The sequence below is a fragment of the Leclercia sp. UBA2479 genome (genome assembly GCF_002341985.1).
Lineage (GTDB): Bacteria > Pseudomonadota > Gammaproteobacteria > Enterobacterales > Enterobacteriaceae > Enterobacter > Enterobacter pneumoniae.
Genome location: NZ_DDPB01000001.1, coordinates 173,015 through 230,276 on the forward strand (window position 1 = coordinate 173,015; position 57,262 = coordinate 230,276).

55 protein-coding genes, 1 pseudogene and 1 other annotated feature (1 of these 57 only partly in view) are annotated in these 57,262 nt (G+C 54.1%); of the genes and pseudogenes, 17 read left to right on the plus strand and 39 right to left on the minus strand.

Features of this window, described 5'->3' with window-relative positions:
- On the minus strand, nucleotides 1-323 hold the start of the coding sequence (locus B3B59_RS00815) for a cellulase family glycosylhydrolase (protein ID WP_286807902.1). It extends 766 nt beyond the left edge of the window; only the first 323 of its 1,089 coding nucleotides appear in the window; its start codon is at nucleotides 321-323; the stop codon falls past the left edge of the window.
- A 98-nt stretch (nucleotides 324-421) separates the two neighbouring features.
- Between B3B59_RS00815 and dsdA the strand changes: the two genes are divergently transcribed.
- Nucleotides 422-1,711: a D-serine ammonia-lyase gene (gene dsdA, locus B3B59_RS00820; protein WP_263617378.1), complete on the plus strand. Its 1,290-nt coding sequence runs from the start codon at nucleotides 422-424 to the stop codon at nucleotides 1,709-1,711.
- Here the strand turns inward: dsdA and B3B59_RS00825 are convergent.
- From B3B59_RS00825 to ibpA, 5 genes are all read right to left on the minus strand, one after another.
- Complete coding sequence (locus B3B59_RS00825) at nucleotides 1,695-2,042, minus strand: DUF202 domain-containing protein (protein WP_040077756.1); 348 nt, start codon at nucleotides 2,040-2,042, stop codon at nucleotides 1,695-1,697. The genes dsdA and B3B59_RS00825 overlap by 17 nt on opposite strands.
- A complete protein-coding gene (locus B3B59_RS00830; RefSeq protein ID WP_286807903.1) occupies nucleotides 2,032-2,379 on the minus strand; it encodes a YidH family protein in 348 nt (115 codons plus the stop codon). The genes B3B59_RS00825 and B3B59_RS00830 overlap by 11 nt, the downstream gene beginning before the upstream one ends.
- Before the next feature lie 58 nt (nucleotides 2,380-2,437).
- On the minus strand, nucleotides 2,438-4,099 hold the full coding sequence (locus B3B59_RS00835) for a putative transporter (RefSeq protein ID WP_207292688.1): 1,662 nt from the start codon (nucleotides 4,097-4,099) through the stop codon (nucleotides 2,438-2,440).
- A gap of 177 nt (nucleotides 4,100-4,276) precedes the next feature.
- Nucleotides 4,277-4,705, minus strand: coding sequence for a small heat shock chaperone IbpB (ibpB, locus tag B3B59_RS00840; RefSeq protein ID WP_040077752.1), 429 nt, complete (start codon nucleotides 4,703-4,705; stop codon nucleotides 4,277-4,279).
- A 136-nt stretch (nucleotides 4,706-4,841) separates the two neighbouring features.
- Nucleotides 4,842-5,252 (minus strand): small heat shock chaperone IbpA, encoded by a 411-nt coding sequence (gene ibpA, locus B3B59_RS00845; protein ID WP_040077751.1) that lies wholly within the window; start codon nucleotides 5,250-5,252, stop codon nucleotides 4,842-4,844.
- Nucleotides 5,246-5,319 (minus strand) — a sequence feature (ROSE (Repression Of Heat Shock gene Expression) occurs in the 5'-region of heat shock genes and acts as an RNA thermometer to modulate expression.). It overlaps the preceding gene by 7 nt.
- A 244-nt stretch (nucleotides 5,320-5,563) precedes the next feature.
- On the opposite strand from ibpA, the gene B3B59_RS00850 reads away from it, so the two are divergent.
- On the plus strand, nucleotides 5,564-5,896 hold the full coding sequence (locus B3B59_RS00850) for a YceK/YidQ family lipoprotein (RefSeq protein ID WP_040077750.1): 333 nt from the start codon (nucleotides 5,564-5,566) through the stop codon (nucleotides 5,894-5,896).
- On the opposite strand, the gene B3B59_RS00855 is transcribed toward B3B59_RS00850, so the two are convergent.
- From B3B59_RS00855 to dnaA, 12 genes are all read right to left on the minus strand, one after another.
- Nucleotides 5,897-7,123: a DUF3748 domain-containing protein gene (locus B3B59_RS00855; protein WP_286807905.1), complete on the minus strand. Its 1,227-nt coding sequence runs from the start codon at nucleotides 7,121-7,123 to the stop codon at nucleotides 5,897-5,899.
- A gap of 60 nt (nucleotides 7,124-7,183) precedes the next feature.
- Nucleotides 7,184-8,128: a 2-hydroxyacid dehydrogenase gene (locus B3B59_RS00860; protein ID WP_046886347.1), complete on the minus strand. Its 945-nt coding sequence runs from the start codon at nucleotides 8,126-8,128 to the stop codon at nucleotides 7,184-7,186.
- Between the two features lie 14 nt (nucleotides 8,129-8,142).
- Nucleotides 8,143-9,453 (minus strand): MFS transporter, encoded by a 1,311-nt coding sequence (locus B3B59_RS00865; RefSeq protein ID WP_286807908.1) that lies wholly within the window; start codon nucleotides 9,451-9,453, stop codon nucleotides 8,143-8,145.
- A 95-nt stretch (nucleotides 9,454-9,548) separates the two neighbouring features.
- Nucleotides 9,549-10,697 (minus strand): galactonate dehydratase, encoded by a 1,149-nt coding sequence (dgoD, locus tag B3B59_RS00870; protein ID WP_286807909.1) that lies wholly within the window; start codon nucleotides 10,695-10,697, stop codon nucleotides 9,549-9,551.
- Nucleotides 10,694-11,311, minus strand: coding sequence for a 2-dehydro-3-deoxy-6-phosphogalactonate aldolase (locus B3B59_RS00875; RefSeq protein ID WP_212478213.1), 618 nt, complete (start codon nucleotides 11,309-11,311; stop codon nucleotides 10,694-10,696). Before B3B59_RS00875 ends, dgoD begins: the two co-directional genes overlap by 4 nt.
- On the minus strand, nucleotides 11,295-12,173 hold the full coding sequence (locus B3B59_RS00880) for a 2-dehydro-3-deoxygalactonokinase (protein WP_040077744.1): 879 nt from the start codon (nucleotides 12,171-12,173) through the stop codon (nucleotides 11,295-11,297). Before B3B59_RS00880 ends, B3B59_RS00875 begins: the two co-directional genes overlap by 17 nt.
- Nucleotides 12,170-12,859, minus strand: coding sequence for a D-galactonate utilization transcriptional regulator DgoR (dgoR, locus tag B3B59_RS00885; protein WP_040077743.1), 690 nt, complete (start codon nucleotides 12,857-12,859; stop codon nucleotides 12,170-12,172). Before dgoR ends, B3B59_RS00880 begins: the two co-directional genes overlap by 4 nt.
- A gap of 225 nt (nucleotides 12,860-13,084) precedes the next feature.
- Nucleotides 13,085-13,897 (minus strand): sugar-phosphatase, encoded by an 813-nt coding sequence (gene yidA, locus B3B59_RS00890; protein ID WP_040077742.1) that lies wholly within the window; start codon nucleotides 13,895-13,897, stop codon nucleotides 13,085-13,087.
- Nucleotides 13,898-14,116: 219 nt separating this feature from the next.
- Nucleotides 14,117-16,528, minus strand: coding sequence for a DNA topoisomerase (ATP-hydrolyzing) subunit B (gene gyrB / locus B3B59_RS00895; RefSeq protein ID WP_040077741.1), 2,412 nt, complete (start codon nucleotides 16,526-16,528; stop codon nucleotides 14,117-14,119).
- 28 nt (nucleotides 16,529-16,556) lie between these two features.
- A complete protein-coding gene (recF, locus tag B3B59_RS00900) occupies nucleotides 16,557-17,630 on the minus strand; it encodes a DNA replication/repair protein RecF (RefSeq protein WP_040077739.1) in 1,074 nt (357 codons plus the stop codon).
- A 147-nt stretch (nucleotides 17,631-17,777) separates the two neighbouring features.
- On the minus strand, nucleotides 17,778-18,878 hold the full coding sequence (dnaN, locus tag B3B59_RS00905; protein ID WP_040077737.1) for a DNA polymerase III subunit beta: 1,101 nt from the start codon (nucleotides 18,876-18,878) through the stop codon (nucleotides 17,778-17,780).
- 4 nt (nucleotides 18,879-18,882) lie between these two features.
- Nucleotides 18,883-20,280, minus strand: coding sequence for a chromosomal replication initiator protein DnaA (gene dnaA / locus B3B59_RS00910; RefSeq protein ID WP_040077736.1), 1,398 nt, complete (start codon nucleotides 20,278-20,280; stop codon nucleotides 18,883-18,885).
- Nucleotides 20,281-20,562: 282 nt separating this feature from the next.
- On the opposite strand from dnaA, the gene B3B59_RS20525 reads away from it, so the two are divergent.
- From B3B59_RS20525 to B3B59_RS00965, 13 genes are all read left to right on the plus strand, one after another.
- Nucleotides 20,563-20,655: a hypothetical protein gene (locus B3B59_RS20525; RefSeq protein ID WP_419395832.1), complete on the plus strand. Its 93-nt coding sequence runs from the start codon at nucleotides 20,563-20,565 to the stop codon at nucleotides 20,653-20,655.
- A gap of 231 nt (nucleotides 20,656-20,886) precedes the next feature.
- Nucleotides 20,887-21,027, plus strand: a complete 141-nt coding sequence (gene rpmH / locus B3B59_RS00915; protein WP_000831330.1) for a 50S ribosomal protein L34 — start codon at nucleotides 20,887-20,889, stop codon at nucleotides 21,025-21,027.
- Between the two features lie 15 nt (nucleotides 21,028-21,042).
- Nucleotides 21,043-21,402, plus strand: coding sequence for a ribonuclease P protein component (gene rnpA / locus B3B59_RS00920; protein ID WP_014072458.1), 360 nt, complete (start codon nucleotides 21,043-21,045; stop codon nucleotides 21,400-21,402).
- On the plus strand, nucleotides 21,366-21,623 hold the full coding sequence (yidD, locus tag B3B59_RS00925; RefSeq protein ID WP_001307474.1) for a membrane protein insertion efficiency factor YidD: 258 nt from the start codon (nucleotides 21,366-21,368) through the stop codon (nucleotides 21,621-21,623). Before rnpA ends, yidD begins: the two co-directional genes overlap by 37 nt.
- Nucleotides 21,624-21,625: 2 nt before the next feature.
- Entirely contained in the window at nucleotides 21,626-23,269 is a 1,644-nt protein-coding gene (gene yidC / locus B3B59_RS00930; RefSeq protein WP_040077734.1) for a membrane protein insertase YidC, read from the plus strand.
- Nucleotides 23,270-23,344: 75 nt separating this feature from the next.
- Nucleotides 23,345-24,709 carry a tRNA uridine-5-carboxymethylaminomethyl(34) synthesis GTPase MnmE gene (mnmE, locus tag B3B59_RS00935; protein ID WP_040077732.1) on the plus strand — a complete coding sequence of 455 codons (1,365 nt, stop codon included), beginning with the start codon at nucleotides 23,345-23,347 and terminating at the stop codon, nucleotides 24,707-24,709.
- 129 nt (nucleotides 24,710-24,838) lie between these two features.
- Complete coding sequence (tnaC, locus tag B3B59_RS20455) at nucleotides 24,839-24,913, plus strand: tryptophanase leader peptide (RefSeq protein ID WP_103181005.1); 75 nt, start codon at nucleotides 24,839-24,841, stop codon at nucleotides 24,911-24,913.
- 209 nt (nucleotides 24,914-25,122) lie between these two features.
- Nucleotides 25,123-26,538 (plus strand): tryptophanase, encoded by a 1,416-nt coding sequence (gene tnaA, locus B3B59_RS00940; protein WP_233803315.1) that lies wholly within the window; start codon nucleotides 25,123-25,125, stop codon nucleotides 26,536-26,538.
- Between the two features lie 92 nt (nucleotides 26,539-26,630).
- The gene (gene tnaB, locus B3B59_RS00945) at nucleotides 26,631-27,881 is read left to right on the plus strand and encodes a low affinity tryptophan permease TnaB (RefSeq protein ID WP_286807911.1); all 1,251 of its coding nucleotides are present in this window, start codon (nucleotides 26,631-26,633) and stop codon (nucleotides 27,879-27,881) included.
- Between the two features lie 129 nt (nucleotides 27,882-28,010).
- Nucleotides 28,011-29,186 carry an MFS transporter gene (locus B3B59_RS00950; protein ID WP_046886356.1) on the plus strand — a complete coding sequence of 392 codons (1,176 nt, stop codon included), beginning with the start codon at nucleotides 28,011-28,013 and terminating at the stop codon, nucleotides 29,184-29,186.
- Entirely contained in the window at nucleotides 29,155-30,138 is a 984-nt protein-coding gene (yidZ, locus tag B3B59_RS00955; protein ID WP_040077727.1) for an HTH-type transcriptional regulator YidZ, read from the plus strand. Before B3B59_RS00950 ends, yidZ begins: the two co-directional genes overlap by 32 nt.
- A gap of 121 nt (nucleotides 30,139-30,259) precedes the next feature.
- Nucleotides 30,260-31,009, plus strand: a complete 750-nt coding sequence (locus tag B3B59_RS00960; protein ID WP_046886357.1) for a 4'-phosphopantetheinyl transferase family protein — start codon at nucleotides 30,260-30,262, stop codon at nucleotides 31,007-31,009.
- 36 nt (nucleotides 31,010-31,045) lie between these two features.
- Complete coding sequence (locus B3B59_RS00965; RefSeq protein ID WP_040077725.1) at nucleotides 31,046-31,612, plus strand: NADPH-dependent FMN reductase; 567 nt, start codon at nucleotides 31,046-31,048, stop codon at nucleotides 31,610-31,612.
- Nucleotides 31,613-31,684: 72 nt separating this feature from the next.
- Here B3B59_RS00965 and adeP read toward each other — a convergent pair whose 3' ends face one another.
- Complete coding sequence (gene adeP, locus B3B59_RS00970) at nucleotides 31,685-33,022, minus strand: adenine permease AdeP (protein WP_154298909.1); 1,338 nt, start codon at nucleotides 33,020-33,022, stop codon at nucleotides 31,685-31,687.
- 167 nt (nucleotides 33,023-33,189) lie between these two features.
- On the opposite strand from adeP, the gene yieH reads away from it, so the two are divergent.
- Nucleotides 33,190-33,855 (plus strand): 6-phosphogluconate phosphatase, encoded by a 666-nt coding sequence (gene yieH / locus B3B59_RS00975; RefSeq protein ID WP_046886358.1) that lies wholly within the window; start codon nucleotides 33,190-33,192, stop codon nucleotides 33,853-33,855.
- Nucleotides 33,856-33,896: 41 nt separating this feature from the next.
- Here yieH and B3B59_RS00980 read toward each other — a convergent pair whose 3' ends face one another.
- The 11 genes and pseudogenes from B3B59_RS00980 to glmU form a co-directional block, all read right to left on the minus strand.
- Complete coding sequence (locus tag B3B59_RS00980) at nucleotides 33,897-34,619, minus strand: glucosamine-6-phosphate deaminase (RefSeq protein ID WP_286807912.1); 723 nt, start codon at nucleotides 34,617-34,619, stop codon at nucleotides 33,897-33,899.
- Between the two features lie 21 nt (nucleotides 34,620-34,640).
- Entirely contained in the window at nucleotides 34,641-35,810 is a 1,170-nt protein-coding gene (locus B3B59_RS00985) for an alpha/beta hydrolase (RefSeq protein ID WP_207292677.1), read from the minus strand.
- Nucleotides 35,811-35,836: 26 nt separating this feature from the next.
- The gene (locus tag B3B59_RS00990) at nucleotides 35,837-37,360 is read right to left on the minus strand and encodes a carbohydrate porin (protein ID WP_286807913.1); all 1,524 of its coding nucleotides are present in this window, start codon (nucleotides 37,358-37,360) and stop codon (nucleotides 35,837-35,839) included.
- 41 nt (nucleotides 37,361-37,401) lie between these two features.
- Nucleotides 37,402-38,745 (minus strand): annotated as a pseudogene (locus B3B59_RS00995) (PTS transporter subunit EIIC); the annotation flags it as partial.
- 327 nt (nucleotides 38,746-39,072) lie between these two features.
- A complete protein-coding gene (gene phoU, locus B3B59_RS01000) occupies nucleotides 39,073-39,798 on the minus strand; it encodes a phosphate signaling complex protein PhoU (RefSeq protein ID WP_040077717.1) in 726 nt (241 codons plus the stop codon).
- Nucleotides 39,799-39,811: 13 nt separating this feature from the next.
- Nucleotides 39,812-40,585 carry a phosphate ABC transporter ATP-binding protein PstB gene (gene pstB / locus B3B59_RS01005; RefSeq protein ID WP_040077716.1) on the minus strand — a complete coding sequence of 258 codons (774 nt, stop codon included), beginning with the start codon at nucleotides 40,583-40,585 and terminating at the stop codon, nucleotides 39,812-39,814.
- 47 nt (nucleotides 40,586-40,632) lie between these two features.
- Complete coding sequence (gene pstA / locus B3B59_RS01010; RefSeq protein ID WP_040077715.1) at nucleotides 40,633-41,523, minus strand: phosphate ABC transporter permease PstA; 891 nt, start codon at nucleotides 41,521-41,523, stop codon at nucleotides 40,633-40,635.
- Nucleotides 41,523-42,482 carry a phosphate ABC transporter permease PstC gene (gene pstC / locus B3B59_RS01015; protein ID WP_040077714.1) on the minus strand — a complete coding sequence of 320 codons (960 nt, stop codon included), beginning with the start codon at nucleotides 42,480-42,482 and terminating at the stop codon, nucleotides 41,523-41,525. Before pstC ends, pstA begins: the two co-directional genes overlap by 1 nt.
- Nucleotides 42,483-42,561: 79 nt before the next feature.
- On the minus strand, nucleotides 42,562-43,602 hold the full coding sequence (pstS, locus tag B3B59_RS01020) for a phosphate ABC transporter substrate-binding protein PstS (protein ID WP_040077712.1): 1,041 nt from the start codon (nucleotides 43,600-43,602) through the stop codon (nucleotides 42,562-42,564).
- Nucleotides 43,603-43,901: 299 nt separating this feature from the next.
- The gene (glmS, locus tag B3B59_RS01025) at nucleotides 43,902-45,731 is read right to left on the minus strand and encodes a glutamine--fructose-6-phosphate transaminase (isomerizing) (RefSeq protein ID WP_286807914.1); all 1,830 of its coding nucleotides are present in this window, start codon (nucleotides 45,729-45,731) and stop codon (nucleotides 43,902-43,904) included.
- 205 nt (nucleotides 45,732-45,936) lie between these two features.
- Nucleotides 45,937-47,307 carry a bifunctional UDP-N-acetylglucosamine diphosphorylase/glucosamine-1-phosphate N-acetyltransferase GlmU gene (gene glmU, locus B3B59_RS01030; protein WP_286807915.1) on the minus strand — a complete coding sequence of 457 codons (1,371 nt, stop codon included), beginning with the start codon at nucleotides 47,305-47,307 and terminating at the stop codon, nucleotides 45,937-45,939.
- Between the two features lie 345 nt (nucleotides 47,308-47,652).
- Here glmU and B3B59_RS01035 point away from each other — a divergent pair, with 345 nt between their 5' ends.
- The gene (locus B3B59_RS01035) at nucleotides 47,653-49,752 is read left to right on the plus strand and encodes a right-handed parallel beta-helix repeat-containing protein (protein ID WP_286807916.1); all 2,100 of its coding nucleotides are present in this window, start codon (nucleotides 47,653-47,655) and stop codon (nucleotides 49,750-49,752) included.
- A 303-nt stretch (nucleotides 49,753-50,055) separates the two neighbouring features.
- On the opposite strand, the gene B3B59_RS01040 is transcribed toward B3B59_RS01035, so the two are convergent.
- From B3B59_RS01040 to atpI, 9 genes are read right to left on the minus strand one after another with little or no spacing between them, the layout of a single operon-like run.
- Nucleotides 50,056-50,475 carry a F0F1 ATP synthase subunit epsilon gene (locus B3B59_RS01040; protein ID WP_040077708.1) on the minus strand — a complete coding sequence of 140 codons (420 nt, stop codon included), beginning with the start codon at nucleotides 50,473-50,475 and terminating at the stop codon, nucleotides 50,056-50,058.
- 20 nt (nucleotides 50,476-50,495) lie between these two features.
- Complete coding sequence (atpD, locus tag B3B59_RS01045) at nucleotides 50,496-51,878, minus strand: F0F1 ATP synthase subunit beta (protein ID WP_040077707.1); 1,383 nt, start codon at nucleotides 51,876-51,878, stop codon at nucleotides 50,496-50,498.
- Nucleotides 51,879-51,904: 26 nt separating this feature from the next.
- On the minus strand, nucleotides 51,905-52,768 hold the full coding sequence (gene atpG / locus B3B59_RS01050; protein ID WP_040077706.1) for a F0F1 ATP synthase subunit gamma: 864 nt from the start codon (nucleotides 52,766-52,768) through the stop codon (nucleotides 51,905-51,907).
- A 50-nt stretch (nucleotides 52,769-52,818) separates the two neighbouring features.
- The gene (gene atpA, locus B3B59_RS01055; RefSeq protein WP_040077705.1) at nucleotides 52,819-54,360 is read right to left on the minus strand and encodes a F0F1 ATP synthase subunit alpha; all 1,542 of its coding nucleotides are present in this window, start codon (nucleotides 54,358-54,360) and stop codon (nucleotides 52,819-52,821) included.
- Between the two features lie 12 nt (nucleotides 54,361-54,372).
- Nucleotides 54,373-54,906 carry a F0F1 ATP synthase subunit delta gene (gene atpH / locus B3B59_RS01060; protein ID WP_040077704.1) on the minus strand — a complete coding sequence of 178 codons (534 nt, stop codon included), beginning with the start codon at nucleotides 54,904-54,906 and terminating at the stop codon, nucleotides 54,373-54,375.
- 14 nt (nucleotides 54,907-54,920) lie between these two features.
- Complete coding sequence (atpF, locus tag B3B59_RS01065; protein ID WP_040077703.1) at nucleotides 54,921-55,391, minus strand: F0F1 ATP synthase subunit B; 471 nt, start codon at nucleotides 55,389-55,391, stop codon at nucleotides 54,921-54,923.
- A 55-nt stretch (nucleotides 55,392-55,446) separates the two neighbouring features.
- Complete coding sequence (gene atpE, locus B3B59_RS01070; RefSeq protein ID WP_000429386.1) at nucleotides 55,447-55,686, minus strand: F0F1 ATP synthase subunit C; 240 nt, start codon at nucleotides 55,684-55,686, stop codon at nucleotides 55,447-55,449.
- 50 nt (nucleotides 55,687-55,736) lie between these two features.
- Nucleotides 55,737-56,552 carry a F0F1 ATP synthase subunit A gene (gene atpB / locus B3B59_RS01075; protein ID WP_040077702.1) on the minus strand — a complete coding sequence of 272 codons (816 nt, stop codon included), beginning with the start codon at nucleotides 56,550-56,552 and terminating at the stop codon, nucleotides 55,737-55,739.
- 8 nt (nucleotides 56,553-56,560) lie between these two features.
- Nucleotides 56,561-56,941, minus strand: a complete 381-nt coding sequence (atpI, locus tag B3B59_RS01080) for a F0F1 ATP synthase subunit I (RefSeq protein WP_040077701.1) — start codon at nucleotides 56,939-56,941, stop codon at nucleotides 56,561-56,563.
- Nucleotides 56,942-57,262 lie beyond the last annotated feature (321 nt).

Here is a 57,262-nt window from a genome sequence, read left to right on the forward strand (position 1 = left end):
CTTTTCCAGGCATCCGCCTGATAAGTGATAATCGGGATCACGCCGTACTGCTCGCACGCCTCCACCAGCTTACGCAGATGAATCAGCCGCGCCTCGGTGGGTGCCCCCGCAACGCGGATACGCACATGGCTTAGTCCTTTAGCGTGAAAGTCACGCACCACCAGCGGGTCAAATTCGCGTATACCACGCTCGGTACGCGCCCAGTCAACATCCATTCCCACGCCCAACTGCTGAGCATAACGTGCCGCCGTCAGCGGCGGCTCCGCGGCGGCGGCCCAGCCAGAAGCGCACAATAAGAGGGTGGCCATTAAGGGTCTTAACACGATCAACCTTGCGAAAAAATCGAAAGTAATAAGCCGTATTTAGCACGCTTTTTGCCATTTCGTGTAGAGTCAGAATGAACTAATTTCTGAGACAGATTATGAATAACGACGCCGTTAACACGCTGACCGCCAAATTCCCCCTGGTTGCCGATCTGATCGCCCTGAAAGAGCTCACCTGGCTTAACCCGCGCGCCACAACCCTTGCGCAAGGCTTGCCTTATGTCGGGCTGACCCAGGACGACGTCAACGACGCGCATGCTCGCCTCAGCCGCTTCGCGCCATATCTGGCGAAAGCCTTCCCGGAAACGGCAGCAGCGGGCGGAATTATCGAATCCGAGCTGGTCGCGATACCGGCGATGCAGACACGGCTGGCGAGCGAAACGGGTGTCGCGATACCCGGCACGCTGCTGCTAAAAAAAGACAGCCATCTGCCCATCTCCGGCTCCATTAAAGCCCGCGGCGGCATCTATGAGGTGCTGACGCATGCGGAAAAACTGGCGCTGGAAGCAGGCTTGCTGAACCTCAATGACGACTACAGCATCCTGCTGGAGCCCCGCTTTAAGGCGTTCTTTAGCCAGTACAGCATTGCGGTGGGCTCAACCGGCAACCTCGGGATGTCCATCGGCATGATGAGCGCCCGCCTCGGTTTTAAGGTGACGGTGCATATGTCTGCCGATGCCCGCGAATGGAAGAAAGCCAAACTACGCAGCCACGGCGTGATCGTTGTGGAATATGAGCAGGACTACGGCGTGGCGGTGGAACAGGGACGAAAAGCGGCCGAAAACGACCCAAACTGTTTCTTTATTGACGATGAAAACTCCCGCACCCTGTTCCTGGGCTATGCGGTAGCGGGCGAGCGCCTGAAGGCCCAGTTTGCCGAACAGGGCCGCGTGGTCGATGCTCAACATCCGCTGTATGTTTACCTGCCGTGCGGCGTTGGCGGCGGCCCCGGCGGCGTGGCGTTTGGCCTGAAGCTGGCTTTTGGTGATAACGTCCACTGCTTCTTCGCCGAGCCGACGCACTCCCCGTGCATGCTGCTGGGGGTCTACACCGGACTGCACGACGACATTGCGGTGCAGGATCTCGGTATCGATAACGTGACGGCGGCAGACGGACTGGCGGTAGGTCGGGCCTCTGGCTTCGTGGGGCGCGCGATGGAGCGGTTACTGGACGGATTCTATACCCTGTCCGATCAGAGCATGTATGACATGCTCGGCTGGCTGGCGCAGGCGGAAAATATTCGTCTGGAGCCGTCGGCGCTGGCGGGTATGGCCGGCCCGGTGCGTTTCAAAGCAGATGCACAGGCCACCCATCTGGTCTGGGCGACCGGCGGCGGCATGGTCCCGGAAGAGGAGATGGCGACATATCTGGCTAAAGGGAAAAAATAACCTCCAGGTGCGTCACCGCAAACAGCAGAGAGAGCGACAGCACCGCAAGCGCGATCAAGAGCTTATCCCGGACGGCTTTCGGCTGTACGAATTCATCCTGCGTGACGTCCATCAGGTTACGGCTGCGGGTATAACGCCATAACATAAGGGCCACCAGCGCCAGCACCACCAGTGAGATCCAGAACGGCAGGCCGGTACGGTGCCAGTTGTGTTTAATCGCCAGCGCAATCAGGGCGCCGTACCCCAGCAGCGTGCGCAGCCAGGCGAGTGATGTCCGCTCCGGCTGCAGGCCGGGGTCCGCTTCGCGTCGCGCTTTGCGGCTATCCGCCATAGAAAACCAGCACCATCACTACGCCTGCCACCGTCAGCAGAATCGCGCTGATGATGAATAACCCGCGCGTATAGGGCAGATCCTGCTTGAGTCGCATCGCCTTCTCATTACGCAGCCAGCGCAGGTAGCCGTAGATAGCCAGCACGCCGGCGAACAGGCACAGCAGCAGCGCCAGCACTTCACGGATCAGCGGCGTGGCAAAATTAGGCGCCAGCTGGTCAAGACCCACCCCGGCGGCCAGAAAGCCCAGTGCGGTACGGATCCACGCTAAGAAAGTGCGTTCATTAGCCAGAGAGAAGCGGTAGTCCGGCGCTTCGCCGAGGCGGGAAATTTTCATCAAGAGTCCTTGTCGTGCTACGGCCTGGCTTCAGCATAGCCTAATGCGGGCAGCGTTGTTAACCCGCCCCCCAGAACAGCACCGCCAGTAGCTGCGGGGTAATAATGCGCAGGAACATCACCAGCGGATAGACCGTGGCGTAAGACAGCGCCGCCGCGCCGCTGGTGGCGTGCAGGTTGTTAGCAAAGGCCAGCGCAGGGGGATCGGTCATGGAGCCGGCCAACATACCGCAAATCGTCAGGTAGTTCATTCTGGCGAACATTCGCGCCAGGATCCCCATCGTCAAAAGCGGGATGGCCGTGATAACGATCCCGTAGCCAATCCAGCTCATCCCTTCGCCCTTGACCAGGGTAGCGATAAAATCTCCGCCGGACTTCAGCCCGACCACGGCCAGAAAGAGCACGATCCCCAGTTCGCGCAGCGCCAGGTTGGCGCTCGGCGGCATAAACCAGTAAAGCTTGCCGATACAACCGATGCGCCCGAGGATCAGCGCCATAATCAGCGGCCCGCCCGCCAGCCCCAGCTTGAGCGCCACCGGGAAGCCCGGCACGTACAGCGGAATGGAGCCCAGCAGCACGCCCAGGCCAATGCCGATGAAGACCGGTAGCATCTGTACCTGCTGCAATTTTTGCTGGGCGTTGCCCACCATATCCGCCACGGCATCGATAGAGGATGGGCGCCCAACCAGGTTGAGGATATCCCCAAACTGCAGGCTGGCGTCCTGGCTGGCGACCAGCTCAACCCCGGCGCGATTAAGCCGGGAGATCACCACGTCATACCGCTCTTTTACCTGCAGATCGCGGATTTTCTTTCCAAGAACATGCTCGTTGGTGACGACGACGCGCTCTACGCGCATATCGGTGCCGCGGGTGGAAAGCGAGGTATCGACCTCCTTGCCAATGACCAGCTGCGCATTGTGCAGATCGTCAGGCTGACCAACCAGGTGCAGCAAATCTCCGGTATGGATCACCGTGCCCGGTGACGGCACCATCAGTATCTCTTCCCGCTTCAGGCGCGAGCAGACCACATTTACGCTGTTCAGGATCGGCACATCCTGAATCGCCAGCTTATTGAGATTGGGGTTGTCGACACGAATGTTGATGGTTTTGATCGGCATATGGCCGTTGGTATGCGCAGTTTCGTGCGCCTTCGCCTCCTCTTCGACGTTGATACGAAACAGCACCCGTACCAGCCACATAGAGAGCAGAATACCGCAGATGCCAAACGGATAAGCCATGGCGTAACTCATCCCCATCTGGTCGACAATGCCGGGCTCGATCCCCAAATCACGCAGAATTTGCTGGCCCGCCCCGAGCGCCGGCGTATTGGTGACCGCGCCGGAGAAAATACCCAGTACCACCGGCAGAGGGATAGCAAAGATTTTGTGCAGTATGGCGGTAACCAGCCCGCCCATCACCACGATACCAAGGGCAAAGAGGTTTAGCCGTAGCCCGGAGACGCGCAGGGAGGCGAAAAATCCCGGACCGACCTGAATACCGATGGTGTAGACGAAGAGGATCAGGCCGAACTCCTGGATGAAGTGGAGCATATCGGCGCTGAGTACCAGCCCAAACTGGTCGGCAAAATGGCCAACAAAAATCCCGCCGAACAGGACCCCGCCAATCCCAAACCCGACGCCGCGGATTTTGATGTTGCCAATCCACAGTCCTACTACTGCAACCAGGGCCAACACGCTGACGGTTAACGCGATATCACTCATGATCCACTCCCTGTGCATAACCTTAGTTATGGTGGGGATTCTCTCAGAGCCGGTGACGGTTGTATGGGCGATGGCGCACAAAAAAACCGAAGGTAAAAGCAAAACGGTCACCCGAAGGTGACCGTTTTTAGTGTTTGCGCCCTCCCCCAGTGGGAGAAGGCATCAGCCCGCATACTGTTAGCTGTTTAACGCAGGGCGTTCGCTAATGGCGATACGCTGCGGAGCGATTGCTTCCGGCACGTTGCGGGTCAGATCGATATGTAGCAGACCGTTGGTATAGGTCGCACCAGAGACTTCCATATGGTCCGCCAGCGTAAAGCTCAGGCTGAACGGCTGCGTCACCAGACCCTGATGCAGCCACTTCGTCTCGGTTTCTTGTTTTTCCGGGGTACCTTTCACGGTCAGGCGCGTTCCTTCAAGCTGAATATCCAGATCGTCCTGGCGGAATCCGGCTACCGCAAGGGTGATGCGATAGTGGTTATCGTCGCTTTTTTCGATATTGTACGGCGGAAATGTCTGTTGCTCGGTGGTGCTTTGCAGGGCGTTAGCCAGTTTGTCAAAACCAATCCACTGACGCAGCAGGGGGGATAAATCGTAGTTACGCATACTAAATCTCCTTCTGAGAAGCGAGTTCGGCACAGTCTAATTTTGTGCGCAGTTGTTCCTGCAAATCCTTACGGATTCGCCTATGCTCCCGGTTCGGCAAGCAATTCTGAGTGGGCCGCGATGGCGACCCGTCTAATTAGTTGATTTCGATACGACGCGGTTTTTTCTCTTCCGGAATCACACGTTCCAGTTCGATAAACAGCAGGCCGTTGACCAGATTTGCGCCTTTAACGTGAATGTTCTCAGCAAGCTGGAACTTGCGTTCAAAGTTACGCTCGGCGATGCCCTGATAGAGGTAGGTACGCTCTTTCTGTTCGGCCGCATGCGAGCCTTTCACCAGCAGCAGATTATCCTGGGCGGTGATCTCCAGTTCGCTCTCTGCAAAACCGGCGACGGCAATGGCGATGCGGTAGTGGTTTTCGTCAACCAGTTCAACATTGTAAGGAGGGTAGCCGTTGCTCTGGCTCTGGTTATTTTCTAAATGGTTGAACAGGCGGTCAAAACCAATTGCAGAACGGTATAGCGGGGAGAGATCGAAATTACGCATAAGTTAAAACTCCTGAAATCAGCGAGAAATTGTAGCCTTCCACCATGGACAGGCTGCGGTATCCCAAACACCCATCAGGCGCGTTTGTTCATGGACACATCTCTAAAATGGGTCTGATTTCGATCATTTCAAGCGGATCCTGAACAGTTTTTTTTGCACTTTACTGTCACTGGCTTAGACTGGGATGGCAGCACAAAGGGTTAAATTGCGATGGCTGCCACAGAGCGGCGCTTTTCAACTGTTCAATTTGCATATGGCCCGTTATAAACCGGGTTGCTGGTTCATATCGCGCCATTGATGATGACAAACTGATGATGAAAAATGTTCTGATAAAGTTGACGACGTTCAGCGCGGTGGTGTTGCTTTGCGGATGTTCAAGCGTGATGTCGCACACCGGCGGTAAAGAAGGGACCTATCCCGGCACGCGAGCCAGTGCCACAATGTTGTCAGATGATGACACCAACTGGGGCACCAAATCTCTGGTGATTCTGGATATGCCCTTTACGGCGGTATTCGATACGCTTCTGCTACCCTGGGATTTCTTCCGTACGGACAGCTCCGTGCGCTCGCGCGTTGAAAAAAGCGAGCAGGAGACGCTGGCCACCAACTCGGTTATTCCCCCTGCAGCCATGCCCGTGCGCTGATCAGCGCCCGGTTTCAGTGATCCACAGCTGGCGGAAGCCCTCCGCCTCTTCCATCCAGGCGATATAACGCCCATTCGGTGAAAAGACCACGGCATCCGCAGAAGGCGGATTGCCGTGATCGGACGTCAAAAACGTCACGCTCCCCGTCGCCGCATCGCAGTATGCAAGACGATTTTCCAGTACAAATCCCAGCCCGTTGCCGGACGGGTGCCAGTTGAAGGCCGACTGAATATCGCTGCGGTTAGCGGTTAACTGGCGCGGCTCGCCGCCCTCGGGAGAGAGAAGCCAGAGTTGCACCACTCCCTGGTTATCGCGCATTAAAAAGGCAATCTGCGTACCTTGCGGATTGCTACGCACCCAGTGGCGCGGCGCGTTCACAAGCCCCGGGTACGCATTCTGATGCGTAAAGGTTAACCGACGCTGCACCACGCCCGCCGGAGGTGCCGGCAGGGTCTCTGGCGTACCCTGTAGCGGTGCATCCCCGGCGTGCTTCCAGCCCTGCTCATCTTTCGGTAAATCGACAATAAAGAGCTCCGGCACCTTGTCGCCTTTCTCAGACAGGGTATCGCCAATAAACGCCAGCGCATGGTTCCCTACCCAGCCCTCTTCGTAGGCGCGATTGATCGCATCGCTGCCTGGCGGCGGGTTCGGCGTCGTGCGAGTGATCAGCACGCTCCAGAAGGTGCCCGCATATTCTCGGGGATGCGTAGCCGGTGGGTTCACGGGACCGAAAGGCGCGGCGACCCCCACGTTGCGCAAATCTAGCGCTGGGTCGCGCGCGTGCAGAACATGGTCGTTATAGGTGAAGCTGACGAACTGCCCGTTCGGGCTAAAGACATGGACATGGCTGCCGCCGCGCAGTGCGCCGGGGGTGTAGGGTGCGGTGATATCCATCGCATCGAGATTATCTACCCGACCGTTGTGCGCAACCACGCCCTGACGATGGTGAAAATCGTACTGCCAGTCGGCATCCGGGTTTTCCGGGCCATGGATAAAGACATATTTGTCTTCTGCAGGATGAACGGTCACCACCCCGACATGCGCGCCGTTTGTGGCGCGATAAATCACCTCAACCTCGCCCGTACTGATATTTACCCGCTCGATGGTTTCACCGGTGAACGATGCGCCGGATGGGCGTACGTCAAAGGCCAGCCACTGGCTATCTGGCGTCCAGGTGTTGATATTGGTGAGCTGGTGATGGCGGGAAGCGAAGGTGACTTGTTTCATGAACGAATAAACTCTGAAGCGACAGTTGCGCTTCAGAGTAATGGATCTGCCGGAAAATGACTACGCGTCCAGCTCAGGGATGGGGGTTACCAGACGCTTATTGCTGGCCCAACCCGAAACATTTTCCAGCACTAACCGGGACATCGCCTCTCTGGTGCTCCAGGTCGCGCTGGCCATATGTGGCGTCACCACCACGTTAGCGCGCTGGAGCAACGCCTGCGGAACGTCCGGCTCGCGACTGAACACATCCAGTCCGGCCCCGGCAATAGTGCCCTGTTCAATCGCGTTAATCAGCGCGGGCTCATCCACTACGCTACCACGCGAAATGTTGATCAATATTCCTTTCTCACCCAGCGCCGCGAGGACCCGGCCATCAATCAGCGCCTGGTTTTTTGCACTACCCGGCGTACATATCATCAAGAAATCACTTTCTGCCGCCAGGGAGGCAATGTCCTCAATTCGGGTATAATTTAGCCCCGGGATAACTTTGCTATCGCTATAAGCAATTTGCATGGCAAAGCCTTCACAACGTTGTGCGATGGCCTGGCCAATTCTCCCCATACCCACAATGCCGACTCGCGCCCCCGAGACCTTGTGTGTCCACGGATATCCTCCCTGATGCCAGCTTCCCGCCTCAATAAACTTCTGAGCAGAAACGATCTGGCGCGATGTCGCCAGCATGAGTCCCATCGCCAAATCGGCAACATCGTCCGTTAACACGCCCGGCGTATGGCTGACGGCCACATGGTGATCTGCCGCAGCCGCCACATCGACACCGTCGTATCCCACGCCAAAAACAGCAATCAGTTCCAGAGAGGGCAGGCTGGCGATCAGCTGGCGCGTGACGACGGCCTCACCGTTAGTAATCATCACGGTAAATTGTCCGGCCAGGTCCGCGAATGCCTCCTCGCTAAGCGCTGCATATTCATAAACGTCGTAACGTTTTTCCAGTTCTGCCGTTAGCTGGTCAGGCAGGGAGGCTTGTTTCAAAACTTTCAATTTCATCGTTATCCGTTCACTTATAAAGAAGAGGGGGCTGACTGCTTGAGCGATGTGCTTTTACCCGGACGAGAGACGGCGATACCGATAATCCCCCCTAATATCAGCGCAATGGCCACAATCAGCAGGCCGTAGTGATAGCTGTTGGTCAGATCCTTAATCTTGCCTAAAACAGGCGGCAGACCTAATCCAACGAAATTGGCAATCGTATTAATAAATGCAATAGAGGCAGCCGCGGCAACGCCGGCCAGTTTTTCTGTTGTCACTGCCCAGAAAACAGGGGTTAGGGCAAAGTTAAAACCGACCGTCAGCACCAGCAGAATATAGGAGACCAGCAGGTTACCCGAATAAATAGCGGCCCCGAGCGATATTCCGGCGAGAATTAAAGGTAACCCCATATGTAAGGATCGCTCTTTCGTTACATCGGAATGGCGACCATTCAAATACATAAACAGGCAGGCAAAAATAAACGGCACCGCAGAGAGCAAGCTGATCACAAAATTACTTTGCTCGCTGGCAATACTTTTAAGAATCAGCGGTAAAAATAGCGTAATACCGATAGAGCCGAAGGCCTGTAAAAACCAAACCAGACTCAGTAACAGCACCACTTTGTTTTTTAGCGCGCTCAGCCAGGAGTGGTTTTTATTCACCGTCACACTTCGGTTATCTTCCGCTAACTGAGCAATTAACCACTCCTTTTCAGACCCCGATAACCAGTGGGCTTTCTCAGGCGTAGAGGGCAGTAACCCTAAAACCATCACCCCCAGGATAATGGCCGGAATGCCTTCAATGGCGAACAACCAACGCCAGCCGGCGATGTCAGCAATGCCGTGCATATTGAGAATGGATCCCGAGATAGGCAGGCCGATGATGGAGGCCAGTACGGAGCCCATATAGAAGAATGACATCGCGCGGGCGCGGTTGCTCTTAGGGAACCAGCAGGAGATATAGTAAATAATACCGGGCGTAAACCCTGCCTCCGCCATGCCCAACAGAAAACGCATGACATAGAGCTGAGTAGGTGTTTGTACCAGCGACATCCCGGCGCTGATAATACCCCAGGTGATCATTATCCTGGCGATCCAGATACGCGCCCCGACGCGCGTCATTATAATGTTACTGGGAATTTCAAAAATAATGTAGGAGATATAGAACATGCCCACGCCAAGGCCATACATACTGGCTGTGAGACCTAAATCCGCATTCATTTGTAAGGCGGCAATAGAAATATTCGTTTTATCAAGATTGGCGACAAAATAACAAATGATGACGAAGGGAATTATTTTGCTATTTAGTTTTTTGAGTGTAGAAGTATAGAGTGCAATGCTCATCGATTATTACCTCTTCATCTTGCCCTCTTCAGGCCAAATCGCGGCCATCAGAAGGCAAAGATTGATATAGAGAAACGCATTAACTTATTAGGGTGTTACCATTCGGCAACCGCACCATCTTCCTGACGCCACAGAGGATTGCGCCAGTCTGCGCTATTTCGGCTTAATTCGCTGACCCGCGCCTCATCTATTTCTACGCCAAGCCCAGGCTTCATTAAGGGTTTGAAGAAGCCGCCTTCCATGTTGAAATCTTCTTTATTTTTCACAAAGTCGAGCAGCTCCGCGCCCTTGTTATAGTGAATCCCCATGCTCTGTTCCTGGAACACGGCATTGCGGGAGACAAAGTCCACGTGCAGACAGGCTGCCAGCGCAATCGGCCCCAGCGGGCAGTGCGGAGCCAGCGCCACGTCGTAGGCTTCTGCCATACCGGCGATTTTGTAGCATTCGGTGATGCCCCCCGCGTGGGAGAGATCCGGCTGCAGGATGGCAATCCCACCCGCCTCCAGTACGCGTTTAAACTCGAAGCGCGAGAACATACGTTCCCCTGCAGCGATAGGAATAGCGGTTTGCGCCGCCAGCCGTGGATAATATTCTGCCTGCTCCGCCAGCACCGGCTCTTCAATAAAGAGCGGCCGGTATTGTTCCAGCTCTTTAATTAATATTTTCGCCATTGGCGCGCTGACGCGGCCGTGGAAGTCCAGACCAAACTCAATGTCGTTGCCAAAGGCTTCGCGGATCTGCGCCACGGTGTTTACCGCCCGGTCTACCGCACGTGAATTGTCGATGACCCCCATCTCTTCACAGCCGTTGAGCTTGAAGGTATCAAAACCAATCCCGCGCAGCTTTCTGATGCCATCAATGACTTCGGCAGGGCGATCGCCCCCTACCCAGCTGTAGGCCTTAATTTTGTCGCGCACCAGGCCGCCCATCAGCTGCCAGACCGGAGCGTTCAGCACTTTCCCTTTGATATCCCATAGCGCCTGGTCGATACCGGCGATGGCGCTCATCAGAATGGGGCCGCCGCGATAGAAGCCCGCGCGATACATTACCTGCCACAGGTCGTTAATGCGCGCCGGATCCTGACCAATCAGGTATTCACCCAGCTCGTGCACGGCAGCTTCCACGGTGCGAGCGCGACCCTCAATCACCGGCTCGCCCCAGCCAACAACCCCTTCGTCGGTTTCGATTTTCAGGAACATCCAACGCGGCGGTAAACGGTACGTGGTGAGTTTGGTTATTTTCATTTTGCTGCCTCTCGATACGCTTTTACAAATGCTGCCGCCTGCTGTGCGGTGCGCTCTACGGTCTGTCCGGCGCGATAGAGATCGCTACCCAGCCCGGCGCCTGCACAGCCAGCTTTCATCCACTGCGCCAGGTTTTCTGGCGTCACGCCGCCCACGGCCAGGACCGGTACGCTGGCGGGTAAAACTGCTTTCAGCGCCTTGATGTACTCCGGGCCAAAAGCCGATGACGGGAAAATTTTCAGCGCCTGCGCGCCCGCATCGAGAGCGGTAAAGGCTTCGGTTGCCGTTGCACATCCCGGGCAGACGGTCATGCCGTAGCCCACCGCGCGGCGGATCACCTCGGGGTTGATGTTGGGCGTGACGATAAGTTTGCAGCCCATTTTCGCCAGCCTGTCGACCTGCTCCGGCTGTAGCACCGTGCCTGCGCCAATCAGCGCCTTATCACCAAACGCATCGACGACGGCCGGGATGCTCTTTTCCCACTCCGGGGAGTTGAGCGGGATTTCCACCGCGTCGAATCCGGCCTCAATCACCGCGCCTACGTGCGCCAGCGCCTCGTCGGGGGTGATGCCGCGCAATATCGCGATAAGGGGAAGGTTAGTTTGCCACTGCATGAGCGATGCTCCTTATTCCAGCCTGAAATGCCGTGTCGCCCTCTACCACCGCCACGTCCCGGCCGATGGCGTGAAACGCCTGGCGATAACGTGAGCTCAGCGATGAGCCTGCGACCAGAGTAATGGCCTGCTGCCCGGCGAAGCGTTCACTCAGGCTGGCGACTTCGGCGCCAATCAGCAGGCCGGACAGAAACTCGCTAACCTGCTCGCGCGGGAGTTGTCCCAGCACGTGCGAGGCGCGAACCTCAAAAAGTTGCGGCAAAACAGCAGGAGAAGCGATCCCGCGCGCAAGCCCGGCGGCAAATGCCTCCGGCGAGGGGGCTTGCTCCGGCAAACCCGCCCCCACCAGCGAATGCTTAAGGAGCAAATGGTGTAATTCACCGGTCATCACGGTGCGAAAATCGTGGATCTGCTCTGCATCGGTTTGTACCCACTTGCAGTGGGTACCGGGCATAACGTAGACAGAAGAAGGAGAAAGCGTGCGCGCGCCGAGCAGTTGCGTCTCTTCGCCGCGCATGACGTTGTGATTATCGTCGCGAGAGACGCACAAGCCGGGAATAATCCAGATCTTGTCGCCAACGGACGTTAACTGTTCGCCAATAGCGGAGAAACGAGCCGGTACGGGCAGATAAGGCGCAATTTTCCAGCCTACGTTACTGCCCACCATGCCCGCCATTACCACTGGCGTGGCGCCGTCGCGCCAGTTTTGTGTCACCTCTGCTAACACCGCCTCGGGGGATTTACCGTTCAGACGCGTAACGCCTGCTTCTGATTGCCTGCTTTCCAGGCACTGCTCACCCTGATAAAGCCAGGCGCGCAGATTGGTCGATCCCCAGTCAATAGCGATGTAGCGAGATGTCATGTGATTTCCTTTAACCTTCGTGTCGAGCTGGCGATCATCGTGAGCGCCGCCTGCTCTGCCGCATCGCCGTCCTGATGCCGTATCGCATCGAACAGCGCTTTATGTTCCTGGAGCGTTTTCGGCATGTTGGCCTCATCGCCCATCCAGGTCCGTTCAAATACCGCGCGCTGTAGCGAGCTGATCGCCACGCTAAGCTGCTGTAGCACCGGGTTATGCACCGACTGAAGCACCGCCTCGTGGTAGCGAATATCCGCTTCGTTGAAGGCGTCCCGATCCTGGTTATTGGCGATCATGTCGTTCAGCGCCGACTCAATCTGCGCCAGGTCGCCCGAGGTGGCGCGTTCGGCGGCCCAGCGGGCTATCGCCGGTTCTACGAGATTTCGTACCTCGCTCATGGCACCAATCAGCCGCGGGTCATAATCGTTTTCCAGTACCCACTGCAGAACATCGGTATCGAGGTAGTTCCACTGGCTACGTGGGGCGACAAAGGCTCCGCGATAACGCTTCATTTCAATTAGCCGCTTCGCCATCAGCGAGCGGAACACTTCCCGGATGATGTTGCGCGAGGTTTCAAACTCTTCGCATAGCTCCGCCTCTGCAGGAAGCGGCGAGCCGGGTACGTATTTGCCACCCACAATCTGGCTACCCAGCGTGATGACAATGCGGTCGGTTTTATTGAGAGTCATGGAGGGTCCTTATGATTTTTGTGTCCATCACTACTTTACCGCGACCGCTGAATTCCGCCTCACTTTTGCAGTACAAACGTGATGCAATTCGTTAAGACCGTGGTTGCAATGTAGTACAATCTATTTGCGTTGTACTACAATCTGGATCACAAAAAGAACAATTCGATAAATTCAGGGCAAAAAAAAGCCCCGGTTAATAACCAGGGCCGATGTATTTAGCCACGCTTAGTTCAGGACAAATTTCTCGATCGCGTAGGCAACGCCGTCTTCCAGGTTAGATTTGGTGACGAAATTGGCCACTTCTTTCACCGATGGGATTGCGTTATCCATTGCCACGCCCATGCCCGCATATTCGATCATCGCAATATCGTTTTCCTGATCGCCCAGGGTCATGATCTCTTCAGGCTTGATGCCCAGCGTATCGGCCAGCGATTTCACGCCGGTGCCTTTATTGACGCGTTTATCAAGGATTTCGAGGAAGTACGGCGCGCTTTTCAGCACAGTGTATTTCTCTTTTACCTCAGCCGGAATGCGGGCGATGGCTTTATCGAGAATGGCTGGCTCATCAATCATCATCACCTTCAGGAACTGCGTTTGCGGATCCATCTTTTCTGCTTCGCAGAATACCAGTGGAATAGTGGCGACATAGGATTCGTGTACGGTGTAGTAGCTGATATCACGGTTGGCCGTGTAGAGCGTGTTGCGATCGAGCGCGTGGAAATGTGAGCCCACCTCGCGGGAGAGTTTTTCGAGATAGAGGTAATCGTCATAATTCAACGCGGTCTGGGCGACGGTGCTGCCGTCGGCGGCCTTCTGGACCAGGGCGCCGTTATACGTAATGCAGTAATCACCCGGTTTATCCATGTGCAACTCTTTCAGGTAATTATGCACACCGGCATAGGGGCGACCGGTCGTCAGTACCACATTCACCCCTTTTGCACGGGCGGCGGCAATCGCATTTTTAACGGCTGGAGAGATGGTGTGATCTGGCAGCAGCAGCGTGCCGTCCATATCGATTGCAATGAGTTTGATGGCCATGGGATCCCCGGATTGAATGAGTCTGCACTCATGCTAACGCGATTCCGCTCAAAAAACACGGTAAGAAAGGGGATTGGATATGAGGAGGGGATTCCTCTTTTGCGGGCAAAGAATCTCCCCTCACCCCGGCCCTCTCCCCACAGGGGCGAGGGAGAAAAGGCGGTACCGTACATCCCCTCTCCCCTATGGGGAGAGGGTTAGGGTGAGGGGGATAGCAGCTTAGATATCGATATTCGCCGCTTTCAGCGCGTTTTCTTCGATAAAGGCACGACGGGGTTCAACCGCATCGCCCATCAGGGTGGTGAACAGCTGATCCGCTGCAATCGCGTCTTTTACGGTAACGCGCAGCATACGGCGGCTTTCCGGATCCATAGTGGTTTCCCACAGCTGATCCGGGTTCATTTCGCCCAGGCCTTTATAACGCTGAATTGCCAGACCACGACGGGACTCTTTCACCAGCCACTCCAGCGCCTGCTCGAAGCTGGCAACCGGCTGACGGCGTTCGCCACGTTCGATGTAGGCATCGTCTTCGATCAGACCGCGCAGCTTTTCGCCGAGAGTGCAAAGGCGACGGTATTCCGGCCCGGTCACAAACTCGTGCTCCAGCGGATAGTCGGTATCCACACCGTGGGTACGCACGCGGACGATCGGCTCGAACAGCTGGTCAGCATTCTGCTGAACATCGCATTTCCACAGGCTACCGTGCTGTTCGTTCTCGTTCAGCTCGCTTACCAGCGCGTTGACCCAGCGGCTGACCGTCTGCTCGCTGCTCAGATCGGCTTCGGTCAGCGTTGGCTGATACACCAGCTCTTTCAGCAGCGCTTTCGGATAACGACGCTCCATACGGCCAATCATTTTCTGCGCAGCGTTAAACTCGGACACCAGACGTTCCAGCGGCTCGCCGGCCAGGGCCGGAGCGCTGGCGTTCGCATGCAGCGTTGCGCCATCCAGAGCGATAGAGATCTGATACTGATCCATCGCTTCGTCGTCTTTGATGTACTGTTCCTGTTTGCCTTTCTTCACTTTGTACAGCGGCGGCTGCGCAATGTAGACATGGCCACGCTCAACGATTTCCGGCATCTGACGATAGAAGAAGGTCAACAGCAGCGTACGGATGTGCGAGCCGTCGACGTCCGCATCGGTCATGATGATGATGCTGTGATAACGCAACTTGTCCGGGTTGTATTCGTCGCGACCGATGCCGCAGCCGAGCGCGGTAATCAGCGTTGCCACTTCCTGCGAAGAGAGCATCTTGTCGAAACGCGCTTTCTCGACGTTGAGGATTTTCCCCTTCAACGGCAGGATCGCCTGGTTCTTACGGTTACGGCCCTGCTTCGCAGAACCGCCCGCGGAGTCCCCTTCCACCAGGTACAGTTCGGACAGCGCCGGGTCGCGCTCCTGACAGTCTGCCAGTTTGCCCGGCAGGCCTGCTAAGTCGAGTGCGCCTTTGCGGCGGGTCATTTCACGGGCTTTACGCGCCGCTTCACGGGCACGTGCCGCATCGATAATTTTGCCGACCACGATTTTCGCGTCAGACGGGTTTTCTTGCAGGTAGTCGCTCAGCAGTTCGTTCATCTGCTGTTCAACCGCCGATTTCACCTCAGAGGAGACCAGTTTGTCTTTGGTCTGAGAGGAGAACTTCGGATCCGGCACCTTAACAGAAACCACGGCAATCAGGCCTTCACGAGCATCGTCGCCGGTGGCGCTGACTTTCGCTTTCTTGCTGTAGCCTTCTTTGTCCATGTAGGCGTTCAGGGTACGAGTCATCGCCGCACGGAAGCCCGCCAGGTGCGTACCGCCGTCACGCTGTGGAATGTTGTTGGTGAAGCAGTAGATGTTTTCCTGGAAACCATCGTTCCACTGCAGCGCCACTTCCACGCCGATACCGTCTTTTTCGGTAGAGAAGTAGAAGATATTCGGGTGAATAGGCGTTTTGTTCTTGTTCAGATACTCAACGAACGCCTTGATACCGCCTTCATAGTGGAAGTGGTCTTCTTTGCCGTCGCGTTTGTCGCGCAGGCGAATGGAGACGCCGGAGTTCAGGAACGACAGCTCACGCAGGCGTTTGGCCAAAATTTCATATTCGAATTCGGTGACGTTGGTGAAGGTTTCCAGGCTCGGCCAGAAACGCACCAGGGTACCGGTTTTTTCGGTATCGCCAGTGACAGCCAGCGGCGCTTCCGGCACACCATGCTGATAGATCTGGCGGTGAACTTTGCCTTCACGCTGGATAACCAGCTCCAGCTTCTGCGACAGGGCGTTAACCACGGAGACGCCTACGCCGTGCAGGCCGCCGGAGACTTTATAGGAGTTATCATCGAATTTACCGCCTGCGTGCAGAACGGTCATGATAACTTCCGCAGCAGATACGCCCTCTTCCGGGTGAATACCGGTTGGGATGCCACGACCATCATCGGTGACGGATACGGAGTTGTCCGCATGGATCGTCACCACGATGTCTTTACAGTGACCCGCGAGCGCTTCGTCGATAGCGTTATCTACCACCTCGAATACCATGTGGTGCAGACCGGTGCCGTCATCCGTGTCGCCGATATACATACCCGGGCGCTTACGCACCGCATCCAGCCCTTTCAGGACTTTGATACTGGAGGAGTCATAAGAATTCGACATCAACGTTTCTCGCTCATTTATTCTTGGGTTAATCCGTTATTTTACCCTTTTCCACGGTGAACATCTTCGAATTTTTGTCCGACATGTCCATAACGTGTTCAGCGCTAATCGCGCTGACGAAAACCTGCGACTGCGTGGCTTTTAAGCGGCTGGCTAGCAGCCCTCGCCGCGCGTCGTCGAGTTCCGAGGCAAAATCATCTATCAGATACAGGCAGCGTCGGCCGCTCTCGCGGGTGAGAAACTCCCCCTGTGCCAGCCGTAGCGCGCACATCAGGAGCTTAAGCTGCCCACGCGATAATGTATCTTCTACCGGCGCACCGTCAGCACGAATGCGGAAATCCGCTTTATGCGGGCCATGCGCGGTATAGGTCAGCAGGCGGTCGCGCTCGAAGCTTCTCTCCAGCACCTCGGCATAATCCGTCTCTTTCTCCCAGCCACGCTGGAAGGAGAAGGTGAGAGAAAACTCTGGTAAAAACTGTTTGCAGGTGTCGGCCATATCTTCGGCGATACCTGCGCTGTATTCGGCACGCCAGGTGCTGATTTGTTCCGCCAGCGGGACCAACTCTTTGTCCCACGGGCGCAGTTGGGCGTAGCGCGTCACCTGGCGCAGCGCGGCATTGCGCTGCTTGAGCAAACGCTTAAGGTTGCTCCAGGCGTTAAAGAATCCCGCTTCATTGTGAAAGCATCCCCAGTCAAGGAACGCTCTTCTGTATTTGGGGCCGCCGTTGAGTAAAGTAAACCCCTCGGGCGTAATCAGCTGCATCGGCATCAAGAGCGCCAGTTCGGCCACCTTATGCCCGTCGGTACCATCAATGCGGACTTTGCTGTCACCCTGCTTGTCTTTGGTCAGGCCGACGGCGGTTTCACGCTCTGCGCCCTGAAGACGCCCATGCAGAACAAAGGACTCTTGCTCGTGGCGAATGACGCGGCCAATTTGCAAGCTGCGAAACGCCCGACCGTGGCCAAGCGTATAGATGGCTTCCAGCACGCTGGTTTTGCCGCTGCCGTTTGCGCCAACCAGGAAGTTAAAGCCGGGGGATAAAGCGAGATCCGCATTTTCAATATTACGGAAATCTTTGATTAAAAGGCGCGTCAGTGACATATCTGAATTTCTTCGGGCCAGGGCGTAATCGGCGCAGCCAGTATCAACGCGGACTGCGCGCAGACCCTGGAGCGTACACGCAGTACGTGACAGGGGCGAGCACAGCCCAGGTTGAAAATGGCAAGTAAGATAGCCCGATAGTTATCACTACAGTCTCATTGGCATAACAACATAAGCAGCGGACTGGGATGCAGCATCTTCAATCTGTACGCTCGATACAGAGTCGGTCAGCAGAATGCGAACGTTCTCGCATTTCAGTGCATTCAGTACGTCCAGCACGTAGCTAACGTTAAAGCCGATTTCCATCTCTGCGCCGGCGTAGGTGACGTCCAGAATCTCTTCTGCCTCTTCCTGCTCCGGGTTATTCGCGGTGATTTTGATCTGGTTTTCACTCACATACAGACGCACGCCGCGGAACTTCTCGTTGGAGAGAATGGCCGCACGGGCAAATGCCTGCTTAAGGCTGTCGCAGCCCGCTTCCAGCGTCTTGTCGGGATTCTTCGGCAATACGCGACGATAATCCGGGAAACGCCCGTCAACCAGCTTCGAGGTGAAGACAAAATCCCCCACGTGGGCGCGAATGTTATTGCTGCCAATTTGCACGCGCAGCGGAGTATCACCGCCGTCAAGCATGCGCATCAGCTCAATCACCCCTTTACGCGGCACGATCACCGAATGGTTTGGCAGGCTAACGCCAATTGGCATAGAGCAGACCGCCAGGCGGTGTCCGTCGGTGGCGACGGTACGCAGCTCTTCCCCTTCGGTTTCAAACAGCATGCCGTTTAAGTAGTAGCGAACGTCCTGATGCGCCATAGAAAACTGCGTGGCTTCAATCAGACGCTTCATCGTCGCCTGTGGCAGGGTGAATTCCACTTCGCTCTGCCAGTCATCCAGGTTCGGGAAGTCCGCGGCTGGCAGGGTAGAGAGAGAGAAACGGCTGCGGCCAGAGCGGACCAGCATGCGGTCGCCCTCGAGCTGCACGGCGATCTCTGCCCCTTCAGGCAAGCCACGGCAAATATCAAAGAATTTACGGGCCGGAACCGTGGTGGCGCCTGCGTCGTGCGGCTGAGTCAGCGTCACCCGCGCAACCATTTCCATTTCCAGATCGGTGCCGGTCAGCGACAGCGTACCGTCTGCGACCTGCAGCAGCAGGTTACCAAGAATAGGCAGCGTCGGGCGGCCGCCTAATGGGCCACTCACCTGTTGTAGCGGCTTTAATAAATGTTCACGTTCAACGGTAAATTTCATAGCGTCACGATGATAATGTTCTGATTAAATTGGAGAAGTCTTCTTTTATGTCGTGGCTTTCTTCCCGCAGCTGCTCGATTTTACGACAAGCGTGCAGCACGGTGGTGTGGTCACGGCCACCAAACGCATCGCCGATCTCCGGCAGACTGTGGTTGGTTAACTCCTTTGCCAGCGCCATCGCCATTTGGCGAGGTCGGGCTACCGAGCGTGAACGGCGTTTCGACAATAAGTCGGCCACTTTAATTTTGTAGTACTCCGCCACCGTCTTCTGAATATTGTCGATGGTGACCAGTTTTTCCTGCAACGCCAGCAGATCGCGCAGCGCTTCACGCACGAAATCAATGGTGATGGCCCGGCCGGTAAAGTTGGCGTTGGCGATGACGCGGTTCAGTGCCCCTTCCAGCTCACGCACATTAGAGCGTAGGCGCTTGGCGATGAAGAATGCCACTTCACCCGGCAGGCGAATGTCGTTTTCATCTGCCTTTTTCATCAGGATCGCCACACGGGTTTCCAGCTCCGGCGGTTCGATCGCCACGGTCAGGCCCCAGCCGAAGCGGGACTTAAGACGATCTTCAACGCCGTTGATCTCTTTTGGATAACGATCCGAGGTCAAAATGATCTGTTGATTACCTTCCAGCAGAGCGTTGAAGGTGTGGAAGAACTCTTCCTGGGATCGTTCTTTATTAGCGAAGAACTGAATGTCATCGATCAGCAGGGCATCAACGGAACGGTAGTAGCGTTTAAACTCTTCGATCGCATTGTTTTGCAGGGCTTTTACCATGTCCTGAACGAAGCGCTCGGAGTGCATATACACCACTTTGGCGTTTGGCTTGCGCGCCATGATGCCATTGCCCACGGCATGCAGCAGGTGCGTTTTACCCAGACCGGTACCGCCATATAAAAACAGGGGGTTATACGCTCCGCCGGGGTTATCCGCTACCTGACGGGCTGCCGCACGGGCCAGCTGGTTTGATTTACCTTCTACGAAGTTATCGAAGGTATGTTTGACGTTAACGTTGGAACGGTAGGTCGGCTCCGCCGGGGCCGGAACGTTATCCCAGCCTGAACGTGCCGCAGGCACGACGCGCGGCTGATGGACCTGTGTCGCCTGCGCAGGGGCGGCAACGTTAACAGTCTCTTTAAGGGTTTGGGTGACCGGCTTGGTGCCCACTTCAAAACGCAGCTGTGGGGCATCGGTACCGCAAAAATCGTTTAGCAGTCCATTGATATTATTGAGGTACTTGTCCCTTACCCAATCGAGCACAAAACGGTTTGGCGCATACAAAGCCAGCGTGTTATCGCTCAGTTCCGCCTGCAACGGGCGGATCCACATACTGAATTCTGTGGCTGGTAACTCATCCTGCAATCGGGCAAGACATTGCTGCCAAAGCGAAAGTGACACGGCGGACTCCACTCGAACAATAAAAAGAAAGCTATTGAATAGTCATGATTGTAGACGCACGTCGAAAAGCCCTGCGCATAAGGGGGACGTGCGAACCGCTGTCTGCGGTTTTATACCCGATCGTAACCGCTGGGATCCCGATCGGGACCGCGGATCATAGCCTAAACTGAGCCAGAGATCTTCTGTTTCTCACAGATTCTTCCCGATTTATCCACAGGAAGATCCGAAACCGGGTAAGTGTAATCGATCCTGGTTAGCCTGCCCCGGGATTTAGGCCGCATATTGGAAAAATTACTGAGTCGTGACAAATTTTTGCTTAAAAGATCTAACGAAGATCCTGGACGATCCTTGCGCTTTACCGGTGAGGTCGTATAATCCTCCACCCGTCGCGTAATGCTCGGCTTCCCGCGCGTTTAACGCTGTTCATTTTGCATGCGAAATCGTGTGAATTTACGCGGGAAATAAGGAAAGAGAATTGACTCCGGAGTGTACAATTATTACAATCCGGCCTCTTTAATCACCCATGGCTTCGGCGTCCGTCGTGCGATATTCGTTCGGGCATCGTAAAAAGCCATTGAATTTATTCAAGTTTAGGTAGAAATCGCCATGAAACGCACTTTTCAACCGTCTGTACTGAAGCGCAACCGTTCTCACGGCTTCCGTGCTCGTATGGCTACTAAAAATGGTCGTCAGGTTCTGGCACGTCGTCGTGCTAAAGGCCGCGCTCGTCTGACCGTTTCCAAGTAATAAAGCTAACCCCTGGTGGTTAAGCTCGCATTTCCCAGGGAGTTACGTTTGTTAACTCCCACTCATTTCACTTTCGTCTTCCAGCAGCCACAACGGGCTGGCACGCCGCAAATCACCATCCTCGGCCGCCAAAATTCGCTGGGGCATCCCCGTATCGGTCTTACTGTCGCCAAGAAAAACGTTAAGCGTGCGCATGAACGCAACCGGATTAAACGTCTGACGCGTGAAAGCTTCCGTTTACGTCAACATGAACTCCCTTCGATGGATTTCGTGGTGGTGGCGAAAAAAGGGGTTGCCGACCTCGATAACCGTGCTCTCTCGGAAGCGTTGGAAAAATTATGGCGCCGCCACTGTCGCCTGGCTCACGGGTCCTGATAGCCCTCATTAGGGTCTATCAACGCCTGATTAGTCCGCTACTCGGGCCGCACTGCCGTTTCACACCGACATGCTCAAGCTATGGAATTGAGGCATTGCGCAGGTTTGGAGTGATAAAAGGCAGTTGGTTGACGGTGAAACGCGTATTAAAATGCCACCCTTTACACCCAGGTGGAGACGACCCCGTCCCCCCCGGACCCTTTGATACCAGAGAACACTAACGATGGATTCGCAACGCAATCTTCTTATCATCGCTTTGTTGTTCGTGTCTTTCATGATCTGGCAGGCATGGGAGCAGGATAAAAATCCTCAACCCCAGCAGCAGACCACGCAGACCACGACCACCGCAGCGGGTAGCGCCGCCGACCAGGGCGTACCGGCCAGTGGCCAGGGGAAACAGATTACGGTTAAGACCGATGTGCTTGAGCTGACTATCAACACCCGTGGTGGTGATGTTGAGCAGGCGCTGCTGTTGACCTACCCAAAAGAGCTGAAGTCTACCGAACCGTTCCAGTTACTGGAAACCACACCGCAGTTCCTTTATCAGGCGCAGAGCGGTCTGACCGGTCGTGATGGCCCGGATAACCCGGCTAACGGTGCGCGTCCACTGTATAACGTCGAGAGTGATACCTTTGTGCTGGCTGATGGTCAGAACGAGCTGGCTATCCCGATGACCTATACCGATGCCGCAGGCAACACCTTCACCAAAACCTTCACCCTGAAACGCGGTGAGTATGCGGTGAACGTTGGCTACAGCGTGCAGAACGCCAGCGAGAAACCGCTGGAAATCTCGACCTTTGGTCAGCTGAAGCAATCCATCGATCTGCCGTCTCATCGTGACACCGGAAGCAGCAACTTCGCGCTGCATACCTTCCGTGGCGCAGCGTACTCCACGCCAGATTCGAAGTATGAGAAATACAAATTCGATACTATCGCGGATAACGAGAACCTGAACGTCAGCGCTAAAGGCGGTTGGGTTGCGATGCTGCAACAGTATTTCGCAACGGCGTGGGTGCCTAATAACGACGGTACCAACAACTTCTACACCGCGAACCTCGGCAACGGTATTGCAGCTATCGGCTACAAATCTCAGCCGGTTCTGGTGCAGCCGGGTCAAACCGGTAAGCTGGCGAGCACCCTGTGGGTCGGCCCGGAAATTCAGGACAAAATGGCTGCAGTAGCGCCGCACCTGGATCTGACCGTGGATTACGGCTGGTTGTGGTTCATCTCTCAGCCGCTGTTTAAGCTGCTGAAGTGGATCCATAGCTTCCTGGGTAACTGGGGCTTCTCCATCATCGTTATCACCTTTATCGTTCGTGGCATCATGTACCCGCTGACTAAAGCGCAGTACACCTCCATGGCGAAGATGCGCATGCTGCAGCCGAAGATTGCGGCGATGCGTGAGCGTCTGGGCGATGACAAACAGCGTCAGAGCCAGGAGATGATGGCCCTGTATAAAGCAGAGAAAGTGAACCCACTGGGTGGTTGCTTCCCGCTGCTGATTCAGATGCCAATCTTCCTTGCGCTGTACTACATGCTGATGGGTTCCGTTGAGCTGCGCCATGCGCCGTTCGCCCTGTGGATCCATGACCTGTCTGCACAGGACCCGTACTACATCCTGCCGATCCTGATGGGCGTGACGATGTTCTTCATCCAGAAGATGTCGCCGACCACCGTGACCGACCCGATGCAGCAGAAGATCATGACCTTCATGCCGGTCATCTTCACCGTGTTCTTCCTGTGGTTCCCGTCAGGTCTGGTGCTGTACTACATCGTCAGCAACCTGGTGACCATTATCCAGCAGCAACTGATTTACCGTGGTCTGGAAAAACGTGGCCTGCATAGCCGCGAAAAGAAAAGTTCCTGATTCGGTTGAGCAGTAGCTAGAATAAGGGCGGTCAAATGACCGCCTTTTTTTATTGCAACACAGTTGAGAAAAACCATGAGCCATAACGACACTATCGTCGCCCAGGCAACCCCACCGGGACGCGGTGGTGTGGGCATCCTGCGCATCTCCGGCCAAAAGGCGCGCGAGGTGGCAGAAGCCGTACTGGGGAAACTGCCGAAGCCGCGCTACGCCGATTATTTGCCGTTTAAAGACAGCGACGGTACCGCGCTGGATCAGGGCATTGCGCTGTGGTTTCCGGGGCCAAACTCCTTTACCGGCGAAGATGTGCTCGAACTTCAGGGCCACGGCGGCCCGGTGATCCTCGATTTACTGTTAAAACGTATTCTGACCTTGCCGGGCCTGCGCATTGCGAAGCCGGGTGAGTTTTCTGAGCGTGCCTTTCTGAACGATAAACTCGATCTGGCGCAGGCCGAGGCGATTGCCGACCTGATCGACGCCAGCTCTGAGCAGGCGGCCCGCTCTGCGCTCAACTCGCTGCAGGGGGCATTTTCTGCCCGCGTAAACCATCTGGTGGAAGCACTTACTCACCTCAGGATCTACGTGGAGGCGGCGATTGATTTCCCGGATGAGGAGATCGACTTCCTTTCCGATGGCAAAATCGAAGCCCAGCTCAACAGCGTGATGACCGATCTCGACGCGGTGCGTGCCGAAGCGCGCCAGGGCAGCCTGCTGCGTGAAGGGATGAAGGTGGTGATTGCCGGTCGCCCTAATGCCGGTAAATCGAGCCTGCTGAACGCGCTGGCGGGTCGTGAGGCTGCCATCGTTACTGATATTGCCGGCACCACCCGCGACGTACTGCGCGAGCATATCCACATCGACGGCATGCCTCTGCACATTATCGACACCGCGGGTCTGCGCGATGCCAGCGACGAAGTAGAGCGTATCGGTATTGAGCGTGCCTGGCAGGAGATTGAGCAGGCTGACCGCGTGCTATTTATGGTAGACGGCACCACCACTGACGCGGTGGATCCCGCAGATATCTGGCCGGACTTTATCGCCCGTCTGCCCGCTAAACTGCCGATCACCGTTGTGCGTAACAAAGCCGATGTGACGGGCGAGACGCTGGGTATGAGTGAAGTAAATGGTCACTCACTTATTCGCCTCTCGGCACGTACCGGCGAAGGCGTGGATGACCTGCGTAACCACCTCAAACAGAGCATGGGCTTTGATACCAGCATGGAGGGCGGCTTCCTGGCGCGCCGTCGTCACCTGCAGGCGCTGGAAGAGGCGGCGAACCATCTTGTTCAGGGGAAAGCGCAGCTGATTGGCGCCTGGGCGGGTGAGCTGCTGGCGGAAGAGCTGCGCCTGGCGCAGCAGAATCTGAGTGAGATCACCGGGGAGTTTTCCTCGGACGATCTGTTGGGCCGCATCTTCTCGAGCTTCTGTATCGGGAAATAACCCTGCACAGCCACAATAATCGTCAGGTTATTGTGGCTGTGATTACACTCACAATTAATTATCCTGCAGATAGACCCGTTATTCTCATTATAATAATGTAGCTGAGTGTCTAATGAGGATAAATCAATGATGATTATCTTAAATACATACATCACTTCTAAGTGGTTTAATATTGACAATAAAATTGTCAATCACCACCCATAATCCCCCCTTTGCTCGTCCTTTGCTAAATGCTAACTAACCAGGTTTATTAATCTGCTTATTTGGTATGTCTGCAATATATTCTTGCCAGCTCCGATCGTCTGCGTGGTTTATTTCCACAGGCGGCATTAAATGATGGCTGGCATATACATCTCTGTACTTAGGGTTATTAAATAGCCCTCAGCACCGCTGCGTGCAAAAAGGATGAACAAATGGAAAACTTCAAACATTTACCTGAGCCTTTCCGTATTCGTGTTATTGAGCCAGTGAAACGCACCACCCGCGAGCACCGGGAAAATGCCATTGTTGAATCGGGCATGAACCCGTTTCTGCTTGATAGCGAAGATGTCTTTATTGACCTGCTGACCGACAGCGGTACCGGGGCAGTCACACAAAATATGCAGGCCGCTATGTTGCGTGGGGACGAAGCCTACAGCGGCAGCCGCAGTTATTACGCACTCTCCGATGCGGTGAAAACCATTTTTGGCTATCAATACACTATCCCGACTCACCAGGGGCGGGGCGCTGAACAGATCTACATTCCGGTCTTGATCAAAAAACGCGAGCAGGAAAAAGGGCTGGACCGCAGCAAAATGGTCGCGTTCTCCAACTATTTCTTTGATACGACTCAGGGCCATAGCCAGATTAATGGCTGCACGGTGCGTAACGTCTATATCAAAGAGGCGTTTGATACCGGTATTCGTTACGATTTTAAAGGCAACTTTGACCTCGAAGGACTGGAGCGCGGCATTCAGGAGGTGGGCGCCAATAATGTGCCTTATATCGTCGCAACCATTACCAGCAACTCCGCCGGCGGCCAGCCGGTCTCGCTGGCCAACCTGAAGGCGATGTACGCCATCGCGCAAAAATATGACATTCCGGTGGTGATGGACTCCGCGCGCTTCGCGGAGAACGCCTACTTTATCCAGAAGCGTGAAGCGGAATACCGCGACTGGAGCATTGCAGACATTACCCGTGAAACCTATAAATACGCCGATATGCTGGCGATGTCGGCCAAAAAAGACGCGATGGTGCCCATGGGCGGCCTGCTGTGTATTAAGGATGACCGCTTCTTCGACGTCTATACCGAATGCCGAACCCTTTGCGTGGTGCAGGAAGGCTTCCCGACCTACGGTGGCCTTGAAGGCGGTGCGATGGAGCGCCTGGCCGTCGGTCTGCATGATGGCATGAATCCAGACTGGCTGGCGTACCGTATCAATCAGGTGCAATACCTGGTCGATGGCCTGGAAGCCATCGGTGTAGTGTGTCAGCAGGCGGGAGGGCATGCGGCATTTGTTGATGCAGGAAAACTACTGCCGCATATTCCGGCTGATCAGTTCCCGGCACAGGCGTTAGCCTGCGAGCTCTATAAGGTGGCGGGCATTCGGGCGGTAGAAATCGGGTCGTTCTTGTTAGGCCGCGATCCTAAAACCGGCAAACAGCTGCCCTGCCCGGCGGAGTTACTGCGTTTAACCATTCCACGCGCGACCTACACGCAGACGCACATGGACTTTATTGTCGAAGCCTTTAAACATGTGAAAGAGAACGCCAGCAATATTAAGGGGTTAACCTTCACCTACGAACCGAAAGTTTTACGTCACTTCACTGCCAAACTGAAAGAAGTTTAACCCGCACCTTCCGGGGGACTAACGCCCTGTTAGTCACCCGGAATTCATTACACACCAACAACATCAGGCTAACCATAATTAATGGGTGCACCATGGATAACAGTTTGAAGACTAAACACTCTTCGTTTTGGGGTGTCATGGTAATAGCAGGTACGGTTATTGGCGGGGGAATGTTTGCTTTACCCGTGGATTTAGCAGGCTCGTGGTTTTTTTGGGGCGCATTTATTTTAATCATTGCCTGGTTTTCAATGCTTCACTCAGGATTATTACTGTTAGAGGCCAATTTAAATTATCCTGTCGGTTCCAGCTTTAATACCATCACCAAAGATCTGATTGGCAATAAATGGAATGTGGTGAGTGGTTTCACGGTCGCCTTTGTTCTGTATATTCTTACTTATGCGTATATCTCTGCCAATGGCGCGATCATTAGCGAAACCATTGCCATGAACCAGGGGACGCATGTTAATCCGCGCCTCGTAGGGATAGGTACAGCGATCTTTGTTGCGGCGGTATTATGGGTCAGTTCCCTGGCGGCCAGCCGTATTACCTCGCTTTGCCTGGGGATTAAGATCATTGCGTTTATTATTGTTTTTGGGTCGTTTTTCTTCCAGGTGGACTACGCCATTTTACGGGACATTAATGTCAGTACCACCAGCAACACAGCCTATTTCCCCTATATTTTTATGGCCTTGCCGGTCTGTCTGGCGTCGTTTGGTTTTCATGGCAATATACCCAGCTTAATCATCTGCTACGGCAAACGAAAAGATAAGCTGATTAAAAGCATTGTCTTTGGTTCGCTGTTGGCCCTGTTCATTTATCTGTTCTGGTTGTACTGCACGATGGGCAATATTACCCGCGAGAGCTTTAACGAGATTATCTCTTCAGGCGGCAATGTCGATTCGCTGGTGAAATCATTCCTCGGCACCCGACAGCACGGCGTGATCGAATTTTGCCTGCTGGTCTTCTCTAACCTTGCGGTCGCCAGCTCTTTCTTCGGCGTCACCCTGGGGTTGTTCGATTATCTTGCCGATCTCTTTAACATCGATAACTCTCCTGTCGGACGCCTGAAAACGGTTTTATTAACCTTTCTGCCCCCCGCCATTCTCTATCTCATCTTCCCGAATGGCTTTATCTATGGCATTGGCGGTGCGGGATTGTGCGCAACCATCTGGGCCGTGATTGTTCCTGCCGTGCTGGCATTAAAAGCGAGAAAAAAGTTTCCCGAAAAAACCTTCACCGTCTGGGGAGGGCTGTTTATTCCGGGGCTGGTCATTCTGTTTGGTATTGCAGTTATTCTCTGCTGGTTCGGCAGCACCTTTAACGTTTTGCCACGCTTCGGTTAACGTCCGCGCTCGTTGTCTACGCCACCCGCCCGGGTGGCTTTCCTGACAGGAAATCACCTTTGTCCAAATGGCAACTCGCTTATCCCCTTCCCAACCCCTATTCTGCTTGCCTGCATCTATGGGGGATCTATGGCTCGTTTTCTGTTTTGTAGCTTTGCACTGGTTCTGCTTTATCCGTCTGGCATTGATATGTATCTGGTCGGTTTGCCGCATATCGCCCGCGACCTGGGGGCCAGTGAAGCGCAGTTGCACATTGCCTTTTCGGCCTACCTCGCGGGAATGGCCTCCTCAATGGTGTTTGCCGGGAAAATTGCCGATAAAGCAGGACGTCAACCCGTGGCGATTACCGGCGCCGTGATTTTTGCCCTCGCGTCAGTACTCTGTTCACAAGCGCAAGAAAGCACCCTCTTCCTGATCGGGCGCTTCATTCAGGGTGTTGGCGCTGGCGGCTGCTACGTGGTGGCGTTTGCTATTCTGCGCGATACGTTAAGCGCCCAACGCCGTGCGAAAGTGCTCTCGATGCTTAACGGCATTACCTGCATTATTCCGGTACTGGCGCCGGTCATCGGTTATCTGATTATGCTCAAATTGCCCTGGCAAAGCCTGTTCTGGACTATGGCGGTAATGGGGATGTTGGTCTTCCTCCTCTCTATTGCGGTATTGAAAGAGACCCACCCGGGTTCACAACACTCCCGGACGGGGACCACCTTCCATCCGGCGGAAAAACTGCTAAACCGATTTTTTATTAGCAGACTGCTGGTCACGACCCTCAGCGTGGCGGTGATCCTGACCTATGTAAACGTTTCCCCGGTATTACTGATGGAAACCATGGGCTTTGATCGCGGCGAATACTCTACAGTGATGGCCTCTACCGCGCTGGTAAGTATGGCCGTCTCCTTCTCTACTCCTTTTGCGCTAAATATCTTTAGCCAGCGCACCCTGATGCTGACCTCACAGGTACTGTTCCTGGCCGCAGGCGTGCTGCTCGCATCGGCAAGTTCGCACTCTTTGATGTTGGCGGGCATTACGCTGATTTGCGCCGGTTTCTCCGTCGGCTTTGGCGTAGCGATGAGTCAGGCGTTAGGACCCTTTTCGTTGCGGGCAGGCGTGGCCAGTTCAGTATTGGGTATCGCGCAGGTGTGCGGCTCGTCGCTGTGGATTTGGCTCGCCGCCGTACTCGGCCTTAATGCGCTGAATATGCTGATCGGGATTCTGATTGGCTGTAGCATTCTCTGCATTGTTCTCCTTCTGGCGATTCGGCCCATAGCCCATTATGAAGAAGCCCCTCAGCAGTCTGGATCTTAATCTGTTACTCACCCTGCAACTGTTGTTGCAGGAGCGAAGCGTTACCCGGGCGGCGAAGCGAATGAACATCACGCCGTCCGCGGTCAGCAAAGCGCTGGCAAAGCTGCGCGCCTGGTTCGATGATCCGTTATTTGTGAAAACCCCGCTCGGGTTACTGCCAACGCCGCTGACGGTAAGCCTGGAGCACGATCTTGCCGACTGGATGCAGATAGGCAATCAGATCCTCGACAAGTCACACAATGACTCCCCGGGGGGGATGAAGTTTGAACTGGCGGCAGAAACGCCGTTAATGTTGATCCGCTTTAACGCGCTACTGGACAGGATAAACCAGCGCTATCCCCAGGCCTCGGTGCGTATGCGCCACTGGGACTACGACTCGCTGGATGCCATAACCCGGGGTGAAGTGGATATCGGCTTTACCGGTCGCGAAACCCATCCTCGCTCCCGCGAATTGTTGAAATTGCTGCCGTGGTTTATCGACCATGAAATTCTTTTTTCCGACCGCCCCTGCGTCTACCTGCGTGAGGGCCATCCGGCGCTTCAGGAGGAGTGGAATCTCGAGACGTTTCTCCGCTACCCCCATATCAGTATCTTTTGGGAGCGTAGCGACACCTGGGCGCTGGACGAGGTGTTAAATGAGATGGGGCTGACGCGCAATATCGCTATGAGCCTGCCGGGGTTTGAGCAGTCGATGTTTATGGCTGCGCAGCCGCACCATGACTACATTGCGACCGCGCCGCACTACTGCCGGCACTATAATCATCTCCACCAGCGTAAGCTGGTGACGCGTCCGATCCCTATCGACGAAGCGATGGCGGAAAAACTTACCGTGCCCTTTACGCTTATCTGGCACAAACGTAACAGCCATAACCCGAAAATCATCTGGCTTAAAGAGACGATCAAGGCCCTCTATCGCGATTCACTGCGCGAGGAATCCGATTTTTATATCTGAAAATGTAAAGTTCGGTGTCGGGACTTCTAATAATCAACTTTACGGATTAAAACTGAGGAAGAGTTAAGCGATAATGATGTAACCGTTTAACCAGGCACAAACCATTATCACGGAGCGAAAAATGGCAACGCACTTTGCTAGAGGGATACTTACCCAGGGACATCTTGTCTCTACCAGGCTCTCCCCCGCCTGTCATGATGAAGCACGGATACTGCCGGAACATCGCCGCTCACGTTTTATCGCCTCAAGAGCGCTGCTCGCCGAACTGCTGTTTATGCTTTACGGCACCACTGAGCTACCGGATATCATCACCCTGCCGGAGGGGCGCCCTGTATTTGCCAACCCTGAACTGCCTCGTTTTTCCATCGCCTATACCGGGAATATTGTCGGTGTAGCGCTCACGACAGAGGGCGATTGTGGTCTGGATATGGAACTGCAGCGCGCTATTCGTGGCTTCCACGGCGGGCCGCATGCCCACGACACCTATCCGTTATCCAGCAATGAACTGCTGTGGGTGCGTAATCAAAACGATCCCAATGAAGCCAAAGCGCAGCTTATTACCCTGCGCCAGAGTATCCGTAAACTCTGCGGATGCGCCTCTGACGATGCCCGGCTGCTACAATTGCTTCCAGGTTCCGGACGACTTCGCGCCACCCAGGCAACGCTTGTAGAGGCCCTCAGCGACGCAGAAGATGTGCTGATCTGGTCTCTCGCCGTTACGCCCGCGATTGAGCGTTTGAATATCTGGGAATTTGACAGCAAGCATGGCTGGAATAGCCTGGCGGACGTTCCCGAGCGTGCCAACGAACCCGCCACGCGTCTGATGAGATTAACCAGTTTACCCGCAGAGAAAGCATTTACCCTTAGCTGACCCGTCCAGGGCCATCATGATGAAACAGGAGTAATCATGTCTGATACGTTGAAAGTTGTTACGTTACTGGGAAGCCTGCGCAAAGGTTCATTTAACGGGATGGTTGCCCGTACGCTGCCGAAACTGGCGCCAGAGGGGATGACGGTCGACGCCCTGCCGTCTATTGGGGATATCCCGCTGTACGATGCCGATGTGCAGCAAGAAGAGGGGTTCCCGCAAAGCGTTGAAGCGCTGGCTGAACAGATTCGCCAGGCAGATGGGGTGGTGATTGTGACCCCGGAATATAACTACTCGGTACCGGGTGGATTAAAAAATGCGATCGACTGGCTCTCTCGTCTGCCGGAACAGCCGCTGGCGGGTAAACCGGTGCTGATCCAGACCAGCTCGATGGGCGCCATCGGCGGCGCGCGCTGCCAGTACCATCTGCGTCAGATCCTGGTGTTCCTCGACGCAATGGTCATGAACAAACCGGAATTTATGGGCGGCGTGATTCAGAACAAGGTCGACCCACAAACAGGTGAAGTGATTGACCAGAGCACGCTGGACCATCTCTCGGGGCAGTTGACCGCGTTTGGTGATTACATCAAGCGGGTGAAGGCGTAAGCACAGCCTGATGTCCTCTCCCGCTGGGAGAGGACACAAACCAGCAAGCCCGTTTAGAAAAGGGCTTGCTGTTTATTTTGCATCGATAAAGACAATCTTCAGCACGAACAGCAGCGCTACCACGATCACACACGGGCTAATTTCACGGAAACGTCCGGTGCCCGCCTTCATCACGCAATAAGAGATAAAGCCCAGCGCGATACCTTCGGTAATCGAGAAGCTGAACGGCATCATCACCGCGGTAATAAACGCCGGTACTGCTTCGGTAAGGTCGTCCCACTTCACGCGCGACAGGCTGGAGGTCATCAGTACGCCCACGTAAATCAGCGCACCTGCGGCCGCATACGGCGGAACCATCCCCGCCAGCGGCGAAAGGAAGATAACCAGCAGGAACAGCAGACCCACAACAACCGCTGTCAGGCCGGTACGACCGCCCACAGACACGCCTGAAGAGGACTCAATGTAAGCGGTAACAGAAGAGGTACCGATAAAAGAGCCGGTTACCGAGGAGACGCTATCCACGAACAGTGCCTGCTTCATGCGCGGGAATTTGCCTTTCTCATCTGCCAGGCCCGCTTTATCGGTCACGCCAATCAGGGTACCGGAGGAGTCGAACAGGTTCACCAGCATAAAGGAGAAGATCACGCCTGCCAGACCCAGATTCAGGGAGCCGGCCAGATCCACGTGACCTACCACGGTGCTGACGCTCGGCGGCGCAGAGATGATGCCGCTGTAGTGCACGTCGCCCAGCATCCAGCCCAGCAGCGTGGTTACGATGATCGACACCAGTACCGCAGCATGAATGTTACGGGACGCCAGAATAGCGATGATAAAGAAGCCCAGGATGCCCAGCAGCACGCTGTGGGAGGTCAGGTTACCGATGCTGACCAGGGTTTCCGGGTTCGCCACGATCACGCCAGCATTTTTCAGCCCCATCATCCCGATAAACAGACCGATACCGCTGGTGATGCCCACGCGCAGGCTCACCGGGATATTGGCAATCATCCAGTAACGTACGCGGAAAATGGTCAGCAGCAACAGACCGACTGCGCCCCAGAAAATCGCACCCATACCGACCTGCCATGGCAAGCCCATGGCCTGAACCACGACGAAGGCGAAGAATGCGTTCAGACCCATCGCCGGAGCCAGCGCAACCGGCAGGTTGGCGAACAGCCCCATTAAAATGCTGCCGAACGCGGCGATCAGACAAGTGGTAACGAAGACGGCGCTGGTATCCATGCCAGCCACGCCCAGAATTTGCGGGTTAACAAAAACGATATAGACCATTGTCAGGAAGGTGGTAAAACCCGCGATCACTTCGGTGCGCGCCGTTGTACCGTGCTCGCGCAGTTTAAACACGCGCTCAAGCAGACCCTTGCCAGATGCCTGGGTAGTATGTTGTTGACTCATCATCTATTTCCGAACAGGGAGGGAAAATCCGTCGCTATCCTATACCAAAATGCGACAATAGGGGTGTTTGTGGCGTACTTTTTTTCATTGATTTTGCTTATACGGCAACGATTGCGTGCCACAAACAATCAGTACGTAAACGTTAAACCTGTTAAAAAGGGAAAGGCATGTCTCAGATTGAAGCGGTATTTTTCGACTGCGACGGTACGCTGGTCGACAGTGAGGTCATTTGCGCCCGTGCGTATGTCGCCATGTTCCAGGAGTTTGGCATTACGCTCGATCTCGACGAGATTTTTAAACGCTTTAAAGGCGTTAAGCTCTACGAAATTATCGACATTATTAATACTGAGCACGGCGTTGATCTGGCGAAAGCCGATCTCGAACCGGTTTACCGCGCCGAGGTCGCACGCCTTTTCGATGCGGAACTTGAGGTGATCGCAGGCGCAAACGCCTTGCTGGAGGCGATGACCGTGCCAATGTGCGTGGTTTCTAACGGCCCGGTCAGCAAAATGCAGCATTCACTCGGTAAGCTAGAGATGCTGCACCACTTCCCGGAAAAACTGTTCAGCGGTTACGATATCCAGCGCTGGAAGCCCGATCCGGCCCTGATGTTTCACGCGGCAAAAGCGATGAATGTGAACGTGGAAAACTGCATTCTGGTGGATGACTCCTCCGCGGGCGCGCAATCAGGGATTGATGCAGGGATGGAGGTGTTTTACTTCTGTGCCGATCCGCATAACAAGCCGATTCACCATCCTAAGGTGACCACCTTTACCGATCTGGCAGAATTGCCCGGCCTGTGGAAAGCGCGCGGCTGGCATATCACCCGTTAAGATCAGCTCCGCCGCAGGCCGCGGCGGAGCTTTAGCGTTGATCAGGCGTTGGACGAGAGCGCCGCGGCGGCGGCATTGTCTGCAATGACCGTCAGCGAGGGGTGAAGCTGCAACACCGATGCAGGCAGGCGCTCGCTAACTGGCCCTTCCAGCGCCCCTTTTAACGCCTGCGCCTTCGCTGTGCCATTGACGATAAGCAGTAAATTTCTCGCGGCCATAATGCTTTTTGGCCCCATCGTGACATAGCAATCCGGTACCAGCGAAAAATCGCCCCCCAGTTCGCCATGAGCCACCATCGCGACCATCTCCCCTTCAATCGCCACTTTGGTGGTCATCTCATGGAAGTGGGTGGTCCCGGGGAGGTTCCCGCAGAAATGGCCGTCAGCCCCCAGCCCCATCACCACCAGATCAAGCCCCCCCTCTGCGGCCAGAGTGGCGTCGTGCTGCTGATAGTTTTCAACCGTCAGCGGGTGGATGTGGGATTCCTCTATCTGCGCCGGGGTAAAAAAGAGACGACGCAGATTGGTGATTGTCACGCCATCGCCTGTTTTGCCGCGAAAAGGGATCTCGTCGAAGTTGTAAAAATGGCTATTTATCCCCTGCTTGCTCTTCATCATCGGGATTAACAGCTCATACATGCGTTTCGGGGTCTTCCCGGCGGTGATGGCCAGATTCACCCGGCCCGGTCTGGTCATATAGCTCAGCAGATGTTGCGCGGCTGCCTGGCTCATCTGTTCGTAATCGTCGGTCAATATAAGTTTCATGTGATCATCCTGATCCAAAAGTTATTTGAATACTGTCTGCACGAATTGCGCGTAGGCCGGGCGCCAGACATCCATTTCATGGTTAAGCCCCGGATACTCATGGTATTCAAAACGGATATTCCGCTTTTCCAGCTCGGCCTTCAGCCCGGCGATATCCTTCCCGGTCACGTCATCCTTGCTGCCCACCGCCAGGGTAAAATTATGTAGCTGTTGATTAATCGAGGTCGGGTCATCCAGGCGTGCGCTAACGCCTGCATCAGGCACCGTGGTGGTGGTCACGCCACTAAAAGATGCAAGCCAGCCGAAACTTTCGGGGTGGTTAAGGGCAGAGACGAGCGCCTGGTATCCTCCCTGGGAGAGACCGGCGAGCGCGCGCCCTTCGGCATCGTTTCGTACATGAAAGCGCTTGCTGATTAATGGAATGATGTCGGTCATCAGTTCCTGGTCAGCGGCTTTAGCATTCAGGGGGTAGAACACTTTCCGCCGTTCAGCGGGCACAAAGGTTTCAGGAACGATGCCCTCTGCGTCCGTTTCCGTATCCGGTACCACCACCAGCATCGGTTTAATTGCCCCTTTCGCTAACAAATTGTCCATGATCTGCGCGATACGCCCCTGGTCGACCGCGGAACGTACCGTATCGCCAAACCCGTGATAAAAATAGAGCACCGGTAGCGGGTCACCCTGACCGCTATAGCCTGGCGGCGTCCAGACAAAGAGCTGGCGTTCTGATTTCAACGCATCCGAGTGGTAGGTCAGCGTTATCAGATCGCCATGCGGTACCGGATTGGTATCCAGCATGCTACCAGGCACCAGCACCATGCTGGTGTTAACCTGGCGCTGCGGCTTGGTCATCGCCGTGCCGGTATCGATACTGCGCACGCCGTCAACGTTGAAAAAATACTCATACAAATTGGGCTCCATCACCGGCCCGCGCCAGCTCCATAGACCAGTACTGTCTTTGGTCATGGGGTGGATGCTCTCTGGCGTAGGTATGCCCACCACTACAGAGACGCTTTTTGCCTGTGGTGCAAAATAGCGAAAGGTAATGGAGTTATCCGCATTCACCTGCGTAACAAACCGGTTCACGGGCTGCGCGGGATCCGGCATCGCAGGTAGCGGCATCGCGTAAAGTTGCTGAGCGAAGCAAACTGAAAGCGTAATGATGGATAAAGCGGTCTTCATTTTGTTCATCAGTTTCATCCTTGTTAAGTAGCCTGTTACCACCAGATTTCAGCCTGCGCACCGAGCGCAAACTGGTCCTGTTTTTGGTCTTCGAAAGTGAAGTGATCTAAATCGGTCTCATCCGCTTTAATGTAGGTGCCGTAAAAACGGATTTCGGGACGGGAGGTCAACATGCTGGTGTTGACTTTAAAGGTGTGGAACAGCGTGGTTTTATAACCCGACTCGTAATAGTTCTTGCCGTTCAGATCGGTATTTTTCTGTCTGAAGTAACCGAGCTCTACGCCGGTCTGGTTGAAGTTATCCCAGATCCAGGCCGGACGGACAACGGCACGTATCGAATCAAAATCGCTGTGGGCACCCGTTTCATAGCTGTAGACGTCGTTGCCGAAGGAGTAGACCAGCGCATTGGCGACAATCACCTTATCGCCGAGATACATCTCTCCCTGTGAGGCCAGACGGACAGCTGTCCCGTTAGTATGGTCACCATAGTAACGACCATTATTTGTGGTGAACGGGCTGGAGCCCGCATAACGTGAAAAACTGCTGGCTATGGAGTTATTCGCAACCAGCAGCGAAAACTCATTAAAGCCGCCGTCAGAGAGTTTCTGCGTGAGGGTACTGCCCACCATCCAGGTGTCTTTCCAGCGGTAATAGCCATTATTATCCTGATTACTTTTCTCGCTGGCGCTCTGATTACCCGCCACATAGCGCCCGCTGAGCATCAGCGTGGCGTCATCCCACAGAGGGAGCTCTTTATAGCGAAGATCGACGGTATTGGTATTGATTTGCTGTTTGTTATTCAGATCGCGGTCGTAGTCATCCACATCTTCACGCACCAGCGCAATATCCACCTTGCCGGGGCCCACTTTCCAGTTTTCCAGCCCCACCCCTGCGGCAGCATCCGTACGCTGTGTTTTCCAGTCCAGCATCTGGATTTCGATTTTCGGTGCGCCATGTTTACCCACCCAGAAGTCGGCTTCCGGCGCAAATGGCAGGAAACCCTGCGTGGTGACGTACATGTCGGAGAACTGTAAATAGTTTTCGCCACCCGCATTGTCACCAAACCAGCCGGTGGAGTACTGCTGACTGACGTTGCCATCCAGCATAACGATCGCATCGACACGTTTGTTGCCCTCATGCCAGACCCGCTGTTTCAGCTGTAAATCAAACCAGCCGGTATATTCATTACCCAGTCGCCCGAGAGAGCCAATGGCCCAGGATTTGGGCGAGCCGTGAGACGCACTGCCCCAGCCGGAACGGAAATAGCCGTTATAGCTAAAGCCAATCTCATCTTTAACAAACTTACTGAAATCCTTCATGGTGATAGCAGATACATCTTTGCTCTCATTTTTCACCAGCACGGTGGCCGGCTTTTTCGCCGGTTTATCGGCGACCTGAACGGGGACGGCCTGATTTTTGTAATGCTGTAATTCGGCCTGCGTCTCCTTTAACGCTTTTTCAAGCATCTCCAGGCGTTGTTCGACCGTCAATGAGCCCGCCCAGCTCAAACCCGGCAGTATCATGACAAGCGCAGAGGCTATGATATTTCTCCTGAACATAATGAATTCCTTTTTCAAATGAATTAAGCGACGGCGGATGCCTTATCCGCGAAATAGCAAAAGAGCAAAGAGCCAATAAAAGCCGCGGCGAGAGCGAGGGCTGAACCCAACAAACAAGCCCAGACGCTATAATCCACCCCGCCGGGGGGAAGAATTTGCATAAAGGTGAAGATGCCTGGCATCCCAAAAGACCAGGCTTTGGTTTGCGCGAGCCCGACCAACAGCCCTCCGCAGGCGCCACTGACACAGGCGATATAAAAGGGATATTTGCGCGGTAAATTAACGCCATAAACGGCCGGTTCGGTGATACCAAAGAGCCCGGTGATGGCAGCCGATCCGGCAACCACTCTCTTTTGCGGGTCGCGTTCAAAGCAGAACATGGCCAGCGCAGCGCCAACCTGCGCCAGAATGGCAGGCACCAGCAAAGGCAGGAGCGAGTCATATCCCAGCACCGTGAAGTTATTAATGCATAACGGCACCAGCCCCCAGTGCAGGCCAAACATGACAAACACTTGCCATAATCCGCCCATAACGATGCCAGCAACCCCCGGAGCAAAGCCGTAGAGCGCCAAATAACCCTGGGCAATGCCGTTACTTATCCAGGTGGCGAGTGGCCCAATAACCAGAAAGGCCAGAGGGGTCGTCACCATCAGACAAAGAAGCGGCGTGACGAAATTTTTCATTGATGAAGGGAGCCAGTTATTAAGGCGTTTCTCTACGACGCCACAAAACCAGGCAGAGAAGATTATCGGGATGACGGAAGCGCTATAATTGATAAACGTAACGGGTAAACCCATAAATTCATGTGGCGTAGCCGCTGCACTTCCCAGAGACTGAATGATGGTGGGATGTATTAATGCGCCACCAATGGCCATCGAGACAAAAGGATTACCGCCAAATTGTTTACCGGCCGTATAGCCCAGAATAACCGGGAAAAAGTAGAACAGGGCATCGCTGGCGCTGAACAGAATGCGATAAGTCCCGCTCTGCTCTGTTAACACATCAAAGACCACCCCCGCTGCCAGGGCCCCTTTCAGTATGCCGGTTGCCGCCATCACGCCTATTAACGGGGTAAAAATACTGGATACCGTATAAATAAAACGATTAATAAGGTTGCCCGTCGCCGTGTCCATACTGGCAGGTGCTTTCTCCCCGATAAGGGCATTGATAGCGTTATAAACATCATGAACATGATTGCCAATCACGACCTGAAACTGACCGGCGCTTTCAACGACCATGATGATACCCGGCGTATTTTTTAAGATCTCAGGCGTGGCTTTATCTCTCTCTTTTAATCTGAAACGCAGGCGGGTTGCACAATGAAGCAAGCTCAGAATATTTTCTTTGCCCCCTACGCCTGTGACAATTTTTTCGGCTAATTCCATTTGCTCATCCTTTAACCGCCGCCGGGAAATAAAAAAAACCTGAAAAAGGCACCTCTATGCAGAGAGGACCTCTTTCAGGTTTTGCCCGTACGTTGACGGTAACAATCCAGTTATCAATGTTTAAGGTATTAACTAAAAATAGCGTCTGATGACACAACTGCGCCGCTCTTTTTTATTCCAGAGCAAAAATAAAAACAATTCAGGGGAGGGTAAAATGTGACTAACGCCTAATTAATTCGCGCACCGGCAAAAAATACATCAGGTGTTATTTATATGGGGAATGGATTGTATAAAAATATAACGCCAGCTTTGCTGGCGTTAATAATATTACTCTTTCGGATCTTTACCCGCCAGCATCTTATCCAGCTCATCTCCGCCTACGTGACGGAAGTCCTGCCCCTTCACGAAGTAGAAGATGTATTCACAGATGTTCTGACAGCGGTCGCCGATACGCTCAATAGAGCGAGCACAGAACAGCGCGGTCAGAACGCTGGGAATGGTGCGGGAGTCTTCCATCATGTAGGTCATCAGCTGACGCACAATGCCCTCATACTCCTGGTCGACTTTCTTATCTTCGCGGTAGATACGTACAGCTTCGTCCAGATCCATACGTGCAAAGGCGTCCAGCACGTCGTGCAGCATCTGCACGGTGTGGCGGCCCAGCGACTCCAGGCTCACCAGCAGCGGCTGATGCTGCTGGGAGAACTTCTCCAGCGCGGTGCGGCAGATTTTATCCGCCACGTCGCCAATACGTTCCAGCTCGGCAATAGTTTTGATGATCGCCATCACCAGACGCAGGTCGCTCGCCGTTGGCTGACGCTTGGCAATAATGCGCACGCAGGCCTCGTCGATGGCCACTTCCATCATGTTGACGTTCTGATCGCCAGCAATAACGCGCTTCGCCAGCTCGCTGTCCTGGTTGTGCATCGCCGTGATGGCATCGGTCAGCTGCTGTTCCACCATACCGCCCATGGTCATCACCTGGGTGCGGATGCTTTCCAGCTCTGCGTTGAACTGGCCGGAAATATGTTTATTAAGATTGAGGTTGTCCATGGTTCACTCCAAATCAACCGTAGCGGCCAGTAATATAATCTTCAGTTTGTTTCTTCGCGGGGCGGGTGAACAGCGCGTCCGTATCGCTGAACTCAATCAACTCGCCCAGGTACATAAACGCCGTATGGTCGGAACAACGCGCAGCCTGCTGCATGTTGTGGGTCACGATCACCACGGTGTAATCCTGCTTCAGCTCGGTGATCAGCTCTTCGATGCGCCCGGTTGAAATAGGGTCCAGCGCCGAGCACGGCTCGTCCAGCAGCAATACGTCCGGGCGAATAGCGATACCGCGGGCGATGCACAGACGCTGCTGCTGACCACCGGAGAGAGAGTACCCGCTCTGGTGCAACTTATCTTTGGTTTCGTTCCACAATGCGGCCTTGGTCAAGGCCCACTGCACACGCTCGTCCATATCGGCACGGGAGAGTTTCTCAAACAGACGCACGCCAAAGGCGATGTTGTCATAAATCGACATCGGGAACGGGGTCGGCTTCTGGAATACCATGCCCACTTTCGCGCGCAGCAGGGCGATATCCTGGGCATGCGTCAGGATGTTTTCGCCGTCCAGGATGATTTCGCCTTCAGCGCGCTGCTCTGGGTAGAGCGAATACATCTTGTTAAAGGTACGCAGCAACGTGGATTTCCCACAGCCGGACGGACCGATGAATGCCGTAACCTGGTTCTTGGCGATATCCAGGTTGATATTCTTCAGTGCATGGAATTTGCCGTAGTAGAAGTTCAAATCACGAACCTGAATCTTACCCGGGGCAGTATCAACCATACTCATTGACTCTTTTCCTCATTCGGCGCCGCGATGTGCCGCGCCGTAAAAAATTAACCGTGTTTCTTCTTCGCGAAAATGACGCGCGCCAGAATGTTCAGCAACAGTACGCAAAGCGTGATGATCAGCACCCCGGCCCAGGCCAGCTGCTGCCATTCTACGAATGGGCTCATCGCAAATTTAAAGATCGTCACCGGCAGGTTGGCGATCGGCTGCATCATGTCCGTGCTCCAGAACTGGTTGGAGAGAGACGTAAACAGCAGCGGGGCGGTTTCACCGGCGATACGGGCAACGGCCAGCAGGATACCGGTCATGATCCCGGAGACAGACGCTTTCAACGTAATCGCGGAGATCATTTTCCACTTTGGCGTTCCCAGCGCGTAAGCGGCTTCACGCAGGCTGTCCGGCACCAGTTTCAACATATTCTCGGTAGTTCGAATGACGATAGGCACCTGCAGCAGCGCCAGCGCAATCACGCCAGCCCAGCCGGAGAAGTGCTCCATCTGTGCCACCACCACGGTATAAACAAACAGACCGACGACGATAGAGGGCGCAGACAGCAGGATGTCATTGATGAAGCGAATGACTTCAGCCAGCCAGGATTTACGGCCGTACTCCGCCAGATAAATCCCCGCCATGATGCCCAGCGGCGTACCAAAGACCGTCGCCCAGAGGATCAGCAGGCCACTGCCCGCCAGGGCGTTTGCCAGCCCCCCGCCCGCCGTATTCGGCGGCGGCGTCATCTCGGTGAACAGCGCCAGCGACATTCCATCGATACCGCGTACCACGGTGGAGAAAAGAATCCAGACCAGCCAGAACAGACCGAATGCCATCGTCCCCATGGAGAGCGTCAGCGCAATGCGGTTCTTCGTGCGGCGTCTGGCCTGCATTTTGCGGCGGGATTCCGCCAGCTCAGCGGTGTTTTGCATTTCGAGAGTCGCCATTAGCGTGCCCCCTCATTTTTAGCGAGACGCATAATCATCAGCTTAGAAATCGCCAGAACAATGAAGGTGATAACAAACAGAATCAGACCCAGTTCCATCAGCGCCGCAACGTGCAGCCCCGATTCCGCTTCGGCGAATTCGTTCGCCAGCGCAGAAGTAATGCTGTTACCCGGCATATAAAGTGAGACGCTATCGAGCTGGTAGGTGTTACCAATGATAAAGGTCACCGCCATGGTTTCGCCCAGCGCACGCCCCAGGCCCAACATGATGCCCCCGATCACCCCATTTTTGGTGAACGGAAGAACGATGCGCCAGATAACTTCCCAGGTGGTACAGCCGATCCCGTAGGCCGACTCTTTCATCATCACCGGGGTTTGTTCGAAGACATCGCGCATAACCGCCGCAATGTACGGAATAATCATGATGGCGAGGATCACGCCTGCAGCCAGAATACCGATACCGAACGCCGGGCCTGAGAACAGCGCGCCCACAAACGGAATGGCAGAGAGCACATTCCCTACCGGCTCCTGGAAGTATGTGGCGAACAGCGGGGCAAAGATAAACAGGCCCCACATGCCGTATACGATACTCGGAATGGCCGCCAGCAGTTCAATGGCGATACCAAGCGGACGTCGCAGCCAGCCCGGTGCCAGCTCCGTCAGGAACAGGGCGATACCAAAACTCACCGGAACCGCAATCAGCAGGGCAATGAGCGAGGTCACCAGGGTACCGTAAATGGGTACCAGCGCACCAAAGACTTCGTTTGGCGCATCCCACTCTTTGGTCCACAGGAAGGAGAAACCGAATTTCTGAATGCTCGGCCAGGAGGAGAAAATCAGAGACACGATAATGCCACCCAGCAGCAATAGCACAATCAGCGCAGCCAGTTTTACTAGCGCGCTGAAGATCATGTCGCCTTTTTTTCCCGGAGGATTAAAAGCAGGCTTGGTTGCAGCCATAAATTACTCTTCTGTTAACGTCGTTTCACGAAAGGTGGCGGGCGCTTGCGCCCCCGCCATCTTCGTCAAAAATATCCTGTTAGTACAGCGCTTTACCGCTGCTATCTTTCACGTTAGTTTTCCATGCAGCACGAATCTGCTCAACCACGCTGTCCGGCAGGCTGGCGTAATCCAGGTCATTAGCCTGTTTGCCGCCGTTTTTGTATGCCCAGTCGAAGAACTTCAGCACTTCTGTGCCTTGTTCAGGTTTCTTCTGATCTTTATGAACCAGGATGAAGGTCGTGGAGGTGATTGGCCAGGCTTCGTCACCTTTCTGGTTTGTCAGATCCTGTGCGAAGGATTTGCTCCAGTCAGCGCCTTTTGCTGCGTTAGCAAAGGTCTCTTCGGTCGGGCTCACCGGTTTGCCGTCAGCAGAAACCAGCTTGGTGTAAGCCAGGTTGTTCTGCTTCGCGTAAGCGTACTCTACGTAGCCGATTGAGCCTGGCAGACGCTGTACGAACGCGGCGATACCGTCGTTACCTTTACCGCCCAGACCGGTTGGCCAGTTCACGGTAGAGCCAGAACCTACTTTGGATTTCCACTCTTCGTTCACTTTCGCCAGGTAGCTGGTGAAGACGAAGGAGGTACCGGAACCGTCAGCACGACGAACCACAGCGATGTTCTGCGAAGGCAGCTTCACGCCTGGGTTCAGTTTAGTGATGGCTTCGTCATCCCATTTTTTGATTTTGCCGAGGTAGATATCACCCAGCGTTTTACCATCCAGCACCAGCTCGCCAGACTTCAGGCCCGGGATATTCACGGCCAGCACAACACCGCCGATAACGGTCGGGAACTGGAACAGACCTTCCTGGTTCAGTTTCTCATCAGACAGCGGAGCGTCTGATGCGCCGAAATCAACGGTATTCGCGGTAATTTGTTTAACGCCACCGGAGGAGCCGATACCCTGGTAGTTCACCTTGTTACCAGTCTCTTTCTGGTAAGTATCAGCCCATTTGGCATACACCGGCGCAGGGAAGGTTGCACCAGCACCAGTCAGGCTTGCCTCTGCGAACACAGAGAACGCGCTCATCGATAAGGTCGCGGCGACAACAGTTGCGACAGTGGTACGCATAACTTTCATAATGTCTCCTGCAAGATTTTGGTAAATCGTTGTTTAGTGGCTACGAGGAGCAAAATAGGACAAACAGGTGACAGATAAATGTCCGAATTATGACAGTTTTATTACAGTGAAAATTTCACTTTAATCTAAAACAGATAACTCTTTATTATCAGTAATTTGACGGGTTTTTTGACAGTAAGATTGCAGAAAAATTTTCTTTCTATGACACTCAAAAAATAGCTGAAGATGACAGGTTGTCATCATCACAAGAAGAAAAAAACGGGGAGAAAAGCTCCACCCGAAGGTGGAGCCTGGAGGTATTACTCGACAGTAACCGACTTCGCCAGGTTACGTGGCTGGTCAACGTCGGTGCCTTTAATCAGCGCGACGTGATAAGACAGAAGCTGCAGCGGCACGGTGTAGAAGATAGGTGCAATGACCTCTTCCACATGCGGCATCTCAATGATGTGCATGTTGTCGTTACTCACAAAACCGGCATCCTGATCGGCGAAGACATACAGCTGGCCACCACGGGCGCGCACTTCTTCGATGTTGGACTTCAGTTTTTCCAGCAGTTCATTGTTAGGTGCGACAACGATAACCGGCATATCAGCATCAATCAGCGCCAGCGGACCGTGTTTCAGCTCGCCTGCTGCGTAGGCTTCTGCGTGGATGTAGGAGATCTCTTTCAGCTTCAATGCACCTTCCAGCGCAATGGGATACTGATCGCCACGCCCCAGGAACAGTGCGTGATGTTTGTCGGAGAAATCTTCAGCCAGCGCTTCGATACGCTTGTCCTGCGACAGCATCTGCTCGATACGACTCGGCAACGCCTGCAGACCGTGAACGATGTCGTGCTCAACAGAAGCATCCTGGCCTTTCAGACGCGCCAGTTTCGCCACCAGCATCAGCAGAACGGTCAGCTGAGTGGTAAAGGCCTTGGTAGAGGCCACGCCGATTTCGGTGCCCGCTTTGGTCATCAGCGCCAGATCGGATTCACGCACCAGGGACGAGCCCGGCACGTTGCAGATTGCCAGCGAACCGAGATAGCCCAGCTCTTTCGACAGGCGCAGCGCCGCGAGTGTATCGGCGGTCTCACCGGACTGAGACAGGGTGATCATCAGGCTGTTTTTGCGTACGGCCGATTTGCGATAGCGGAATTCGGAAGCGATCTCCACATCACAAGGCACACCGGCCAGCGATTCGAACCAGTAGCGAGAAACCATACCGGAGTTATAAGAGGTCCCGCAGGCCACGATCTGGATATGCTCAACTTTCGCCAGCATCTCATTGGCATTGGCCCCCAGTTCGCTCAGATCCACTTCACCGTGGCTGATACGCCCGGTCAGAGTGTTTTTGATGGCGTTTGGCTGCTCGTAGATCTCTTTCTGCATGTAGTGACGATACGCGCCCTTGTCGCCCGCGTCATACTGCAGATTAGATTCGATCTCAGCGCGTTCAACCTGAACGCCTTTAGTATCGAATACGGTCACGCTACGGCGTGTCACTTCCGCGATGTCACCCTCTTCAAGGAAGATAAAGCGACGGGTCACCGGCAACAGGGCCAGCTGGTCGGAAGCAATGAAGTTTTCACCCATGCCCAGGCCAATAACCATCGGGCTGCCGGAGCGAGCCGCCAGCAGCGTGGACGGATCGCGGGAATCCATGATTACCGTGCCGTAAGCGCCACGCAGTTGAGGAATAGCGCGCAGTACCGCTTCACGCAGCGTACCGCCCTGTGCCAGTTCCCAATGTACCAGGTGGGCAATGACTTCGGTGTCAGTTTCAGAGACGAAGGTATAACCGCGCGCTTTCAGCTCTTCACGCAGCGGTTCGTGGTTTTCAATGATGCCGTTATGCACCACTACGATATGTTCAGAGACATGCGGGTGCGCATTGCCTTCAGAGGGCTCGCCGTGGGTCGCCCAACGGGTGTGGGCAATGCCTGTGCCGCCATGCAGCGAATGTTCTTCCGCGGCCTGTGCCAGCATTTGTACTTTACCGAGGCGGCGCAGACGGGTCATGTGACCTTCTGCATCGACCACTGCCAGACCGGCAGAGTCGTAACCACGGTATTCCAGACGACGTAATCCTTCGAGAAGGATTTCAGCAATATCACGCTGCGCGACTGCGCCAACAATTCCACACATAGTTAAATTTCCTGATTATGGCGTTATGCCATGCGTTGTCGCTGACCTGTTGTTGCCCGTTTTACGGGCGCCCCGAGCCTTGTAGAGAGTGGGGTTATTGTTATAAGTACTGCTATTGGGGGGGATATATATTTATCTCCTCACCCGACACACCGCATCGAATCATCCCTCTCCCCTGAGGAGAGAGGGTTAAAATGCGGAGTAATTACTTTTTCTTCACCGGGCGTTTCCAGCCCTTTTTGTGCACCTGTGGCACGCGGCTTAATACCAGTTCGTCATCCGCTACATCGCGGGTTACCGTGGTACCGGCGGCAATGGTCACGCCTTTGCCAATGGTCACCGGCGCGACCAGCTGTGAATCCGAGCCTACAAATACGTCGTCGCCGATGATGGTTTTGAATTTATTGGCGCCATCATAGTTACAGGTGATGGTACCCGCGCCGATATTGACGTTATCGCCTATTTCCGCATCGCCCAGATAGGTCAAATGGCCCGCCTTGGAGCCTTTGCCCAGGCGCGCCTTTTTCATTTCAACGAAGTTACCCACGTGGGCGCCTTCCAGCAGCTCCGCACCAGGGCGCAGACGTGCAAACGGCCCGATGGTGCAGGCAGCGGCCAGGTTGGCATCTTCCACCACGCTGTACGGGCTGATTTCACAGTCGTCGCCGATCACGCTGTTTTTGATCACGCAGCCTGCGCCAATTTTAACGCGATGGCCGAGAGTGACCTTCCCTTCCAGAATAACGTTAGTATCAATTTCAACGTCGCGCCCGTGGTTCAGTTCACCGCGCAGATCGAAACGCGAAGGGTCGCGCAGCATAACGCCTGCGAGCAGCAGCTTTTCAGCCTGCTCAGCCTGATAAACGCGTTCCAGGCGGGAGAGTTGCAGGCGGTTGTTCACGCCCTCCACTTCACTTAAACGATCCGGGTGGACGGCGGCGATTGCGCGGCCTTCCTGATGCGCCAGCGCAATGATATCGGTGATGTAGAACTCACCCTGGGCGTTATTATTGTTCAGCTTCGATAGCCAGCGCTTCATATCCGCGCCGTTGGCAATCAGGATACCGGTATTGATTTCCTGAATTTTACGCTGCGCTTCTGTGGCATCTTTATGTTCAACAATACCGGTGACGGTGCCGTTTTCGCGGGTGATGCGGCCATAGCCGGTTGGATCATCAAGCTTAACGGTAAGGAGGCCAATGCCGCCCTGCGGTTTAGCATCACGCAGGCGGGTAAGAGTCTCAACGGAAATCAGCGGCACGTCGCCGTAAAGCATCAGAATATCTTCGTCGTCAGCAAAGAACGGCGCAGCCTGCTGCATCGCATGGCCGGTTCCCAGCTGCTCTGCCTGCAGCACCCAGTTCAGTTTGTCGTCACTGAGGGTCTGTTTCAGCATATCGGCGCCGTGACCGTAAACAAGATGAACCTGGTCGGCACCCATTTCGTTAGCGGCATCAATGACATGCTGCACCATCGCTTTCCCTGCAAGGGTATGCAGCACCTTCGGAAGATCGGAATACATGCGGGTGCCTTTACCAGCGGCAAGGATGACCACGCTCATCGCATTGTTCAACATACACGTCCTGACTGTAATTTGAGTGAGAAGTAAAACCCTTTGACGTTGAAAATTCTACATATTTTGCGCCAAAAAATGGAGCGGCGGTAAAACGCACAACATCAGTCAATACGGGCTATTTGAAGATACTTTTCAGGGCAGAGTAAATCACTTTTCGTCCGGAAAATAGCGTCATTGCTGGAACTCTCTTGTTCACACAATAGGTTAGCTATTTTTTCGCCGCAAAAATAAAGATCGGTTAAAAACAAAACATCGTTTTAATTATCCAATAATGTGACAAAGAAAAAAGAAACGGTGTTTCATCTTGATGATAATGGCGCTCAATTATCACTCAGGAGAATAAAAATGAATTATAAATTACCTCTGGCCTTAATGATCTGCAGCGCCTGTGCTGTTAACGCGGAGGAGCAGCCGCAGGTCTGGCGAGCAATTGCGTTCGGCCAGTCCACAGACGTCAATTTCTCCTCAAATGTTTTGCCGGAAAAGGTGGGCGTTAATGATGTCACTATCGATGGTAAAATTCTCGAGCCGGAGGATGCCGCTGATCTGTCTAAATCCGTTGTGATTGAGAGCCGGGGCGGCAAAATTGCCAATTCCCATGATGGACTCACCTTTTTCTACACTGAGCTTCCCAGCAGCGAAAACTTTACTCTGCAGGCAACGGTGAGAGTTGATCAGTTTGGGCCGGAGAATGGCGCAAAACCCGCCGCGCAGGAGGGTGCTGGCCTGCTGGTGCGTGATGTTATTGGTGTGCCCCGCCAGCAACCGCTGAAAGAGGGCTATGAAGAATTTCCGGCCGCCTCGAACCTGGTCATGAATGCCATTATGACGCAGGATAAAAAAGATCATCATCGGATAAAGCTTCAGGCGTTCACCCGCGAGGGGATCTCGCAGCCCTGGGGAAATGCCGGTGCGGCCATTGTGAAACAGAGCTATAAAGAGGAGGTCGATCTCAACCAGACGCCAGAGTTTCGCCTGAAGCTACAACGTACTAACGACGGCTTTATCACCGCCTGGTCACCTGTCGGTAGCGACGAATGGGTGAGTAAAAGTGTTCCGCGCGCAGACCTGATCTCGGTACAGAATCAGGACCACTATTACGTCGGCTTTTTTGCCTCGCGTAATGCCAAAATTACCGTATCCAATGCCTCGCTGACCACTTCCGCTGCGCATAGCGTCGCCAGTAAGCCCTGGCAGGCCAAAGCGCAACCGGTAGTCGTACAGATTCATTCGGCCAGCAAAAGCGCACAAGAGCCCTATCAGGTGCAGGCCCGAGCCAACTATGACGGTGCTTTTACCCTGCGCCAGAACGAAGTGGTGATCGGTAACGAAAAACCGGTTAAAGCCGGAGAGATGTACTCCGCGCCAGCGACTCTAAAAGAGAATAACCTATTCAGCCTCACCTTCACCCCCACCCGCGGCGAAGCCGTAGAGCAGCGCTTCTCCGTTGAGAAGGTCACCGGCATCGAGGCTTCACATCTCTATGTCGCACCGGAGGGCAAAGCTGACGGGAAGGGGACGCTCGCCTCGCCAATGGATTTCGCCACCGCCATCAGCCTGCTCGCCCCTGGCGGCAAGATTACGCTTGCCGCGGGTGACTACCCCCGTAGCGAAATTCCACTCTCCGCCAGCGGCAGCGCTGAGCAGGTGAAGACGCTCGAGGCGGAGGGTAAAGCCGTTCTGCATGGGCTGCTGGTGGACGCCAGCTACTGGCATATCAAAGGGATTGATGTTACCGCTAAAAGCCTGCGCATACAGGGTAGCCACAACCTGATTGAAGGGGTCACGGCATACCGTAACGACGACACCGGCATTCAAATCTCTTCCCCGGAAAAGATTGGCCGTCCGCTTTGGGCCAGCTATAACCGGGTCGTCAACGCGGAATCTTTTGCCAATGAAGATCCGGGCAAAATCAATGCTGATGGCTTTGCCGTGAAAATGCGGGTCGGAGAGGGGAACCGCCTGGAAAACTGCTATTCCCACGACAATATCGACGACGGCTTTGACCTGTTTAATAAAATCGAAGACGGTGCTAATGGCGTTGTGGTGATCGAGAATTCAATTGCCCGCAATAATACCAGCAATGGCTTTAAGCTCGGCGGGGAAGGGCAGCCGGTGGCACACGAGATTCGTAACAGTAAAGCGGAAGGGAATCATCTGGATGGATTTACCGATAACTTCAACCCGGGCCAGTTAGTGGTAGAGAATAACCTGGCCGTTGATAACCACCGATTCAACTTTATCTTCCGCCCAAGTCCTTACGGCGATGCGTCAACACAGGGAGTATTCAAAGGTAACAAGTCAGTGCGCACACAGCCGGGGCAGTATGACGATGCAGTGGTGGGTAATATCGATGAGACGAACTACTTCATTGAGAAAGGAAAAAGCGTGAACAGCGTGGGTGAGGCGCTGCCAGATGGCGCATCGCTTATCACACAACGGTAAGCGCAGCGCCACTCGGCATTCAGCAGATTAGTGGTTGAACGTACCGAAAGAGACGTTCATGTTGCTGAAGAGAGCGATGATTTTGTTGATCAGTTTCATGATGGCATCCTGATTTATTGAGGTTTATTTTGTGACACACTTCACAAAAAAGCAGTCTACGCCTCATTTTTTAACCGATCAACATTTTTGTGATGTAAATCACAAAATAATAAAACGACATTTCAGTTTCATTTTTACCGAAACGAAACTATAAAAAAAAGCCAGCCTGGATTCCAGACTGGCTTTTCACTTTTCAAGCCGGTGTTACATCGCTTTTTTGGTCAACTCGATAACACGCAGTTTCGCGATCGCTTTGGCCAGCTCCGCAGATGCCTGTGCGTAATCCACGTCACCATGAGAGCTCTTAATGTGCTCTTCCGCTTTACGTTTCGATTCCAGAGCTCGCGCTTCGTCGAGATCCTGGCCACGAATAGCGGTATCAGCCAGAACGGTCACGCTACCAGGCTGCACTTCAAGAATGCCGCCGGACAGATAGATAAACTCTTCATGACCGAACTGTTTAACGATGCGGATCATACCAGGCTTAATGGCGGTGAGCAGCGGTGCGTGACCCGGGAAAATACCCAGTTCACCTTCACTGCCCGTTACCTGGATTTTCTCGACCAGACCAGAGAACATTTGTTGCTCTGCGCTGACGACGTCCAGGTGGTAAGTCATTGCCATATCACCCTCCGATTAAGGCGTTAAAGTTTTTTGGCTTTTTCCACGGCTTCGTCGATGGAACCAACCATGTAGAACGCCTGCTCCGGCAGGTGATCGTATTCGCCTTCCATGATGCCTTTAAAGCCACGGATGGTATCTTTCAGCGGAACGTATTTACCCGGAGAACCGGTGAATACTTCTGCTACGAAGAACGGCTGGGACAGGAAGCGCTGGATCTTACGCGCACGTGCTACCACCAGTTTGTCTTCTTCAGACAGTTCATCCATACCGAGGATGGCGATGATGTCTTTCAGTTCCTGGTAACGCTGCAGCAGGGACTGTACGCCACGCGCGGTGTCGTAGTGTTCCTGGCCAACAACCAGTGGATCCAGCTGACGGCTGGTGGAGTCCAGCGGGTCAACGGCCGGGTAGATACCCAGAGACGCGATCTGACGGCTCAGTACCACGGTTGCATCTAAGTGCGCAAAGGTGGTGGCTGGGGATGGGTCAGTCAAGTCATCCGCTGGTACGTATACCGCCTGAACGGAGGTAATAGAACCGGTTTTGGTAGAGGTGATACGTTCCTGCAGAACACCCATCTCTTCCGCCAGGGTTGGCTGGTAGCCTACCGCTGATGGCATACGACCCAGCAGTGCAGATACTTCAGTACCGGCCAGGGTGTAACGGTAGATGTTGTCTACGAACAGCAGAACGTCACGCCCTTCGTCACGGAACTTCTCAGCCATGGTCAGGCCGGTCAGCGCAACGCGCAGACGGTTTCCTGGTGGCTCGTTCATCTGGCCATAAACCAGGGATACTTTGTCCAGAACGTTGGAGTCGGTCATTTCGTGGTAGAAGTCGTTACCCTCACGAGTACGCTCACCAACACCCGCAAACACGGAGTAACCGGAGTGTTCGATCGCGATGTTACGGATCAGCTCCATCATGTTTACGGTTTTACCTACACCCGCACCACCGAACAGACCAACTTTACCGCCCTTCGCAAACGGACACATCAGGTCGATAACTTTGATACCGGTTTCCAGCAGTTCCTGAGAGCTGGACAGCTCTTCGTAGGAAGGTGCTGCGCGGTGGATAGCCCAACGCTCTTCTTCACCGATGTCGCCTTTCATGTCGATTGGTTGACCCAATACGTTCATGATACGACCCAGTGTAGCTTTACCTACCGGGACTTCGATCGGGTGCTCAAGGTCTTTCACTTCCAGACCACGACGCAGACCGTCAGAAGAACCCATGGCGATGGTACGTACGATACCGCCGCCGAGCTGCTGCTGAACTTCCAGCACCAGGCTCTCGTTACCATTCTGAACCTCAAGAGCATCGTACACGCGCGGTACGGCATCCTGAGGGAATTCGACGTCAACTACGGCGCCGATTACCTGGACAATTTTTCCAGTAGCCATCTTGAATCCTCTACGAATTAACCTGGTTATACCGCGGATGCACCACCGACGATCTCGGTGAGTTCCTGAGTAATGCTGGCCTGACGAGCTTTGTTGTAAACCAACTGCAGCTCTTTAATCAGGCTGCCGCCATTGTCGGTAGCGGCTTTCATCGCCACCATACGTGCGGCCTGCTCGCTGGCCAGGTTTTCTACCACGCCCTGATAAACCTGTGATTCAACGTAACGACGCAGCAGGGTATCCAGCAGCGGTTTCGGATCCGGTTCGTACAGGTAATCCCAGGCTTTTTGTTTCAACTCGTCATCTTCTGATGCCGGCAAAGGCAGCAGCTGCGTGAGGGTTGGAACCTGAGACATGGTGTTAATAAATTTGTTATTTACGATGTACAGTCTGTCCAGACGGCCTTCATCGTAGGCCTGCAGCATCACTTTTACCGGACCGATCAGTTCGGACAGGGACGGGTTATCACCCATACCGGTCACCTGAGCGACAATATTGCCACCCACGGAATTAAAGAAAGACACACCTTTGGAGCCGATCATCGCGATATCGCTCTGAACGCCTTTTTCGGTCCATGCTTTCATATCCGCCAGCAGTTTTTTGAACAGGTTGATGTTCAAGCCACCACACAAACCACGGTCGGTAGACACCACCAGGTAGCCCACGCGCTTAACGTCGCGTTCTTCCAGGTAAGGGTGCTTATATTCCAGATTCCCGTTTGCAAGGTGACCAATCACTTTGCGCATGGTATCTGCATAAGGACGGCTGGCCGCCATGCGATCCTGCGATTTACGCATTTTGGAAGCGGCGACCATCTCCATCGCTTTAGTGATCTTCTGCGTGTTCTGGACGCTTGCGATCTTACTACGTATCTCTTTTGCGCCGGCCATGAGCTTCTCCTCAATGCCTTGCGGTCTGCCCTAAGACAGACCGCCAGACGTTACCAGGACTGGGTTGCTTTGAAGGAATCGAGCAGGCTTTTCAGCTTGCCTTCGATTTCGTCGTTATAGCCACCGGACTGGTTGATCTCTTGCATCAGCGGAGCGTGGTCACGGTCAGCGAAAGCCAGCAGAGCGGCTTCGAAGCTACCGATTTTCGCCAGTTCTACATCCGCCAGATAACCACGTTCTGCTGCGAACAGTACCAGGCCCTGCTGTGCAACTGACATCGGGGCATACTGTTTCTGTTTCAGCAGTTCGGTCACTTTCTGACCGTGGTCAAGCTGTTTACGGGTTGCATCGTCAAGGTCAGATGCAAACTGGGAGAACGCTGCAAGTTCACGATACTGTGCCAGCGCGGTACGGATACCACCGGACAGTTTCTTGATGATCTTGGTCTGAGCTGCACCACCTACACGGGATACGGAGATACCCGGGTTAACTGCCGGACGAATACCGGAGTTAAACAGGTTGGTTTCCAGGAAGATCTGACCATCGGTAATGGAAATTACGTTGGTCGGAACGAACGCAGAAACGTCACCCGCCTGGGTTTCGATAATCGGCAGAGCGGTCAGGGAGCCGGTTTGACCTTTCACTTCACCTTTAGTGAAGTTCTCAACGTATTCCGCGTTAACGCGGGATGCGCGCTCCAGCAGACGGGAGTGGAGGTAAAACACGTCGCCCGGGAATGCTTCACGTCCTGGTGGACGACGGAGCAGCAGGGAAACCTGACGGTAAGCAACAGCCTGTTTAGACAGGTCATCGTATACGATCAGCGCATCTTCACCGCGGTCACGGAAGTATTCGCCCATTGCGCAACCGGCGTATGGTGCCAGGTATTGCAGTGCTGCGGATTCAGACGCGGTTGCAACAACAACGATGGTGTTAGCCAGCGCACCGTGCTCTTCCAGCTTACGCACCACGTTAGAGATGGTGGAAGCTTTCTGACCGATAGCGACGTATACACATTTGATGCCGGAATCGCGCTGGTTGATGATGGCGTCGATAGCCATCGCGGTTTTACCGGTCTGACGGTCGCCGATGATCAGTTCACGCTGACCACGACCGATTGGGATCATGGCATCAACGGATTTGTAACCCGTCTGAACAGGCTGATCAACAGACTGACGATCGATAACGCCCGGAGCGATAACTTCGATTGGCGAGAAGCCATCGTTATCAACCGGACCTTTACCGTCGATTGGCGCACCCAGGGTGTTTACAACGCGACCCAGCATGCCACGGCCAACCGGCACTTCCAGAATACGGCCAGTACACTTAACCTTCATGCCTTCGGCGAGGTCAGCGTATGGACCCATCACAACTGCACCTACGGAGTCGCGCTCCAGGTTCAGTGCGATTGCGTAACGGTTACCCGGCAGGGAAATCATCTCACCCTGCATACAATCGGCCAGGCCGTGAATGCGGATAACACCGTCACTTACAGAAACAATAGTACCTTCGTTATGAGCTTCGCTCACAACATTGAACTGAGCAATGCGCTGCTTGATCAGTTCGCTGATTTCGGTGGAATTCAGTTGCATGCTCCAGTCCCCTTAAGACTGCAAGACGTCTGCAAGGCGCTCAAGACGGCCGCGTACGCTACCATCAATGACCATATCACCCGCACGGATGATTACGCCTGCCATTACAGACTTATCGATTTTGCAATTCAGCTTAACTTTGCGTGACAGACGTTTTTCCATCGCGGCAGTGATTTTCGCAAGCTGTTCTTCACTCAGTTCGTTCGCCGAGGTGACTTCAACTTCGGCGGTGGCTTCACTGAGGGCACGTAAGTGCACAAACTGCTCGAGAACATCCGGGAGCACACGCAGACGACCGTTTTCAGCCATGACCTTAATCAGGTTCTGGCCATTGTCATCCAGCTGCTCACCACAGACGGCGATGAACGACGCGGCGAGGGTTTCTGGTGCCATAGCCCCGGAAAGCATCTCTGCCATTTGTTCGTTTTTCGTTACCTCGGCGGCAAACGCCAGCATGTTCTGCCAGCGATCGACATTTTGGTGTTCGACAGCAAAGTCAAAAGCTGCTTTGGCGTAGGGGCGAGCTACCGTAACAAATTCAGACATCAGCCCCTCCCTCCTTACAGTTCAGCGACAAGTTTATCCACGATGTCGCTATTAGCAGCTTCATCCACGGAACGTTCGATGATCTTCTCGGCGCCAGCAACAGCCAGAATCGCAACCTGCTTACGCAGTTCTTCGCGAGCACGTTTACGCTCGGCTTCAATTTCAGCCTGCGCTTGCGTCACGATTTTAGTGCGTTCCTGTTCTGCTTCAGCTTTTGCTTCGTCCAGGATCTGAGAACGACGTTTGTTCGCCTGCTCGATGATTACCTGGGCTTCCGCTTTCGCTTTTTTCAGCTGGTCGGTCGCGTTGGCCTGTGCAAGGTCCAAATCTTTCTTAGCGCGTTCTGCAGAAGCCAGACCGTCAGCAATTTCTTTCTGACGTTTTTCGATGGCAGCCATTAAAGGCGGCCATACATACTTCATGCAGAACCAGACAAAGATAACAAACGCGATGGCCTGGCCGAGGATTGTTGCGTTCATGTTCACAGCACAATACCTCTTTAAATTTACAACTGTGGCTTAGGGTGTTTAATACTGCTTACTACGCGACAGCAAACATCACGTACAGACCCAGACCTACAGCGATCATCGGGATAGCATCCACCAGACCCATAACGATAAAGAACTGAGTACGCAGCAGAGGAATCAGATCCGGCTGACGCGCTGCGCCTTCCAGGAATTTACCCCCGAGGATGCCGATACCGATCGCAGCACCGATCGCCGCCAGACCCATCATCACAGCGGCAGCCATGTACAGCAGATCCATATTCAGGTTTTCCATGACAGTCTCCAGTTTGTTTCAGTTAAAACGTAGTAGTGTTGGTAAAAAAATCAGTGCTCTTCAGACGCCATCGACAGATAGACGATCGTCAGAACCATGAAGATAAAGGCTTGCAGCGTAATAATCAGGATGTGGAAAATGGCCCATGGCACATTCAGAACCCACTGTGACCACCACGGCAGAAGACCCGCGATCAGAATGAAAATCAGCTCACCCGCATACATGTTGCCGAACAGTCGCAGACCGAGAGAGATCGGTTTGGACAGCAGGCTAACGCCTTCCAGAATCAAGTTGATTGGAATGAACGCCCAGTGGTTGAACGGCTGCAGGGTAAGCTCTTTCACGAAGCCGCCTACACCTTTCATTTTGATGCTGTAGAAAAGAATCAGGATGAACACGCCCAGCGCCATAGACAGGGTGATGTTCACGTCAGCAGACGGAACCACACGCAGGGCTGGCAGGCCGAAGATGTGCTCGCCGATAAACGGCAGCAGGTCGATCGGCAGCAGGTCCATCAGGTTCATCAGGAAGACCCACACAAAGACGGTCAGTGCCAGCGGAGCAATAACCTTGCTCTTACCGTGGTACATGTCTTTGACGCTGCCATGGACGAAGCCAATGATCATTTCGATGAAAGTCTGGAATTTCCCGGGAACACCGCTGGTCGCGCGTTTCGCTACGCCACGGAAAATGGCCAGGAACAACAGACCCAGTACCACCGAGAAGAACATGGAGTCGATATTAATCGTCCAGAAGGTGGCCGGGGGGTTATGCGGATCCACCAGCGAGAATGTACGCAGGTCGATCTGAAGGTTGTTCAGATGGTGACCTATGTAATCCTGCGGCGTCATATTTTCTGAAGCCATGATGCCTTTTACCCTTTGTTATTGATTACAGCTGGCGCCAGAATTTGTACCACCAGCACCAAAACCCACGTCACTATCAGCGGCAGAAATACCACTTTAAAAACAGCCAGCGCCACCACCAGGAGGGCAAAGGTCAGCAACACCTTACACACTTCGCCCAGAGCGAAGGACCAGGCCATGCGGCCTTTGGCAGGTGTATGCGCCTGATGACGCCAGGCAAAAATCATAAACAGCATGTTTGGCAGAACCACCGCCAAACCTCCGCTTAACGCAGAGATGCCCCAGAAGGGGTCTTTAAGGCTGAACAGCAATCCACTTGCTATCACGGCCAGAAACTGAATGAACAGAAGCTTACGAGCAACGTTTCGACTCAAGAGCGACACAGACATCACGTATTTACTCCTGCTCCCTTCGAGGTATGCCGCGTGTCGTATAAAACGTTCTTTGAGGCTCAGAGTCAAGCATCAAAAAGCGGACAAATTATACGGTGCGCCCCCGTGATTTCAAACAATAAGTAGCGAAAAGGTGAATAAATGTTTAAATATTTTTCCCCAGCGCTATTTATTAACTTTTCCACAAACAGCCTGTGCGGATACAAAACTGCAAACAGCGCGCAAACGTTGGTGATAAAGCGTGCACGGGATCACAAAATACACATTTACGATAAGGTCGTTTAAATCAAACAATTAAAACGCTTTAATTCATCTTTC

Bases quoted from the DNA above. Each gene is read 5' to 3' on its own strand.
- dsdA (WP_263617378.1), top strand. From the start codon at position 422: ATGAATAACGACGCCGTTAACACGCTGACCGCCAAATTCCCCCTGGTT.
- B3B59_RS00825 (WP_040077756.1), bottom strand. From the start codon at position 2,042: ATGGCGGATAGCCGCAAAGCGCGACGCGAAGCGGACCCCGGCCTGCAG.
- B3B59_RS00830 (WP_286807903.1), bottom strand. From the start codon at position 2,379: ATGAAAATTTCCCGCCTCGGCGAAGCGCCGGACTACCGCTTCTCTCTG.
- B3B59_RS00835 (WP_207292688.1), bottom strand. From the start codon at position 4,099: ATGAGTGATATCGCGTTAACCGTCAGCGTGTTGGCCCTGGTTGCAGTA.
- ibpB (WP_040077752.1), bottom strand. From the start codon at position 4,705: ATGCGTAACTACGATTTATCCCCCCTGCTGCGTCAGTGGATTGGTTTT.
- ibpA (WP_040077751.1), bottom strand. From the start codon at position 5,252: ATGCGTAATTTCGATCTCTCCCCGCTATACCGTTCTGCAATTGGTTTT.
- B3B59_RS00850 (WP_040077750.1), top strand. From the start codon at position 5,564: ATGATGAAAAATGTTCTGATAAAGTTGACGACGTTCAGCGCGGTGGTG.
- B3B59_RS00855 (WP_286807905.1), bottom strand. From the start codon at position 7,123: ATGAAACAAGTCACCTTCGCTTCCCGCCATCACCAGCTCACCAATATC.
- B3B59_RS00860 (WP_046886347.1), bottom strand. From the start codon at position 8,128: ATGAAATTGAAAGTTTTGAAACAAGCCTCCCTGCCTGACCAGCTAACG.
- B3B59_RS00865 (WP_286807908.1), bottom strand. From the start codon at position 9,453: ATGAGCATTGCACTCTATACTTCTACACTCAAAAAACTAAATAGCAAA.
- dgoD (WP_286807909.1), bottom strand. From the start codon at position 10,697: ATGAAAATAACCAAACTCACCACGTACCGTTTACCGCCGCGTTGGATG.
- B3B59_RS00875 (WP_212478213.1), bottom strand. From the start codon at position 11,311: ATGCAGTGGCAAACTAACCTTCCCCTTATCGCGATATTGCGCGGCATC.
- B3B59_RS00880 (WP_040077744.1), bottom strand. From the start codon at position 12,173: ATGACATCTCGCTACATCGCTATTGACTGGGGATCGACCAATCTGCGC.
- dgoR (WP_040077743.1), bottom strand. From the start codon at position 12,859: ATGACTCTCAATAAAACCGACCGCATTGTCATCACGCTGGGTAGCCAG.
- yidA (WP_040077742.1), bottom strand. From the start codon at position 13,897: ATGGCCATCAAACTCATTGCAATCGATATGGACGGCACGCTGCTGCTG.
- gyrB (WP_040077741.1), bottom strand. From the start codon at position 16,528: ATGTCGAATTCTTATGACTCCTCCAGTATCAAAGTCCTGAAAGGGCTG.
- recF (WP_040077739.1), bottom strand. From the start codon at position 17,630: ATGTCACTGACGCGCCTTTTAATCAAAGATTTCCGTAATATTGAAAAT.
- dnaN (WP_040077737.1), bottom strand. From the start codon at position 18,878: ATGAAATTTACCGTTGAACGTGAACATTTATTAAAGCCGCTACAACAG.
- rpmH (WP_000831330.1), top strand. From the start codon at position 20,887: ATGAAACGCACTTTTCAACCGTCTGTACTGAAGCGCAACCGTTCTCAC.
- yidD (WP_001307474.1), top strand. From the start codon at position 21,366: ATGGCGCCGCCACTGTCGCCTGGCTCACGGGTCCTGATAGCCCTCATT.
- yidC (WP_040077734.1), top strand. From the start codon at position 21,626: ATGGATTCGCAACGCAATCTTCTTATCATCGCTTTGTTGTTCGTGTCT.
- mnmE (WP_040077732.1), top strand. From the start codon at position 23,345: ATGAGCCATAACGACACTATCGTCGCCCAGGCAACCCCACCGGGACGC.
- tnaA (WP_233803315.1), top strand. From the start codon at position 25,123: ATGGAAAACTTCAAACATTTACCTGAGCCTTTCCGTATTCGTGTTATT.
- tnaB (WP_286807911.1), top strand. From the start codon at position 26,631: ATGGATAACAGTTTGAAGACTAAACACTCTTCGTTTTGGGGTGTCATG.
- B3B59_RS00950 (WP_046886356.1), top strand. From the start codon at position 28,011: ATGGCTCGTTTTCTGTTTTGTAGCTTTGCACTGGTTCTGCTTTATCCG.
- yidZ (WP_040077727.1), top strand. From the start codon at position 29,155: ATGAAGAAGCCCCTCAGCAGTCTGGATCTTAATCTGTTACTCACCCTG.
- B3B59_RS00960 (WP_046886357.1), top strand. From the start codon at position 30,260: ATGGCAACGCACTTTGCTAGAGGGATACTTACCCAGGGACATCTTGTC.
- B3B59_RS00965 (WP_040077725.1), top strand. From the start codon at position 31,046: ATGTCTGATACGTTGAAAGTTGTTACGTTACTGGGAAGCCTGCGCAAA.
- adeP (WP_154298909.1), bottom strand. From the start codon at position 33,022: ATGAGTCAACAACATACTACCCAGGCATCTGGCAAGGGTCTGCTTGAG.
- yieH (WP_046886358.1), top strand. From the start codon at position 33,190: ATGTCTCAGATTGAAGCGGTATTTTTCGACTGCGACGGTACGCTGGTC.
- B3B59_RS00980 (WP_286807912.1), bottom strand. From the start codon at position 34,619: ATGAAACTTATATTGACCGACGATTACGAACAGATGAGCCAGGCAGCC.
- B3B59_RS00985 (WP_207292677.1), bottom strand. From the start codon at position 35,810: ATGAACAAAATGAAGACCGCTTTATCCATCATTACGCTTTCAGTTTGC.
- B3B59_RS00990 (WP_286807913.1), bottom strand. From the start codon at position 37,360: ATGTTCAGGAGAAATATCATAGCCTCTGCGCTTGTCATGATACTGCCG.
- phoU (WP_040077717.1), bottom strand. From the start codon at position 39,798: ATGGACAACCTCAATCTTAATAAACATATTTCCGGCCAGTTCAACGCA.
- pstB (WP_040077716.1), bottom strand. From the start codon at position 40,585: ATGAGTATGGTTGATACTGCCCCGGGTAAGATTCAGGTTCGTGATTTG.
- pstA (WP_040077715.1), bottom strand. From the start codon at position 41,523: ATGGCGACTCTCGAAATGCAAAACACCGCTGAGCTGGCGGAATCCCGC.
- pstC (WP_040077714.1), bottom strand. From the start codon at position 42,482: ATGGCTGCAACCAAGCCTGCTTTTAATCCTCCGGGAAAAAAAGGCGAC.
- pstS (WP_040077712.1), bottom strand. From the start codon at position 43,602: ATGAAAGTTATGCGTACCACTGTCGCAACTGTTGTCGCCGCGACCTTA.
- glmS (WP_286807914.1), bottom strand. From the start codon at position 45,731: ATGTGTGGAATTGTTGGCGCAGTCGCGCAGCGTGATATTGCTGAAATC.
- glmU (WP_286807915.1), bottom strand. From the start codon at position 47,307: ATGTTGAACAATGCGATGAGCGTGGTCATCCTTGCCGCTGGTAAAGGC.
- B3B59_RS01035 (WP_286807916.1), top strand. From the start codon at position 47,653: ATGAATTATAAATTACCTCTGGCCTTAATGATCTGCAGCGCCTGTGCT.
- B3B59_RS01040 (WP_040077708.1), bottom strand. From the start codon at position 50,475: ATGGCAATGACTTACCACCTGGACGTCGTCAGCGCAGAGCAACAAATG.
- atpD (WP_040077707.1), bottom strand. From the start codon at position 51,878: ATGGCTACTGGAAAAATTGTCCAGGTAATCGGCGCCGTAGTTGACGTC.
- atpG (WP_040077706.1), bottom strand. From the start codon at position 52,768: ATGGCCGGCGCAAAAGAGATACGTAGTAAGATCGCAAGCGTCCAGAAC.
- atpA (WP_040077705.1), bottom strand. From the start codon at position 54,360: ATGCAACTGAATTCCACCGAAATCAGCGAACTGATCAAGCAGCGCATT.
- atpH (WP_040077704.1), bottom strand. From the start codon at position 54,906: ATGTCTGAATTTGTTACGGTAGCTCGCCCCTACGCCAAAGCAGCTTTT.
- atpE (WP_000429386.1), bottom strand. From the start codon at position 55,686: ATGGAAAACCTGAATATGGATCTGCTGTACATGGCTGCCGCTGTGATG.
- atpB (WP_040077702.1), bottom strand. From the start codon at position 56,552: ATGGCTTCAGAAAATATGACGCCGCAGGATTACATAGGTCACCATCTG.
- atpI (WP_040077701.1), bottom strand. From the start codon at position 56,941: ATGTCTGTGTCGCTCTTGAGTCGAAACGTTGCTCGTAAGCTTCTGTTC.